The 57671-nt window shown below is 62.2% G+C and carries 47 protein-coding genes (1 of these 47 running past the window's edge); 21 read left to right on the top strand and 26 right to left on the bottom strand.

The window, feature by feature from the left end:
* From eno to ASD50_RS08500, 5 genes are all read right to left on the bottom strand, one after another.
* Nucleotides 1-674, bottom strand: the 5' portion of a protein-coding gene (eno, locus tag ASD50_RS08520; protein WP_056238969.1) for a phosphopyruvate hydratase. The gene continues 601 nt to the left of window position 1, outside the view; the window shows 674 of its 1275 coding nt (coding positions 1-674); its start codon is at nucleotides 672-674; the stop codon falls past the left edge of the window.
* Between the two features lie 453 nt (nucleotides 675-1127).
* The gene (locus ASD50_RS08515) at nucleotides 1128-1331 is read right to left on the bottom strand and encodes a dodecin family protein (RefSeq protein WP_056239008.1); all 204 of its coding nucleotides are present in this window, start codon (nucleotides 1329-1331) and stop codon (nucleotides 1128-1130) included.
* Between the two features lie 73 nt (nucleotides 1332-1404).
* Nucleotides 1405-2238: a 3-deoxy-8-phosphooctulonate synthase gene (gene kdsA, locus ASD50_RS08510; protein WP_056238967.1), complete on the bottom strand. Its 834-nt coding sequence runs from the start codon at nucleotides 2236-2238 to the stop codon at nucleotides 1405-1407.
* The gene (locus ASD50_RS08505; protein WP_056238963.1) at nucleotides 2235-3107 is read right to left on the bottom strand and encodes a VOC family protein; all 873 of its coding nucleotides are present in this window, start codon (nucleotides 3105-3107) and stop codon (nucleotides 2235-2237) included. The genes kdsA and ASD50_RS08505 overlap by 4 nt, the downstream gene beginning before the upstream one ends.
* Before the next feature lie 1018 nt (nucleotides 3108-4125).
* Complete coding sequence (locus ASD50_RS08500; RefSeq protein WP_056238961.1) at nucleotides 4126-4305, bottom strand: hypothetical protein; 180 nt, start codon at nucleotides 4303-4305, stop codon at nucleotides 4126-4128.
* Between the two features lie 325 nt (nucleotides 4306-4630).
* Between ASD50_RS08500 and ASD50_RS08495 the strand changes: the two genes are divergently transcribed.
* Nucleotides 4631-5002, top strand: a complete 372-nt coding sequence (locus ASD50_RS08495) for a hypothetical protein (protein ID WP_244484463.1) — start codon at nucleotides 4631-4633, stop codon at nucleotides 5000-5002.
* Nucleotides 5003-5055: 53 nt separating this feature from the next.
* Here ASD50_RS08495 and ASD50_RS08490 read toward each other — a convergent pair whose 3' ends face one another.
* From ASD50_RS08490 to ASD50_RS08480, 3 genes are all read right to left on the bottom strand, one after another.
* Nucleotides 5056-6627, bottom strand: coding sequence for a GMC family oxidoreductase (locus ASD50_RS08490; RefSeq protein WP_056238954.1), 1572 nt, complete (start codon nucleotides 6625-6627; stop codon nucleotides 5056-5058).
* A 45-nt stretch (nucleotides 6628-6672) separates the two neighbouring features.
* A complete protein-coding gene (locus tag ASD50_RS08485) occupies nucleotides 6673-7203 on the bottom strand; it encodes a twin-arginine translocation pathway signal (RefSeq protein WP_056238951.1) in 531 nt (176 codons plus the stop codon).
* A 75-nt stretch (nucleotides 7204-7278) separates the two neighbouring features.
* Nucleotides 7279-7674 (bottom strand): VOC family protein, encoded by a 396-nt coding sequence (locus ASD50_RS08480; RefSeq protein WP_056239004.1) that lies wholly within the window; start codon nucleotides 7672-7674, stop codon nucleotides 7279-7281.
* 242 nt (nucleotides 7675-7916) lie between these two features.
* On the opposite strand from ASD50_RS08480, the gene ASD50_RS08475 reads away from it, so the two are divergent.
* Nucleotides 7917-8222: a ribbon-helix-helix domain-containing protein gene (locus ASD50_RS08475; RefSeq protein ID WP_056238948.1), complete on the top strand. Its 306-nt coding sequence runs from the start codon at nucleotides 7917-7919 to the stop codon at nucleotides 8220-8222.
* Nucleotides 8223-8253: 31 nt separating this feature from the next.
* Here the strand turns inward: ASD50_RS08475 and cckA are convergent, their stop codons facing one another.
* Nucleotides 8254-10860 (bottom strand): cell cycle histidine kinase CckA, encoded by a 2607-nt coding sequence (gene cckA / locus ASD50_RS08470; RefSeq protein ID WP_056238945.1) that lies wholly within the window; start codon nucleotides 10858-10860, stop codon nucleotides 8254-8256.
* 233 nt (nucleotides 10861-11093) lie between these two features.
* Between cckA and ASD50_RS08465 the strand changes: the two genes are divergently transcribed.
* Entirely contained in the window at nucleotides 11094-11804 is a 711-nt protein-coding gene (locus ASD50_RS08465; RefSeq protein ID WP_056239000.1) for a flagellar biosynthetic protein FliO, read from the top strand.
* 73 nt (nucleotides 11805-11877) lie between these two features.
* On the opposite strand, the gene dksA is transcribed toward ASD50_RS08465, so the two are convergent.
* On the bottom strand, nucleotides 11878-12294 hold the full coding sequence (gene dksA, locus ASD50_RS08460) for an RNA polymerase-binding protein DksA (protein WP_056238940.1): 417 nt from the start codon (nucleotides 12292-12294) through the stop codon (nucleotides 11878-11880).
* 239 nt (nucleotides 12295-12533) lie between these two features.
* Between dksA and ASD50_RS08455 the strand changes: the two genes are divergently transcribed.
* The 5 genes from ASD50_RS08455 (at nucleotide 12534) to ASD50_RS08435 (ending at nucleotide 18199) form a co-directional block, all read left to right on the top strand.
* Nucleotides 12534-13037: a SixA phosphatase family protein gene (locus tag ASD50_RS08455; RefSeq protein WP_056238997.1), complete on the top strand. Its 504-nt coding sequence runs from the start codon at nucleotides 12534-12536 to the stop codon at nucleotides 13035-13037.
* 62 nt (nucleotides 13038-13099) lie between these two features.
* Nucleotides 13100-14575: a YcjX family protein gene (locus tag ASD50_RS08450; RefSeq protein ID WP_056238937.1), complete on the top strand. Its 1476-nt coding sequence runs from the start codon at nucleotides 13100-13102 to the stop codon at nucleotides 14573-14575.
* A complete protein-coding gene (locus ASD50_RS08445) occupies nucleotides 14572-15669 on the top strand; it encodes a YcjF family protein (RefSeq protein ID WP_056238933.1) in 1098 nt (365 codons plus the stop codon). Before ASD50_RS08450 ends, ASD50_RS08445 begins: the two co-directional genes overlap by 4 nt.
* A 124-nt stretch (nucleotides 15670-15793) precedes the next feature.
* Entirely contained in the window at nucleotides 15794-17629 is a 1836-nt protein-coding gene (locus ASD50_RS08440) for a monovalent cation:proton antiporter-2 (CPA2) family protein (protein ID WP_056238930.1), read from the top strand.
* 21 nt (nucleotides 17630-17650) lie between these two features.
* A complete protein-coding gene (locus ASD50_RS08435; protein ID WP_056238924.1) occupies nucleotides 17651-18199 on the top strand; it encodes a DUF924 family protein in 549 nt (182 codons plus the stop codon).
* 2 nt (nucleotides 18200-18201) lie between these two features.
* Here the strand turns inward: ASD50_RS08435 and folK are convergent, their stop codons facing one another.
* The 3 genes from folK to folP are packed head-to-tail and all read right to left on the bottom strand — an operon-like array spanning nucleotide 18202 to nucleotide 19907.
* Nucleotides 18202-18714 carry a 2-amino-4-hydroxy-6-hydroxymethyldihydropteridine diphosphokinase gene (gene folK / locus ASD50_RS08430; protein ID WP_056238921.1) on the bottom strand — a complete coding sequence of 171 codons (513 nt, stop codon included), beginning with the start codon at nucleotides 18712-18714 and terminating at the stop codon, nucleotides 18202-18204.
* Nucleotides 18698-19057 (bottom strand): dihydroneopterin aldolase, encoded by a 360-nt coding sequence (folB, locus tag ASD50_RS08425; protein WP_056238919.1) that lies wholly within the window; start codon nucleotides 19055-19057, stop codon nucleotides 18698-18700. The genes folK and folB overlap by 17 nt, the downstream gene beginning before the upstream one ends.
* 1 nt (nucleotide 19058) lies before the next feature.
* Nucleotides 19059-19907 carry a dihydropteroate synthase gene (gene folP, locus ASD50_RS08420; protein ID WP_056238916.1) on the bottom strand — a complete coding sequence of 283 codons (849 nt, stop codon included), beginning with the start codon at nucleotides 19905-19907 and terminating at the stop codon, nucleotides 19059-19061.
* Nucleotides 19908-19992: 85 nt separating this feature from the next.
* Here folP and ASD50_RS08415 point away from each other — a divergent pair, with 85 nt between their 5' ends.
* Both ASD50_RS08415 and ASD50_RS08410 read left to right on the top strand, forming a co-directional pair.
* Complete coding sequence (locus ASD50_RS08415) at nucleotides 19993-20598, top strand: DUF922 domain-containing Zn-dependent protease (RefSeq protein ID WP_056238912.1); 606 nt, start codon at nucleotides 19993-19995, stop codon at nucleotides 20596-20598.
* Between the two features lie 248 nt (nucleotides 20599-20846).
* Entirely contained in the window at nucleotides 20847-22319 is a 1473-nt protein-coding gene (locus ASD50_RS08410) for an MDR family MFS transporter (RefSeq protein ID WP_056238993.1), read from the top strand.
* Nucleotides 22320-22322: 3 nt separating this feature from the next.
* Here the strand turns inward: ASD50_RS08410 and ASD50_RS08405 are convergent, their stop codons facing one another.
* The 3 genes from ASD50_RS08405 to ASD50_RS22370 all read right to left on the bottom strand — a co-directional run bounded on the left by ASD50_RS08405 (nucleotide 22323) and on the right by ASD50_RS22370 (nucleotide 24268).
* Nucleotides 22323-23351 (bottom strand): NAD(P)/FAD-dependent oxidoreductase, encoded by a 1029-nt coding sequence (locus ASD50_RS08405; RefSeq protein WP_056238910.1) that lies wholly within the window; start codon nucleotides 23349-23351, stop codon nucleotides 22323-22325.
* Between the two features lie 111 nt (nucleotides 23352-23462).
* The gene (locus tag ASD50_RS08400) at nucleotides 23463-23783 is read right to left on the bottom strand and encodes a 2Fe-2S iron-sulfur cluster-binding protein (RefSeq protein ID WP_056238908.1); all 321 of its coding nucleotides are present in this window, start codon (nucleotides 23781-23783) and stop codon (nucleotides 23463-23465) included.
* A gap of 116 nt (nucleotides 23784-23899) precedes the next feature.
* Entirely contained in the window at nucleotides 23900-24268 is a 369-nt protein-coding gene (locus ASD50_RS22370; RefSeq protein WP_082549544.1) for an Hpt domain-containing protein, read from the bottom strand.
* A gap of 300 nt (nucleotides 24269-24568) precedes the next feature.
* Here ASD50_RS22370 and ASD50_RS08390 point away from each other — a divergent pair, with 300 nt between their 5' ends.
* Nucleotides 24569-30265: a kinesin gene (locus ASD50_RS08390; protein ID WP_056238902.1), complete on the top strand. Its 5697-nt coding sequence runs from the start codon at nucleotides 24569-24571 to the stop codon at nucleotides 30263-30265.
* 102 nt (nucleotides 30266-30367) lie between these two features.
* On the opposite strand, the gene ASD50_RS08385 is transcribed toward ASD50_RS08390, so the two are convergent.
* The 4 genes from ASD50_RS08385 to ASD50_RS08370 all read right to left on the bottom strand — a co-directional run bounded on the left by ASD50_RS08385 (nucleotide 30368) and on the right by ASD50_RS08370 (nucleotide 36294).
* A complete protein-coding gene (locus ASD50_RS08385; protein WP_056238897.1) occupies nucleotides 30368-31018 on the bottom strand; it encodes an OmpA family protein in 651 nt (216 codons plus the stop codon).
* Between the two features lie 131 nt (nucleotides 31019-31149).
* Nucleotides 31150-32281, bottom strand: a protein-coding gene (gene prfB, locus ASD50_RS08380; RefSeq protein WP_156464978.1) for a peptide chain release factor 2 whose coding sequence is annotated in 2 segments (ribosomal slippage) — nucleotides 31150-32214 and nucleotides 32216-32281 — 1131 coding nt in all. Because the reading frame shifts where the segments join, the coding sequence is not laid out codon by codon here.
* Nucleotides 32282-32402: 121 nt separating this feature from the next.
* Nucleotides 32403-34847 carry a penicillin-binding protein 1A gene (locus ASD50_RS08375; protein ID WP_056238889.1) on the bottom strand — a complete coding sequence of 815 codons (2445 nt, stop codon included), beginning with the start codon at nucleotides 34845-34847 and terminating at the stop codon, nucleotides 32403-32405.
* 193 nt (nucleotides 34848-35040) lie between these two features.
* The gene (locus ASD50_RS08370; protein ID WP_056238989.1) at nucleotides 35041-36294 is read right to left on the bottom strand and encodes an N-acetylmuramoyl-L-alanine amidase; all 1254 of its coding nucleotides are present in this window, start codon (nucleotides 36292-36294) and stop codon (nucleotides 35041-35043) included.
* A gap of 640 nt (nucleotides 36295-36934) precedes the next feature.
* On the opposite strand from ASD50_RS08370, the gene ASD50_RS08365 reads away from it, so the two are divergent.
* Nucleotides 36935-39829: an Rne/Rng family ribonuclease gene (locus tag ASD50_RS08365; RefSeq protein WP_056238888.1), complete on the top strand. Its 2895-nt coding sequence runs from the start codon at nucleotides 36935-36937 to the stop codon at nucleotides 39827-39829.
* Nucleotides 39830-39950: 121 nt separating this feature from the next.
* Here ASD50_RS08365 and ASD50_RS08360 read toward each other — a convergent pair whose 3' ends face one another.
* Together ASD50_RS08360 and ASD50_RS08355 are read right to left on the bottom strand one after the other, a co-directional pair.
* The gene (locus ASD50_RS08360) at nucleotides 39951-40874 is read right to left on the bottom strand and encodes a glutaminase (protein WP_056238884.1); all 924 of its coding nucleotides are present in this window, start codon (nucleotides 40872-40874) and stop codon (nucleotides 39951-39953) included.
* Nucleotides 40875-40889: 15 nt separating this feature from the next.
* The gene (locus tag ASD50_RS08355) at nucleotides 40890-41990 is read right to left on the bottom strand and encodes a pyridoxal phosphate-dependent aminotransferase (RefSeq protein ID WP_056238880.1); all 1101 of its coding nucleotides are present in this window, start codon (nucleotides 41988-41990) and stop codon (nucleotides 40890-40892) included.
* A 191-nt stretch (nucleotides 41991-42181) separates the two neighbouring features.
* On the opposite strand from ASD50_RS08355, the gene ASD50_RS08350 reads away from it, so the two are divergent.
* The 6 genes from ASD50_RS08350 (at nucleotide 42182) to aat (ending at nucleotide 47484) form a co-directional block, all read left to right on the top strand.
* The gene (locus tag ASD50_RS08350) at nucleotides 42182-43582 is read left to right on the top strand and encodes a M48 family metalloprotease (RefSeq protein WP_082549542.1); all 1401 of its coding nucleotides are present in this window, start codon (nucleotides 42182-42184) and stop codon (nucleotides 43580-43582) included.
* A gap of 41 nt (nucleotides 43583-43623) precedes the next feature.
* Nucleotides 43624-44430, top strand: coding sequence for a DsbA family protein (locus ASD50_RS08345; RefSeq protein WP_056238877.1), 807 nt, complete (start codon nucleotides 43624-43626; stop codon nucleotides 44428-44430).
* A gap of 142 nt (nucleotides 44431-44572) precedes the next feature.
* On the top strand, nucleotides 44573-45007 hold the full coding sequence (gene aroQ, locus ASD50_RS08340) for a type II 3-dehydroquinate dehydratase (RefSeq protein WP_056238874.1): 435 nt from the start codon (nucleotides 44573-44575) through the stop codon (nucleotides 45005-45007).
* Nucleotides 45008-45035: 28 nt separating this feature from the next.
* Nucleotides 45036-45503, top strand: a complete 468-nt coding sequence (accB, locus tag ASD50_RS08335; protein ID WP_056238871.1) for an acetyl-CoA carboxylase biotin carboxyl carrier protein — start codon at nucleotides 45036-45038, stop codon at nucleotides 45501-45503.
* Nucleotides 45504-45514: 11 nt separating this feature from the next.
* Complete coding sequence (accC, locus tag ASD50_RS08330) at nucleotides 45515-46858, top strand: acetyl-CoA carboxylase biotin carboxylase subunit (protein ID WP_056238867.1); 1344 nt, start codon at nucleotides 45515-45517, stop codon at nucleotides 46856-46858.
* Between the two features lie 8 nt (nucleotides 46859-46866).
* Nucleotides 46867-47484 carry a leucyl/phenylalanyl-tRNA--protein transferase gene (gene aat, locus ASD50_RS08325; protein WP_056238863.1) on the top strand — a complete coding sequence of 206 codons (618 nt, stop codon included), beginning with the start codon at nucleotides 46867-46869 and terminating at the stop codon, nucleotides 47482-47484.
* 31 nt (nucleotides 47485-47515) lie between these two features.
* On the opposite strand, the gene ASD50_RS08320 is transcribed toward aat, so the two are convergent.
* Nucleotides 47516-48091, bottom strand: a complete 576-nt coding sequence (locus tag ASD50_RS08320; protein WP_056238860.1) for a GNAT family N-acetyltransferase — start codon at nucleotides 48089-48091, stop codon at nucleotides 47516-47518.
* A 66-nt stretch (nucleotides 48092-48157) separates the two neighbouring features.
* Here ASD50_RS08320 and ASD50_RS08315 point away from each other — a divergent pair, with 66 nt between their 5' ends.
* Together ASD50_RS08315 and ASD50_RS08310 are read left to right on the top strand one after the other, a co-directional pair.
* Nucleotides 48158-49522 (top strand): DNA polymerase IV, encoded by a 1365-nt coding sequence (locus tag ASD50_RS08315; protein WP_056238858.1) that lies wholly within the window; start codon nucleotides 48158-48160, stop codon nucleotides 49520-49522.
* A gap of 78 nt (nucleotides 49523-49600) precedes the next feature.
* A complete protein-coding gene (locus tag ASD50_RS08310; RefSeq protein WP_056238983.1) occupies nucleotides 49601-50488 on the top strand; it encodes a DMT family transporter in 888 nt (295 codons plus the stop codon).
* A gap of 17 nt (nucleotides 50489-50505) precedes the next feature.
* Here ASD50_RS08310 and ASD50_RS08305 read toward each other — a convergent pair whose 3' ends face one another.
* From ASD50_RS08305 to ASD50_RS08295, 3 genes are all read right to left on the bottom strand, one after another.
* A complete protein-coding gene (locus ASD50_RS08305) occupies nucleotides 50506-51306 on the bottom strand; it encodes an ion transporter (RefSeq protein ID WP_056238854.1) in 801 nt (266 codons plus the stop codon).
* Between the two features lie 77 nt (nucleotides 51307-51383).
* The gene (gene dnaE / locus ASD50_RS08300) at nucleotides 51384-54911 is read right to left on the bottom strand and encodes a DNA polymerase III subunit alpha (RefSeq protein WP_056238850.1); all 3528 of its coding nucleotides are present in this window, start codon (nucleotides 54909-54911) and stop codon (nucleotides 51384-51386) included.
* A 103-nt stretch (nucleotides 54912-55014) separates the two neighbouring features.
* A complete protein-coding gene (locus ASD50_RS08295) occupies nucleotides 55015-57027 on the bottom strand; it encodes an acetyl/propionyl/methylcrotonyl-CoA carboxylase subunit alpha (RefSeq protein WP_056238847.1) in 2013 nt (670 codons plus the stop codon).
* Between the two features lie 188 nt (nucleotides 57028-57215).
* Here ASD50_RS08295 and ASD50_RS08290 point away from each other — a divergent pair.
* A partial coding sequence (locus tag ASD50_RS08290; RefSeq protein WP_156464977.1) for an alcohol dehydrogenase catalytic domain-containing protein occupies nucleotides 57216-57671 on the top strand: 456 nt, incomplete at its 3' end.

The following is a 57671-nucleotide window of genomic DNA, read 5'->3' as shown; positions in this document are numbered from 1 at the left end:
ATGGAGCCCATGACGAAATCGAGTGCAGCCTGCGCGCTCTTCAGGTTCGGGGCGAAACCACCCTCATCGCCGACATTGGTGTTGTGGCCGGCCTCCTTGAGGCCCTTCTTGAGGGTGTGGAACACTTCAGAACCCCAACGCACCGCCTCGCGGATCGAGGAAGCGCCAACCGGCAGGATCATGAATTCCTGGAAATCGATCGGGTTGTCGGCATGAACGCCGCCATTGATGATGTTCATCATCGGCACCGGCAGGATATGCGAATGCGCGCCGCCGACATAGCGGTAGAGCGGCAGGTCGGCAGCTTCGGCGGCAGCCTTGGCGACGGCCAGCGACACGCCAAGGATTGCGTTCGCGCCAAGGCGGCTCTTGTTGGGCGTGCCATCCAGGTCGATCATGGTCTGGTCGATGTGGATCTGATCTTCGGCCTCAAGCCCGCCAATCGCCTCAAACAGCTCGCCATTGACCGCCTCGACGGCCCGCTCGACGCCCTTGCCGAGATAGCGGGAGCCGCCATCGCGAAGCTCGACGGCTTCGTGTGCGCCGGTGGAAGCGCCTGAAGGAACGGCGGCGCGGCCCATGGAGCCGTCTTCCAGCACGACATCGACCTCGACGGTCGGATTGCCTCGGCTATCCAGGATTTCACGGCCCACGATGTCGATAATGGCGGTCATTGGAAATCCCCGTTCTAATCGTTGAAAACGTTGCGGCACGTCTTAGACAAAGTGGGGCAAAACGCAATCGTCTACGGTCGCAAAAATCGCATCTGCGACGATTCACGTCGCGAAAAACTTGGTCACGATAAGTCATCGACCGATGGGAAGCCGTGCGCGGAATTCTGGGTTAAATTCCGATTCGCGCGGGGCGAAACATAAGGGAGTTTCGCCATGTCCGAGTTAAGCGGTATCGTGAGTTTGTTTCTGATTGCGGCTGCATTCCTGACTTCATGTACGGGCCAGCAGCCCTCGCAAGATACTCCCCCGCATGTACTCTTGCAGATAGCCCAATGACGATGGAAAGGCCCTCGCCAAGAGGGCCTTTCCATGCCCGTAAACCCCTTCCGAAGGGAAGCCGGCAACAGCGACTGATGTGATTGTAGCCTCGCCGGAAGGCAGGTGGATAAATCCTCAGTCGGTGAGGATGAAGGTCACCTTCATGTTGACGCGGTAGGCAACGATGACACCGTCTTCGACAACGACTTTCTGCTCCTGAATCCACGCCCCTTCGACGTTCTTCAACGTCTTGGCGGCTCGGGCGATGCCCTTTTCGATGGCATCCTGAAAGCCTTTTTTGGATGAAGAAGAAATTTCGGTTACACGGGCAACGGACATTTTGAACTCCCAGTCAAAGAGATCATTTGCCCGCGAAACGTACAACCGCCGCTTGTCATGAACAAGGCGCAGATCAGGCCTTGGCAACCCTGTCGAGTGCGATCAGGCGCTCGAGCAACTCCGGCATATCCTTCAAGGGCACCATGTTGGGGCCGTCCGACGAGGTCGAGTTGTCCGGGTCCTCGTGCGTTTCGATGAACACACCGGCGACACCGACGGCAACGGCGGCGCGCGCCAGCGTCGCCACGAACCTGCGTTCGCCGCCGGAAGTCGCGCCCTGCCCACCCGGCTGCTGCACCGAATGCGTGGCGTCGAAAATGACCGGAGCCCCCATGTCCGCCATGATGGGCAGCGCGCGCATATCGGAGACAAGGGTGTTGTAGCCGAAGGACGCGCCGCGCTCGGTGACCAGCACATTGGCGTTGCCGGAACCGGTGACCTTGCCGATGACATTCTTCATGTCCCAGGGCGCCAGGAACTGCCCCTTCTTCACATTGATGATCTTGCCGGTGCGGGAGGCAGCGACCAGAAGATCGGTCTGGCGGCTGAGGAAGGCCGGGATCTGCAGCACATCGACATGCGGCGCAACGATTGCGCACTGCTCCTCGGTGTGGACGTCGGTGAGGATCGGCAGGCCGAATTCCTTGCGCAGGTCATCGAAGGCCGGCATTGCCGCGTCGAGGCCCGCGCCGCGCGTCGAGGTCAACGACGTGCGGTTGGCCTTGTCGTAGCTGGACTTGTAAACGAGGCCGATGCCCAGCCTGCCAGTCAATTCCTTGAGCGCGCCGGCCATATCGAAGGCGTGCTGGCGCGATTCGAACTGGCACGGGCCAGCGATGAGCGCGAGCGGCGCGCGATTGTCGAAGGTGACATTGCCGACTTTGACCGACGCATTGGGCTTGCTCATGCCTGCTCCTCGAAAATGAAAGCCGCGCCCTGCCCCGGTGCCGGAGCGACGAGGACGCGATTGCCGCCTATGTCGTGACCGATGCCGCGTTGCGCAAGAAGCGTACGCAGCTTTTCCATGCTGGCGACGGAAAAGACGACCGCCGCGAAACGCAAACCGGTTTCCTCGCCGGCCGGCAAGCCGAAACGACGCTGGTAGTCCTGCGGCGTGGCGACGCTTATCCGCGCATTCGGCAGAGCCAGTTCACCGGCCAGCACCGATGCGTCGCGTTCTGCGTCGGCGGCAATCTCCAGCGCTGAAAGCTGCGCGGAAGGATTTTTGCTGATCGCGACCACCTTGGCGATTGCACCAACGCCATTGTCGTGAAGCTGGAGGGCCGAGCGATCGACCTTCGGCGCGTTGACCCGTTCGCAGGCGAACAGGAAGGTATCGACCACCGCTCGTGCCGAGGCAAAGGCAAGGCGAAACAATGCCGTATCGCTTTTGCCGGCGGCGTCGACAAAGGGACGGGAAAAGTCCAGCCGCGTCCCGGCGGAGACGCCGGCTTCGGTGTAGCGGCGATGATCGGCGTCTGCATCGGACGTACCGAAAACGACAGCCGAAAAGCCTTCCTGGCCGAAATTCTCACGGTACTTGCGGTCACGCGCCACAAAGACGTTGCCCCCGGCAATTGCGGTGCCGGCAGCCTCGGCATCTGCGACGGCGAGCGGCTCCATGAAAGTGCCGTCCGCGAAATAGACGCAGCAGTTTTCCGTACCGAATGGATGGACGCCACGCGGCGACACCGTGAAACCCAAGGCCGTCAGCCGGGCGCGCGCAACATCGAGATCGGCGGTTGGCAGGACAAGATGGTCAAGCGGATGGGTCATTCAGCGCGGTGTGCCTCATTCTCCGGTTTGGTTCAAGGGTGAGTGTGATCATGCTTATTCATCGCCATGCTGCATGAGTTCCTCTCCTTCTCCCCTTGTGGGAGAAGGTGGCCGAGCGCTAGCGAGGTCGGATGAGGGGTGTTCCAGCCAGACGACACCCCTCATCCGCCTTCACTTCGTTCAGGCACCTTCTCCCACAAGGGGAGAAGGCAGGTCGCCGCGTTTCATCATCGCCACGCTGCCTTTCGGCCCTGGCCATTGTCAAAGAACTGACCTCATCTGAGAGGTCGGGAGGACGGGCGGCCGTTCGGTCGCTCGTTTAGATAGATAGTGCGGCCTTGCGACCGCCCGTCCGGTGGCTTCCCTCAACCGATACACCGGCCATGCCGCAGCTCCAGCCTCAATGGCCGACAACTGCGGGCAACACTGCGCCCGGTTCGAGGGCCGAACTTAGGGGTTCATCACCCAGCCGCCTACCGACGACGACCAGCCCGGCACCGTCGCCCTTCCCTGATCCCCGGTCCGGACCAGGTCTCCCGCAAGGGCGATGGGAGCGAGTATGCGGGAGATGGCGAGGAGGTGGATAAATGGGGTGAAGGATTTTGTGGGGAGGCGTGATTTGTCCCCTACGCGATCAGAATCTTCACAAGAACAACACCCCCCTCTGGCCTGCCGGCCATCTCCCCCTCAAGGGGGGAGATCGGCAGCTTCAAGCTTACAGCCGCCTCTGTGACCTCAGCACCGGATGAAAGCATGGCAATCGAGTGATCTCCCCCTTGAGGGGGAGATGGCCGGCAGGTCAGAGGGGGGTGCCTGACGAGGCACTCGATCGGCAACCGGACCGAGCCTCTTCATCAAAAGGGGAGAGTAAGCGCGCTGGTGTCCAGAGTAGTGCCGCGATGTCACGGAATGGATCCCGGATATTCCTTTCTTGCTCCGCACGAAAGCGAATTCCGGGATGACGAAGCGGAGATGGCGTACTCCGGCAGGTCTGCAAAAGACGAAGGTTGAGCAGCGTCTAGGCCGCGGCTTGCACGACCTCGTTATACGCGTCGAGATCGACATAGAAGACCCGGATGATCTCCTTGATGAGGTCGTCGTCGTCATAGCCTTGCGACTTCAGGATATTGATGGCGGTCATGATATCGAAGCGGTCGATCAGCCGCCGCTTCTGGTAGTCCTCCACGAAACGTTCCATCGGTTGTCCCCTGCCCGATTGCCCAACTCACTGAACAACACCCAGACTATTGGACCGATGCTAGGAACACTTGCTTGCGCGGAACTTGCTGGTGCGAAACGACACCTGTTCTCCTGCCGATCTGCCCCACTCAGACTGACTCGGAAAGCGGCCGACTCACTGAGGCCAAGGCAAGAATAACATGCAACCGGGAACGCGCCACGGTTGCGCGGGCAATCGCAAGAAAGTGGCACGCACGAGAAAGTGGCTGGCATCCACCGGCCACGCTGCTATCAAGTCGGGCAGAATGATGAAGAACTTGAGATTGCTTGCTGCTGGCCTTGCGATGACGTTTGCCGCTCCAGACGGCGCGTTCGCGGGCATTGCGGACGGCAAGCTGCCCGACGGCGCCTATCACTGCGAAGCCTACCTGCTTGGTCTGTTTCTCAACCTCGGCGACATCACCATCAAGGGCAATGTCTATAGCGGGCCTTCCTATGGCTGGCCGCAGCAGGGCTACAACTACGAAATGGACTCCAACGGCGAGATCGCATGGCTCGGTCCGCTCGGCGGCTTCACCTCGGGCGGCAACAGCGTTTCGCTGACGCAGGCGACGGCGGACGGCCCTCAGGACGCTTCCTTCGACATCGTCATGCGCCAGCCCGACGGCGCTTTCACCGCCTCGACCTGCACGATCACGGCCAAGCAGGGCCAATAAAAAGCGCGGGGCGAAAAGAACGCCCCGCGCGGAAATGAAGCCCGGGAGGACTGTCAGATCGTCTTTGCCGCCATCTCCTTGGCGATGTAGTCGGCCTGGCGGATGGCGAGCGTGACGATGGTCAAGGTCGGGTTTTCCGCCCCGCCCGTGGTGAACTGGCTGCCATCGGACACGAACAGGTTCTTGATGTCGTGGGTCTGGCCATGCTTGTTGACCACGCCATCGGACGCCTTTTCGCTCATGCGGTTGGTGCCGAGATTGTGGGTCGAGGGGTAAGGCGGCGTCGGGAAGGTGCGCGTTGCCCCGACCGCATCGTAGATGGCCATGCCCTGCTTGAAGGCGTGGTTGCGCATGGCGTCGTCGTTTGCATGGTCGGTGAACCAGACATCCGGCGCGGGCATGCCGTATTTGTCCTTGAGCGTCGCGTGGAGCTTCACGCCATTCTGCTCCTGCGGCATGTCTTCGCCGACGATCCACATGCCGGCCATGTGGTCGTAGTGGTCGAGAGCCGTGGTAAAGCCCCTGCCCCAGCCGCCGGGATTGAGGAAGGCGGCCATGAACGGGATGCCCAGCGCCAGCGTTTCAAGCTCGTAGCCGCCGACGAAGCCGCGCGACGGGTCGTGCTTGGCCTCATCGCGGACGATGCCGGCCATGGTGGTGCCGCGATAGAAGTGAACCGGCTTGTCGAAGATGGCATAGACCGAACCGGTGGTGTGGCGCATGTAGTTCTTGCCGACCTGGCCGGAGGAGTTGGCAAGCCCGTCCGGGTACTTGGACGAAGCGGAGTTGAGCAAAAGGCGCGGGCTTTCGATGGAATTGCCGGCAACGCAGACGATACGGGCCTTCTGCTCCTGAAGCTTGCCGTCCTTGTCGGCATAGACGACGCCGGTGACCTTGCCGCTGTCGTCGTGCTCGATCTTGACGACGTGGCTATTCGGACGGACTTCCAGCTTGCCGGTCGCCTCGCCCTTCGGGATTTCGGTATAGAGCGTCGACCACTTCGCCCCCCATTTGCAGCCCTGGAAGCAGAAGCCGGTCTGCTGGCAGGCCATGCGGTCGTCGCGGTCGGCGGAATTGATCGCCATGTTGCCGGTGTGGCATTCCTTGTAGCCGAGCTTGTCGGCGCCGGCTTTCAGGATCTTGAAGTTGTTGTTGCCGGGAAGGCCCTCGATGCCGTGGGTGCGGGTCACGCCCATCTTGTCTTCGGCCTTGTCGTAGTACGGCTCGAGCTCGGCCAGCGTCAGCGGCCAGTCGAGCAGGTTGGCGCCCTCGACCTTGCCATAGTGGGTAAGCGTCTTGAACTCGTGCTCCTGGAAGCGCAGCGATGCGCCGGCCCAGTGCGTGGTGGTGCCGCCGACCGCCTTGACGATCCAGGCCGGCAGGCCCGGAAAATCCTTGGCGACACGCCAGCCGCCGGAAGCGGTGCGCGGATCGCCCCAGGAAAGCTGGGCGAAGCTGTCCCACTCGTCGTTGATGAAGTCTTCGTACTCGATGCGGCTGCCCGCTTCGAGGATGACGACGTCGATGCCCTTCTGGGCGAGTTCGTTGCCGAGCGTGCCGCCGCCGGCGCCCGAACCGATGATGACGACGACGCTGTCGTCCTTGAGATCATAAGGTGCTGCCATGGTGTCCTCCCATGAAATCCGGTGTGAAACTGTCGGGGGATGTGGCTAGAGCCACTCGATGTCGTCGAAGCCGCGGGCGATATAGCCGCCCTTGGAGTACGACTCGCCCTCGTAGCCGAAGATCGGCCACACCTCTTTCTGGTTGTAGAGGCCGACGACCAGCCCGCCGCGAATGGCCTGGAAGAACGGCGTGTCTTCTATCTGCTTGAGGACGGCGACGCGCTCCTCTTCCCAGCCGAGGCCGCGATAGCCGCCGCTGCCGGCCTTGGCGTCGAGGTCGGCGATGCCCTTTTCGATGAGGTCCTTGTGGGCGGCATCCTTGCCGGCCAGCTCGTCATGGCTCTTGACGGCAATGGCGTAATATTTGTCCGGAACCTGGTCGTGCGGATAGACGTCGCGGGCCATCTGGATCAGCGTGGCCATCGTTTCCGGCTTGAGCGCGGCGGTTTCGAGGCCCCATGCATGTTCGGGGCTGATGACGGCGCTGCCGGAGATGACAAGCAGGGCGCCGACGCCGCCGCGCTTGAGAAGCTCGCGCCGCGAAAGCCCCGGCGCTTTTTCATATACGGTTACCATGTATTCCTCCCTTGCTTGCTATCGGCGCTCGATGAGCGCTGTTGCTGGCGCCGCACGGCAATGCGGCGAAACCTCCTATTTGAACCGGCCGCCCCGCTGCAGGACCTCGATCTTGTAGCCGTCGGGATCCTCGATGAAGAAGAAGCGGGCGATGCGGACGCCATCGCGGTCGAACGCGACGATCTTGCCGGGGTTGAGGCCGAGCGCGCCGATACGGTCATGCTCGCTGTCGAGGTCCGCGACCGAGACGGCGATGTGGCCGTAGCCGTCGCCGAGGACGTAGGGATCGACCCTGCCCTTGTTGACGGTGAGCTCGACTTCGAAGTCGGACTCGGCGTTGCTAAGGTAGATGAGGGTGAAGGTTTCAAAGTCGAGGCGCTGTGCGACGCCAAGGCCGAAAGCCTTGCCGTAGAAATCGACCGACCGGGCCTCGTCGAGCACCCGGATCATGCTGTGAATTGCCTTGGCCAATCTGCGGACCTCTTTCATGCGATGTTTGATCGATGAAAGGGATTATGAAACGAAGCGCGCAAAGGTGGTGGCAGCGGGTTACCACCAATCACGAATGTGAAAGTGCAATTGCCGTTTTTGAATTTTCGACCCACAATGCGGGTCGAGGGAAAAAAGGCATTCCGGCTCCACCCGGCGGAACGGACCTGAATTGCCGCATCGATGGTCGCCTGACGGGGCAGGAAACCAAGGGAGGTCTTTCAATGTGCAGGGTTTTTGCCGAACAGGACCCGGAGGGCTATCGCCAGATCAACCGGTCCATACGCATCGGCGGCCACTCGACCAGCATCCAGCTCGAATCCACCTTCTGGGCGCTGCTTGACGAGATCGCGGAAAGCCAGGGGCTGACGACGCCGAAATTCATCTCGAAGCTCTATGACGAGGCCATCGAAATCAGGGGCGAGATCCCGAACTTCGCGTCGATGCTGCGCACGACCTGCGCGCTCTACCTGCGCGGCGGCAGGCCGCTGCCCGAAGAAGTGGCGGCGCTGAAGCAGGAAGCGGCCTGAACGCTGCCGAAGCGTTCCGCGGCTCGGCCGATCAGCTTTCGAGGACTTCCTTGACGACGGTCGCCAACTGCTTGAGCGAGAAAGGCTTGGGCAGGAAGCCGAACTGGGCCTCTGCGGGCAGGTTCCTGGCGAAGGCGTCTTCGGCATAGCCGGACACGAAGATGAACTTGATGTCGGGCTGGCGCTTGCGCAATTCGCCGAGCAAGGTCGGGCCATCCATTTCCGGCATCACCACGTCCGAAACGACCAGGTCGATCTTGCCTTCCAGAGCGTCGAATATTTCCAGCGCTTCGACGCCGGACGTCGCCTCATGCACGGTATAGCCGCGTGAGGTAAGCGCACGCATGCCGCCCATGCGCACCGCATCCTCGTCCTCGACCAAAAGCACGGTGGCCGAGCCGGACAGGTCCTTGGTGCTGTCAGAAGCCTTGGCGACGGCAGCCTGTGGTTCCGGCGTCTCCGGTTTTGCGGCAGCCTCGCCTGCCGCGAGCTGCGGCGCGGCAACAGCCTCGGCAATATAGCGCGGCAGGAAGATGAGGAAGGTGGTGCCCTTGCCCACTTCCGATTCGCAGAAGATGAAGCCGCCGGTCTGCTTGATGATGCCGTAGACCATGGACAGGCCAAGGCCTGTGCCCTTGCCGACTTCCTTGGTGGTGAAAAACGGCTCGAATATCTTCTTCAGCACATCGGGCGGGATGCCGCTGCCCGAATCCTCGACCTCGACCAGCACATAGTCGGCGGGGACAAGCTCGCGGAACGGATAGGTCTTCGACACGTCCGCAGGTACGTTGCGCGTGCGCACGGTGAGGTCGCCGCCCGTTGGCATGGCGTCGCGGGCGTTGACGGCGAGATTGACCACCACCTGCTCGAACTGGCCGATATCCACCTTGACCGGCCACAGGTCGCGGCCGTGGTCGATCTTGAGCTTGATGTCGTTGCCGACAAGGCGGGCAAGCAGCATCCTGAGATCGGCCAGCACATCGGTCAGCGTCAGCACTTCCGGCCGCAGCGTCTGCTTGCGCGAGAACGCCAGCAATTGCCTGACAAGCGAGGCGGCGCGGTTGGCGTTCTGCTTGATGTTCATGATGTCCGGGAAGGACGGATCGGACGGGCGATGGTTGGTAAGCAACAGGTCAGACGCCATGATGATGGCGGTGAGGACGTTGTTGAAGTCGTGCGCGATGCCGCCGGCAAGCTGGCCGACAGCCTGCATCTTCTGGCTCTGCGCCATCTGGCCCTCAAGGGCCTTCTGCTCGGTCGTATCGACCGCATAGACGATCGCTGCTTCTTCCGCGCCGTCGCCGCCCGTGCCGTCGGCAACCGGGTTGACGTAGAAGCGGATGTGCCGCTCATCGTTGTTCGGCAAGACGGTGTCGATCGGCTCGATGTCCGCCTGCCGCTGGCGCGCCCGTTCGAGCGCCGCCGCGAACGCGGCGCGGTCGCGCTCATGGATGACGGTATCAAGCCGCACCCGGCGGTCCAGCGCGTCGCGGTCGACGACGGATGAGAACAGCGACAGGAACGGCGCGTTGGTGCGCAGGATGCGGCCGCTCTGGTCCACGCCGGCGATGGCCATCGGCGTGGAATTGAAGAAGCGGGTGAACCGGACTTCGGAAGCCCTGAGATCCGCTGATGAATCCTCGCCGTGCGTGCGATTGAGAACAATGGTGCGGGTTGGCCCGGCGTGACCGTCACGGCTGGCCGCGACACGGTGCATGAAGCGCACCGGCAGCGCCTCGCCGGTCATCGTCGTCAAATCGAGGTCGATGACGGCGTTGCGCGTGGTGCCGGGATCGGGCCGGACCGAGCGGACCAGCGCCATGCCGTCGCCGGCAACGATATCCGACAGCGCAAGCGCGCCGGGAGTGAAACTGGTGAGATCAATGCCGAGCCACTCAGCCAGCGTGGCGTTGATATAGGTGATGCGACCGTCCTGATCGGCGGAAAAAAAGCCGGCCGGCGCGTGGTCGAGATGGTCGATGGCCTTCTGCAAATCGAGGAAGAAGCGTTCCTGTTCGGCCCGTTCCTTCGAGATGTCGGCCAGTTGCCAGGCATGCATCGGCTGGCGCTGCCCCGGCACGCTGAAGGAACGTGCACTGACACGATACCAGTGCGCGCCCGGATCGGCTCCGGGGCGGATCGCCTGGCCCAGACGAAACTCGCCGTCGCCGCGCTGCCCGTCGCGCAGGCCCGAAGCCAGTCGGAAAATGACCGAGGACGCCTCCGGCACATCGGAAAGAAGTCCCTCGACCGTCCTGATGTCGGCAGCCGCGCCCGCGCCGGTCATTTCGGCATAAGCGCGGTTGGCGTAGATGATGCGCTTCTTGGCGTCGGTTACGATCAGGCCCTGCCCCATCGAATCGACAAAGGACTTGGAAAGCTCGTCGCCCGTCGAGCGCGGCGCGATCTGGATGAAGCCGATGGCGGTCGCGAACAGGAAGCCGACGCCGATCATGGCCAGCACGCCAAGCATGCCGAGCAGGAACGGATCGCCGAAGCGCTCGCGGAACAGGCCGAAAACAATGGCCGCGCCGATCAAGACAACGATGAAGATGATCAGCCGCGTCACCGTGCCGGGGCGCGTGTTCTGGTCCACGATTGGCACCGGATAAAAATCTCCGCGCGCGTCCTTGGCCATTTGCCCCCTGCTTGTGATTCCCAGCCCGACCCGACCCGGACCGGTTGAATCACATTCTCCCTGCCCGGAAAAGGCCTTGCGGCCACTTGTCAGCGAAAAATGGCGCTGTTTCGAGGCATGACGCCTGCTTCGCCGGCTTTGGGCCGTTTGCCGCGTGCGAATGGTAACTTGCAGCAGCGCGCTGAAACGCTTTAGTGTCGCGGCGTTTCCAATAGCCGTGCATGGGGGTGCCGATGCTAGACTTTCTCGATGGCGTTGCGGGGCCCGGTTATGGCGCGGCAATCTTGTGGACGCTTGCGGCACTGGTTGTGCTGGTGATCGTGCTGATCATCGTAAAGATGATTCGCAGCCTGACTTTCGGAACCTTCGTGGCCGGCGGGCGCAATCGCAAGACACGCCTGGCGGTAATGGACGCGACCGCCGTCGACAGCCACCGGCGCCTCGTGCTCGTGCGCCGCGACGACATAGAGCATCTGCTTTTGATAGGTGGGCCGACCGATCTCGTCGTCGAGCGCGACATCAGGCTGGCGGCTTCCCGCCGCCTCAGCTTGGCCTCCGATGCGGGCACGACACATGCAAATGTTGCCGTCAGCAGCAATCTGGGCGGCGCACATGCTCCCCATCAGCCGGTTTCGCAGCCAGCCAGACAGGGAACCGCAAACCCGCAACCAGCCATGCCACAGCGAACGCCGGCACCGGCAGCAAGACCCCCCGCGGCACCGGCAAGCCCTGCGCCAATTCCGAGGCCTGCCGCGCCACGGCATGAAGAAGCACACAAGCTGCCCACGGCAGGGACCGAACCACTGGATCATGCACGGGCTGCCGAGCCTGCCACAGCGCATGGCGAAACACGTTCCGGCGCTCCCACACCGGGAAGCGGAAGAGCGTCTCTCGATGACGAGATGACCAGGCTGCTCGGCGAGCTTTCGAACCTGAAGCGCTAATCGCTACTATGGCGCACAAAGAAATGGCCGCAAACGCGGCCATTTCCAACATTTTCCAGCAAACCAGGGCCAATCAGTCGTCGCGATAGACTTTCTCGCGGCGCTCGTGCCTTTCCTGGGCTTCGATGGACAGGGTCGCGATCGGACGGGCGTCGAGGCGCTTGAGCGCGATCGGCTCGCCAGTCTCTTCGCAATAGCCGTAAGTTCCCTCATCGATGCGCTGAAGTGCCGAATCTATTTTCGAGATCAGCTTGCGCTGCCGGTCGCGGGCACGAAGTTCGATGGCGCGGTCGGTTTCTGACGATGCCCGATCTGCAAGATCAGGGTGGTTGGCATTTTCTTGTTGCAGGATTTCCAGTGTTTCGCGCGCTTCACGCAGGATGTCATTTTTCCAAGTGACAAGCTTGTGCCGGAAGTATGATTTCTGCCGTTCGTTCATGAACGGCTCGTCTTCCGATGGTACGTAGTCGGCAGTAACGATTTGGTTCATTCGACTCACCCGACAGCCCCAAATTTGGGGCCTATATATTCGCCGTTCCTAAGCCGCACAAGTGCCAACCCGGCTCCGCTCACACAATCGTCAGTAGTAAGCGGGATCAACAGTTCGAAGCTCGCCATAAGGCGCTTGTGCGCGATCAGGCTTTGGTCGTAGGCGGCAATGACCGGATTCCATTGCTAAAACGCCTATCGATGGATAATCCTTCGATGTCGAGGCTAGCAGGAGCGCCGGTGGCCAAACTGTATCTTCTAAGGCACGCAAAAGCCGGCTGGGCGCTTCCCGGCGTCCGCGATTTCGACCGTCCCCTTGAAGCTTCCGGAGTGGAAGATGCAGCCGCGACCGGCACCGCCATGCGCGCCTGCGGCTTCGTTCCCGACATCACGCTTTGTTCCAATGCCCTTCGAGCCAAGGAGACGCTGGAAGGCCTTGCAGCGCATGCGGATACCGGGCGGGTCGTATTTCTCGATACGCTCTACACGGAAGACGCGGCGGGCTATCTCGACATCATTCGCGAACACGGCAACCATGGCTCGCTGCTGGTGATTGGCCACAACCCCATGATGGAAGACCTGACAGCGGCTGTTTCCGGCAGCGGAGAAGACAGCGCCTGCGATATCCTGAACTACGGTTTTCCAACCTCCGGCCTTGCCGTCGTGCGCTTCGAGGGCAGCCTTGCCGAAGCCGAAACCGGCAAGGGCTATCTCGAAGCGTTCCTGACGCCGTCCGATCTGTGAAGCATTAAAATACGCTGCGGCAACGCCTATATCGGGTTGCCGGTACCTCGCAGGATATTCGATTGGCCTCATCGCTGACCACATTCACCGACGAAGCACGCATTGCGCTCGACACCTTGTCGGGCCGCGCCACGGGGCTTTTCTCACCATCGGTGCGGCTGGGCGTGACAGGGCTTTCGCGGGCCGGAAAGACCGTTTTCATCTCGGCATTCGTCCACAACCTGCTGCATGGCGGACGCCTGCCCCTGTTCGAGGCGCAGAAATCGGGCCGCATCGCCCGCGCCTACCTCGAGGAGCAGCCCGACGACGCCGTTCCACGGTTCCAGTACGAGGACCATATCGCGGCGCTGGTGAACGAGCGCGTATGGCCGGATTCGACGCGGGCGATTTCCGAGCTGCGGCTGACCATCGAATATGAATCGGCTTCCGGCTGGAACCGGCTTTTCTCGGCCGGAAAGCTGTCGGTCGATATCGTCGACTACCCCGGTGAATGGCTGCTGGACCTGCCCTTGCTCGGCAAGTCCTTCGCCGATTTCTCCAAGGAAGCCTTCGAGATGACGCTGCTGCCTGTGCGGCAGGAGCTTTCCGCCGAATGGCGCGCGCTCAGCGACAGCACAAATGCGCAAGCCGATGCGGATGACCCGGCAGCGAGGCGGCTGGCGGAGGCTTTCGCCGCCTATCTGAAAGCCTGCAAGCTGGACGAGCGCGCGCTTTCCACGCTGCCGCCCGGCCGTTTCCTGATGCCGGGCGACCTGGAGGGCTCGCCGGCCCTGACATTTGCGCCGCTGCCGGACGTATCCGGCAAACGCCCGCGCGCAGGCTCCCTGCACGCGATGATGGAAAGGCGCTACGAGGCTTACAAGACCCATGTCATCAAGCCATTCTTCCGCGAACATATTGCAAGGCTCGACCGCCAGATCGTGCTGATCGACGCGATGCAGGCGCTGAACGCCGGCCCCGGCGCGATGCTGGATCTCGAGCGGGCCGTGACGGAAATCCTTGCCTGCTTTCGCCCCGGCCGCGGCAATTTCCTCACCGACCTGGTGTCGCGGCGCATCGACCGCATCCTCATAGCCGCGACCAAGGCCGATCACCTGCATCACGAGAGCCATGACCGCCTGCAGGCTATCGTGCGGCGTCTCACCGAACGCGCCATCGCACGGGCGAAGTTCACCGGCGCGGACGTGGACGTGGTGGCGATGGCGGCAGTGCGCGCCACCCGCGAAGGCACCGTCAAGCAAGGGCGCGAAACCCTGCCGGTGATCCTCGGCACGCCGCTAACCGGCGAAACAATCGGTGACCAGACATTCGACGGTAAAACCGAAACGGCCATATTTCCCGGTGACTTGCCGGAAAGACCTGGATCCGTGTTTGAGGCGGGCGACGGCCACAGACAGGACGATGCCGATCCGGCAATCCGGTTCGTCAGGTTCCGTCCGCCCAAGCTGGAGCAGACCGCCGAAGGCGTTACACTGTCGCTGCCGCATATAAGGCTGGACCGCGCCTTGCAGTTCCTGATCGGAGACCATCTGGCATGAACGCGCCCCGCAGGCCATCGGCCTTCCCCATTGATGCGGATGAAGAGATGCGCGCCGCGCCCGCCAAGGCGCATGCCGCGACCGGAGCAAAGCCGGAGCGGCGCAAACCGCGTGCCGCCAGCGTGGAACTCGCCGTCGCCGTGCCGGCGCAGATCGACGTCTTCGGCGAACCCGACCTTGTTGCGGCTGAACCGCCGCCTGCGGCGGCTCCACGCAAGCGCTCGCTGCTCGGCCGCATCCTGTTCGGCGCGCTCGGCATTCTGGTTTCGCTGGCGGTCGGGCTGTGGGTGGACCAGCTGATCCGCGACCTGTTCGAGCGCACACCCTGGCTGGGCTGGCTGGCGGCAGGTGCGGCGGCGGTCGGCGTACTCGCCTTGCTGGTCATTTTGGGCCGCGAATTTCTGGCCATCAGCCGCCTTGCGGAAGTCGAAAAGCTGCAAAGCCGCGCGCTTGACGCCATCGCCCGCGACGATCCGAAAGCCGCACGCGCCGTTGTCGAGGAACTGTCGGCTTTCGTCGCCGCCAAGCCGGAAACGGCGGCAGGCAGGCGCGCATTGACAGATCTGAGCGGCGACATCATTGACGGCGGCAATCTGGTGCGGCTGGCGGAAGCGGAAATTCTCGGACCGCTCGACGCCCGCGCCAAGGTGATGATCCTCGACGCGGCCAAGCGCGTCTCGCTGGTGACGGCGGTGAGCCCGCGCGCGCTGGTCGATATCGCCTATGTGGTGTTCGAGGCGGGCCGATTGATCCGGCGGCTGTCCGAACTTTACGGCGGCAGGCCGGGAACGCTGGGCTTCTTCAGGCTTGCCCGTAGCGTGCTGGCCCACCTTGCCATTACCGGCTCGATCGCCGTCGGCGACAGCTTCGTCCAGCAGATCGTCGGGCACGGGCTTGCCGCAAGGCTTTCCGCCAAGCTGGGCGAAGGCGTGGTCAACGGCATGATGACGGCACGCATCGGCATTGCCGCGATGGAAACCGCCCGCCCCTTGCCGTTCAGCGCGCTAAAGCGCCCCGGCATGGGCGATTTCCTGTCGGCGCTGACGTCATTTGCCAGCAAGAACGCGAGCGACAAGCCAGGGACCGGCGCCTAGCCTCGCAGACCCATGCAAAAAGGCGTCGGATTTTGGGCTGTTCGACGGCGATGCGAGCCCCTATCTTGGCTGATCCGTCACCTTTCTCGATGCGCGCAAGCTCTAACCGGACACGAAACCGCCCATGGCAGCAGAAGCATCCGCCAATGACCTGTTCTATGTAGTGGCGCTTCTGGGCGCCGGCGTCGTCGCCGTTCCGATCTTCAAGCGGATCGGCCTTGGCTCGATCCTCGGCTACCTGACCGCCGGCCTCGTCATCGGCCCGTTCGGGCTTGGCGTTTTTTCCGAATCCGAAGCAATCCTGCACATCGCCGAGCTTGGCGTGGTGATGTTTTTGTTCATCATCGGGCTGGAAATGCAGCCGTCACGATTATGGGGAATGCGGCGCGAGATTTTCGGGCTGGGTGCGCTGCAAGTAGGCTTCTGCGCCGTCTTGCTGACCGGTGTCGGGCTCTTGGGCAGCTTTTCGGTGGCGCAGTCGTTCGTCGCCGGCGCAGGCTTCGTGCTGACCTCGACCGCCATCGTCATGCAATTATTGGAGGAACGCGGCGAAATCGGCGTTCCCAAGGGCCAGCGCATGGTCTCGATCCTGCTTCTGGAGGACCTGGCCATCGTTCCCTTGCTGGCGCTGGTGGCATTTCTCGCACCGGGCGGAGCCGAAACGACGCTGACCGAACGGCTGAGCGAAATCGCCATCGGCGTCGGCGCAATCGTGGCGCTGATCCTTGCCGGGCGCTATCTGCTCAACCCGTTCTTCCGCATCCTTGCCGATGCCCGCGCCCGCGAGGTCATGACGGCAGCAGCCCTTCTGGTGGTGCTCGGGTCGGCGCTTGTGATGCAGTCGAGCGGGCTGTCGATGGCGATGGGCGCGTTCCTCGCAGGCGTGCTGTTGTCGGAATCGACCTTTCGCCACCAGCTCGAAGCCGACATCGAGCCGTTCCGCGGCGTGCTGCTCGGCCTGTTCTTCCTTGCCGTCGGCATGGCGCTCGACCTGCGCGTCGTCGCGGCGAACTGGCAACTGGTTGCGGTCTATGTCGTCGCCTACATGGCGGCAAAGGCGGTCGGCATCTACGCGGTCGCACGCTTCCTGAAGACAGGCCACAAGGAAGCGCTGGAACGCGCTGTGGTGATGGCGCAGGGCGGCGAGTTTGCCTTCGTGCTCTATTCGTCCGCTGCCGCCGTCGGCATCATCGACGCGGAAGCCAATGCCGTCCTCACCGCCATCATCATCATCTCGATGGTACTGACGCCACTCGCCATTATCGGCCTGAGATACCTGACGCCGCGCGACGAGCAATCGCTCGAAGGGGTCGATATGGCAGATGGGCTGACGGGCTCGGTGCTGATCATCGGCTTCGGCCGGTTCGGCCAGATCGCCAGCCAGCCGCTGCTTTTGCGTGGCGTGGACGTGTCGATCATCGACAACGATGTCGAGATGATCCAGGCGGCGGCCGATTTCGGCTTCAAGGTCTACTACGGCGACGGCACGAGGCTCGATATCCTGCATGCCGCGGGCCTCGGCCACGCGCGCGCCGTGCTAATCTGCGTCGACAAGGCCGAAACCGCGATCCGCATTGCAGAACTGGTCAAGGCGGAGTTTCCGTTGGTGACGGTGATGGCGCGCGCCTTTGACCGGGGCACGGCCCTGCAACTGATCCATGCCGGCGTCGATTACCAGATGCGCGAGACGTTCGAATCCGCGCTCGCCTTTGGCGGCTCGACGCTGGAAGCGCTGGGCACCGACCCGCAGGACGTTGCCGACGTTATCGAGGATGTACGCCAGCGCGACGCCGCCCGGCTGGAAATGCAGATCACCGGCGATATCCGCGACGGCCGCAACTTCATGAAGGGCAACATCGCAACGCCGGTCCCGGCACCGGTGACGCAGCCGCGCCGTGCCGGCCAGGCGCTGAACGAGGAAACCGCCGGCGTGCTCGGCAAACAGGCCTCGGCCAACTGAATTCACGACCCAGGAGATGACATGAGCCAGACCGATCGACGCGCGCTATCCGTTACCAAATTCTGGCGCGATGCCGGACCTGAAGCCTGGTTCACCAAGGACGCCGGTTTCGACACGAAATTCAGGAATGAATTCCTCGACCTGCATTTTGCGGCGGCGCGGCGCGAACTGGACGGATGGGCCGATACCGTCGAAGGCGCGCTGGCGCTGATAATCCTGCTCGATCAGTTTCCCCGCAACTGCTTTCGCGGCACCGGCCACATGTTCGCGACCGATCCGCTCGCCCGCTACTATGCCACCAAGGCCATCGAGCTAGGTCACGACATGGCGGTAGATGAGGCAATCCGGGTGTTTTTCTACCTGCCGCTGGAGCACTCGGAGAAGCTGGAAGACCAGAAAAGGTCGGTCGAATTGCACAAGGCAAACGCCCAATCGTACCTCAAATACGCCGTCGATCATCTTGAGATCATTGAGCGTTTTGGAAGGTTTCCTCATCGCAATCCGCAACTGGGACGCCAGACGACCAGGGACGAGAAAGCATTTCTGGACGGCGGCGGCTTCGCCGGCTGAGTTCAGGAACGCCACCAATCACGGCCGGACGGCAACCGCTCGATGCCGGCCGTATCGACCGTGGCAAGCCGTTCCGACACCGATTTGCCATCGACCGACAAATTCGGTGCGATCTCGTCCAGCGGAGCCAGCACGAAAGCGCGTTCCAGCATACGCGGGTGCGGCACTTCGAGACCGGTTTCCTGGATGACCCGGTCACCGAACACGAGGATGTCGATGTCGATCAGCCTCGGCCCCCAGCGCTCCTCGCGCACGCGCTTCAGCTTTTTTTCGGTTCCAAGACACAGGTCCAGCAGATCGTGCGGCGACAGCGAGGTGGACAATTCGGCAGCCGCGTTGAGGAAATCCGGCTGGTCGAGCTTGCCCCAGGGCGGCGTGCGGTAAAGCGACGACACCGCCACGACATCCACGCTGGCATCGTCGGCCAGAAGCCGAAGCGCCGAAGCCATGGACTTGCGGGGGTCGCCCAGATTGCCGCCGAGGCTGAGGAAAACCCGGTTACTGCGGCCAGACAACGCTCACCTCGACGTGATCGAGCACGCCGCGCACCGGGGCGTTGGGCTTGCGGATGGTGATTTCGGCCCGCTTGATCTGCGGAAAGCGCGCCACGAGCGCCTTGCCGACATCCAGCGCCAATGTCTCGATGAGGAAGCGACGGTCGCCGGTGATGATTTCCTCGATCAACTGAAATGCGACACCGTAGTCCACCGTCGCATGGATGGAGTCTGCTTCAAGCGGCTGGTTCGGATCGACGTCCAAAGTGGCATCGACATAGAAACGCTGTCCAAGCGCTTCCTCTTCGTCCAGAACGCCGTGCCGGGCAAAAAAGGCACAATTTTTCATGCGGATGACATACATTTCAGTGCCCAGCCATTTCTGAATCTCGCGCCAGCATAGCATCGGCTACAGCCAGCGCATCCACATTGATTGCGACATCGTGGACGCGAAAAAGCTGCGCCCCCTTCAGCCGCAAGATGACACTTGTGGCCGCCGTTCCGGCAGCCCTGTCCGGAGCTCCACGGCCGGTAATGGAGCCGATGAAGCGCTTGCGCGACGTGCCCGCCATCAGCGGAAAGCCCAGCGCGTGCAGCTCCTCGAAACGAACCATGACATCCACATTGGCTTCCGTCGTTTCCTTGGCAAATCCGAATCCGGGATCGAGCACGATATGGTTCTCGCCAATACCTGCCTGACGGGCAATTTCCAGCGATTTTCCGAGGAAAAGGAACTGGTCATCAATCGGATCGTCCAGTTTCTGGCGCTCACGCCCGGTGTGCATGATGATGAGCCCTGCCCCGGTTTCGGCTGCAACCCGCGCTATGCCCGGTTCGCGTTGCAGGCCCCAGACATCGTTGACGATATGAGCCCCGGCAGCAACCGCCAGCCGCGCGGTTTCCTCGCGGTAGGTGTCGACGGAGATGAGCGTCTTACCCCACCCAGCCAACGCCTTGATGACAGGCAAGGCACGCGCCTGCTCTTCCGCGGCACTGATGGGCGCGGATTTCGGGCCGGTCGACTCGCCACCGACATCGATGATGGCCGCACCTTCCTCGACCATGCGATGGGCTTGCCGGATGGCGCTGTCCGTCGTATCGAACCGGCCGCCGTCGGAAAAGCTGTTCGGCGTGACATTGAGAATGCCCATCACGACAGCCCTGGCGCCGAGATCAAGGTGGCGCCCATGCGCCAACTGCCATCGTCTCATCATCGTTGTCGTTCAACCGATATCAGGCGAAATTGATTTCCGATGCGCTTTATGGGCCCGTAAAGCAAGTGGATGTAGAGAGAATGCCGTGAAAAAAACTTTCCTCTCATTTATACTTCTTGCACTGGGGGCATGTCCAGCCAGCGCGGCGACAGTTGCCAAGAGCTACAGCTATTTCACGGTTCGTGGCACGACCTACGACCAGATCGAGGATGAGCTGGCGAGGCGCGGGCCTCATGTGAACAGCACCGGCAACCGGCATCCGGGCGCAACGCGCATGGCCTTCACCACCAAGATAGGCTACGCGCAGGACGGTTCCCACTGCCGGATCGCATCGGCAACGACGACGGTGAAGGTCGAGGTGATCCTGCCGAAATGGCGGCCACGCAGGAAGGCCGAACCGGATGTTCGCCTGTTCTGGAACACGCTCTTTGCCGACATAAAGCGGCACGAGGAACAGCATGTCGACATCGCCAAGGCTCATGCACGCGAGCTTGAGGCAAAGCTGAAGGCCGTGGGTCGGCAAAAGAGCTGCGAAATTGCGCAGGCCAAGGCCAAGCGCGTGACCGAGGCAACGCTTGCCGCACATGACAGGGCGCAAGCCCAGTTCGACCGGGTCGAGACCATCAATTTCGAAAGCCGCATCCTGCGATTGCTGCGCTACCGCATCGAACAATCGCAGGCGAAAAACTAGCGACGGAACCCAGGCAGCGGCCGAGCACGGCTCGACACCTCATGCGCCGTTTGCTATCCACGCGCCGCTGTTTCGAGAAACGCGAGCCGGTTGGTAGTCCGGCAATCCTGTCTTGAAGGATCCGAAGCCCGCCTGAAGGCGTGGTCCACAGCCAACTCAACCACGGCCTTTGGCCGGATTAAGCTGTTTTCAGCTTGGAATACGTCGCGCCGGTCATCGGCCCGGCGGAAATCGAATTGAGTGGGTCTATGGATAAGCCAAGCGGTCAAAACGTGTTTCATCAAGCGCCTCTTAGCGAGCGCGAAAAGAACGTCATCATTGCCGGCGTGCTTTTGTCGATGCTTTTGGCGGCACTTGACCAGACGATCGTCGCACCGGCAATGCCGACGATGGCGGCGGCACTCGGCAATGCCGAGTACCTGCCGTGGATCGTGACCGGCTATCTCTTGACCGCCACCGCCGTTTCGCCGCTCTACGGCAAGATTTCCGACGTGTACGGCCGCCGTCCGACCATTTTCGCGGCCGTGCTGATCTTCATCGCGGGTTCTGTGATCAGCGCGATGGCGCCGAACATGCTGGTGCTTGTTGCGGGCCGCGCGGTGCAGGGGCTTGGCGGCGGCGGCCTGTTTGCGTTGACGCAGACCGTCATCGGCGACCTCGTGCCGCCGCTGGAACGGGCACGCTATTCCGCCTGGATTTCCGGCACCTGGGCGGTGGCCAGCATAGCGGGGCCGCTGCTTGGCGGCACCTTCGCCGAACACCTGCACTGGTCGCTGATCTTCTGGATCAACATCCCGCTCGGCCTGATAGCGATGGCGATCATCAACAATCCGCTGAAGAAGCTGCCGGTTGCAGCCAGGCGTCACAGCATCGACGGCTGGGGCGCGCTGCTTCTCATCATCGCGACATCGCTGCTGTTGCTGGCGATGAATTGGGGCGGCAGCCACTACGCATGGGCCTCGCCGCAAATCGCGGGGCTTGTTGCCGGCTCGGCGGCGGTCTGGGGCCTGTTTGCGCTGCGGCTCTACAAGGCCGGCGAACCGCTGATTTCGCTGGAGGTCTTGAGCAACAGGATCGTGTTGACGGCGACGACCGCGATGTTCCTGCTTCAGGCGGGCAGTATCGGCCTCGCAATCTACCTGCCGGTCTATCTGCAATCGGCGCTCGACCTGTCGCCTGGCGACGCCGGCATGGCGATGCTGGGGCTGCTCATGGGCACCGTGGCGGGAGCTTCGCTCAGCGGACGGCTGGTGCCACGCTTCGCGCACTACAAGCGCATCGCTCTGGTCGGCATACTGTTCGCCATTGCCTGCCTCGTCGCGATGGGGGTCGTGGCCGACCGCGCTTCCCTGCTGGTGGTCGAGCTGCTTACCGCATGCATCGGCTTCGGCACCGGCACGATCTTCCCGATTTCCACCGTATCGGTGCAGAACGCCGTGGACCGTGCGCATCTGGGCGTCGCAACCGGCGTGCTGACCTTCCTGCGCTCGCTGGGCGGCGCGATCGGTGTCGCCGCCCTTGGAGCGGTGGCGCTGGGCTATGGCCTGCCGCTCGCCGGCGAAGGTGTCCATGTCGCGCATGGCGGGACGGACGCATCGTTTGCGATCATCTTTTATGCAACCGCGGCGCTGCTGACGGCGGCATTGGCCGTCCTGGCGCTGATGCCGGAAAAACCATTGCGCGGTTACGACCGCGAAGCCGCCCCTGTCGTTACCGAGTAACGCTCATTCCACGACGCCGAGCTTCCTTTGCAGGTTCGTCGAGGACGTCGTGTACTGGAAGATGATGCGCTCGCCGGGCGCGACGATGCGCTTGGCGGCCTGCGCCATCAGGGCGGCTTCATGGAAGCCAGACAGGATCAGCTTGAGCTTGCCCGGATAGGTGTTGATGTCGCCGATGGCGAAAATGCCCGCAACCGAGGTCTCGAACTTCTCCGTATCGACCGGGATCAGGTTCTCATGAAGGTTGAGGCCCCATTCGGCAATAGGGCCGAGCTTCATCGTCAGCCCGAAGAACGGCAGCATGCGGGTGCAAGGCACCTCGATGTCGCCATCGGCGCCCTTGATGGTCGCCGAGGTGAGTTGGCCGTCCTTTCCTGCAAGCGCCGTCACCTGCCCGACCCGGAAATCGAGATGCTTCATCTCCTGCATGGCGTACATCTTGTTGACGCTGTCAGGCGAAGCGCGGAATTCGGCGCGGCGGTGTACCAAAGTGACACGATTGGCGATCGGCTGCAGGTTGAGCGTCCAGTCCAGCGCCGAGTCGCCGCCGCCGACGATGACGAGGTCGTGGCCGCGGAACTCCTCCATCCGCCGCACGGAGTAAAACACGCTCTTGCCCTCATAGGCTTCGATGCCCGGAATGGGCGGGCGCTTCGGCTGGAAGGAGCCGCCGCCGGCGGCGATGACGACGACCTTGGCCTCAAGCACTTCGCCTTCGTCGGTGGTCAGGCGGAAGGAACCGTCTTCCAGCCTTTCTAGGCTTGAAACCATTCGATTGAAGGTGAAGTCCGGCTTGAACGGCGCGGCCTGCTCCATGAGCTTGTCGACCAGGCCTTGGGCTGAGATCTTCGGCCAGCCCGGAATGTCGTAGATCGGCTTTTCCGGATAGAGCTCGGCGCATTGGCCGCCCGGCCTGTCGAGAATGTCGATCAGGTGGCATTTCAGGTCGAGCAGGCCAAGCTCGAACACGGCGAACAGGCCGACCGGCCCCGCCCCTACGATGATGACATCCGTTTTGGTGAGACTGGCCACAACATGGTCCCCCGATCTGCAAAGACGGGGCAAGAGTGCATTACCGGCGGCCCGCTGCCAAGCGCCAGCCGGTCAAAGGATCAGCGAGTGATTGGTTCAGTCCTTAGAGGATCAGCCCTGGCGCTCGGGCACGCTGACGACGAGGCCGTCGAGTTCGTCGCGCACCTTGATCTGGCACGACAGGCGCGAGGTGGGCCTCACTTCGTAGGCAAAGTCCAGCATGTCCTCTTCCATCGCCTCCGGCTCGCCGACCGCACCGGTCCAGGCTTCGTCGACATAGACATGGCAGGTGGCGCAGGCGCAGGCACCGCCGCACTCGGCCTCGATACCCGGAACCGCATTTCGGATCGCGTTTTCCATGACGGTCGAGCCGTTCTCGGCATCGACATCGAAACGGGTGCCGTCAAAGGCAATGAAAGTCAGCTTGGTCATTTTTACTTTGTCATCTGAGGGAAGAACCCCGCCGAGATAATCACTCCGCCCGACAAGTCAACTGTGGCGCGAAACCGGCGTAACATGGCGTTTTTCGGAAACCGATGCTGCCGAAATCAAAGATCGGCCGCAGCGACAAAGGCGCGCACGTCTTCGACGAGGCTGTCGAGACGTTCGAGATGGCCGGCTTCGCCAGGGTTGCGCTCGATGGCATCGGCGCACTCGGCGATGGCGAAAGCACCCACGCCGCGCGCCGCGCCCTTCAACCCATGCGCCAGCAGGGTGCGTTGCCGGAGTTCGGCTCCGGCAAGTTGATCGCGAACCGACAGGGATTGCGCGACGAACATGGCAAGCACTTCGCGGCCAAGCGCGTTGTCGCCCATCGTCTGGCGGTGAAGATGATCGAGGTCGATCGGCGCTGCCTGAAGTTGTTCACAGGCCTGTTCGCCCGATCCGGACGCCCCTGCCCGTTTACCTTTGTTCATCGCCCGTCCAATCCCAAGCCATTCTAACCATCTTTACGGATAGCGGCATAACGTGGCAAAATCCAACTGATATCGCGTTCCGGACGCTCGACAGGCTGCCTCAAAAAAATTCGCCACGAGCCGCATAACTCACGCGTGCGTTAACCTTATATTTAAAGTTTTACGTATCGCGCCGAATGCATGTTTTCTTTACCCCCCTGTGTCATTACGATACGCGGGGTCCGTATTCAGCCTCGTATGCAGGGCGTGAAAAACCAAAAACAAGTCGCTCCGCAGCAACTAGTACAGGGTAGCGAAGGCATGGCGAAGAAAACCACCACGGCAAAGTCCCTCGACAAGGAAGTTGCCAAGGAACTCGAAGCGGCACTCGATATCGATCTGAGCACGGTGGAAACCGGCGACCTCGATATTGCGGCTTCCATGGAAGATCTCGAAGCCCAGATTGCCGAGGCAGCCGACGAATTGGCTCGGGCGAGCAAGCCCGAGAAGGCCGAGCCGGCAAAGTCCAAGGCAAAGCCGGCTCCCGCTCCCGCACCTGCCCCGGTTGCAGAGATGCCGGCAGCAAAGCCCGTCGATTTGCGCCCGGTAGAGCCGCGCCCCACAATCCAGCAGAATGGTTTCGCACCCGCCAATGACGACCGCCAGAAAGACTACAAGTCGCTTCAGCACAGCCTGAACCGCCGGGCCTCCAACGGAATCTACTGGGTCGTCGCCTTCATTTCACTGGCCTGGGTGGCCGGTGCTGCCGCGCTGGCGAACATCCTGTTCGGCTCGGGCATCTGGCAGATCCGCACCGTCGAGCAATTCCTCGCCCGGCCCCAGTTGATCGGCCTGCTTGTCGCAACCGTGCTGCCCGTCATCCTGTTCTGGGCATTCGCCGCCATGATCCGGCGCGCGCAGGATATGCGTCTTGCCGCCCAATCGATGACCGAAATGGCCTTCCGCCTCGCGGAACCGGAAAACATGGCGCAGGACCGCGTCATGATGATCGGCCAGGCCGTGCGCCGCGAAGTCGCCGCCATGGGCGAAGGCATCGAACGCACGCTGGCGCGCGCCGTCGAACTGGAAACGCTGGTGCACAGCGAAGTCAACCAGATCGAGCGCTCCTATTCCGAGAACGAAGCCCGTATCCGCTCGCTGGTCGACGGGCTTGGCACCGAGCGCGAAGCCGTCGTCAGCCACGCCGAGCGCGTCCGCGCCTCGATTACCGGTGCTCACGAGACGCTGCGCGAGGAAATCAGCTCTGCCGGCGATCTCATCCGCGAAAGCATACTTGGCGCATCGACCAAGATGTCGATGACGATTACCGAATCCGGCGATTCACTGATTGACCGCATCAATGAAAGCTCGCTGTCGATCTTCGACACGGTGGAAACGCGCCTTGATACCATCACTGACCGGCTGTCGACCTCCGGCGAGGCCTTCGCCAGCCTGCTGGACACGCGCATTGCCAAGCTCACCGACAGCACCGACGGCCTGACGCGCTCGCTGACCGAACTTCTGGACGACCGCACGGCCGGCATGGTTTCCCTGCTCGGCGGCGCTGCGCGCACGCTGAGTTCAGAGTTTGAAGCCTCGCTTTCGGGGATCGAGCGCACGCTTGCCGAACGCGGCCAGGAGTTGATCAGCGAGTTCCAGACCCGCGCCGAGGCACTGGACACCGGCACGCAGAAACTCAACGCCGCCCTGGAAGCGCGCGCCCGCCAGATCAACGAGACACTGGTCGAGCGCACACGCGAGATTGCCGGCGCGTTCACGGACGGCAGGGATTCGCTGGTTGCGCTCATCGATCAGGGCAAGACCCAGATCGGCGCCGACATGGCCGATATCATATCTTCCACTTCGACCATGCTCGAAGCCCGCGCCGGCGATTTCGCCGGACGCATGGAGGCTGCGCGCCATTCCGTGTCGCGCGCTTTCGATGCCGATATTCAGCGGCTTGCCGAAGCCCGCTCAGGCATTGAACAGGCTGTCGAGCATCACAGCATGAAACTCGCCGAAGGCCGAGACCAGATGGCGGCGGCAATGCAGGAAGACCTTGCCCGTTTCGCCGAAGGCCGCGCCGAGATCGACGCTGCCGTATCCAACCAGATGCAGAAGCTGGCCGATGGCCGCGGCATGATTTCGCGTGCGTTGGAAGAAGATCTGCGCAAGGTCAATGAATCGCGCGCAGCGATCGACGCTTCGCTCGGCAGCCACCTCGAACGGCTGGAGGACGGCCGCAGAAGGCTTGCCGACGCGCTTAACGAAGACTCCGGCAGATTGGCGGAAGCCCGTGCAACTATTGATGAAATGGTTGCCGGACATGTCGGCAAACTGGTCGAGGGCCGCAAGATATTGGCACGCTCGCTCGATGCCGATCTCACCAAGCTTGCCGATACCCGCACCAGCATCGATGGGCTGGTGGCGAGTCAGGTCGAGAAGATCGCCCAAGGCCGCGCCCTGCTTTCGCAGGCGCTCGACGCCGACCTCAACAACATCAACAAGCTCATCAGCGATCATTCCGGCAAGCTTGCCGACGACCGCAACTTGCTTGCCCAGACGCTTGAGGCGGACCTTGCCAAGCTGGCGGAAAGCCGTTCCAGCATCGACGGCCTCGTCGCCGGTCAGGTCGAGAAGCTGGCCGAGGGCCGCGACCTGCTGCGGCGCGCACTGGAAAAGGACCTCAACACGATCAAGGGCGTTATTTCCGAGCAATCACAGCAACTGGGCGTCGACCGCCAGCAGTTTGCAAGCGCTTTGGAAGACGACCTGAGGAACGTGAACAGCCTTGTCGGCTCTCACGCCGAGCGGCTGGCGGAAGACCGCATCGCTCTTTCCAAGGCGCTGGAAGACGATTTGGCCAAGCTGGCGGAAAGCCGTTCCAGCATCGATGGCCTTGTTGCCGGTCAGGTCGAGAAGCTTGCCGAAGGCCGCGACATACTCCGCCGCGCGCTGGAAAACGACCTGTCTTCGGTCAAGGATGCCATCGCAGGCCAGACGCAAAGGCTGGCCGACGACCGGGCGGAACTGTCGCGTGCGTTGGAAAACGACCTCGCCAGCGTCAACCAGCTCATCCATGAACACATGGAGCGGCTGACCCGGGATCGCGGCGTGCTATCGCAGGCACTGGAAGCCGATCTCGGCAAGCTGACCGAGAGCCGTGGCGAGATCGACGATGCCGTTGCCGGCCAGGTGGCGAAGCTTGCCGACGCCCGCCGCGACATCGACGAGGCCGTTTCGGATCACATAGACCGGATCGCCGCCAGCAGCACACGTATCTCCGACGGCATTGCCGGCGACATCGAGAAGATCGAGGAAGCCTTCAACCGGCAGACCGGCGTTATCGAAGAACGCGCCGGAACGATGGAACGCGCGCTTTCCGCCGGTGTGGACGGCATCAGGGGCGCTCTCGAAAAGAGCGCGGTCGTCGTTGCCTCCTCGCTGCGCGACAAGGTGCTGGAAGTTACGGCAGCGCTGCACGAACAGGCCAGCACCAGCCTCTCCGACGCCGACCGCAGGATGGTGGAGCGCGCAGAACAGACATCTGCCGCCCTGCTCGCACGGGCCGAGGACATGGCGCGCGCCTTTGAAGAGGCCGATGGACGCCTGGCAGCGCGCGCGCAGGACACCTCCGACATGCTGCTTGCGCGTGCCGAAGAGACCGCCGAGCAATTGGCCTCCCGCGCCGGCAAGATTGTCGACAGCTTCGAGGATGCCGACCAGCGTCTCGCCCAGCGCGCCATCGAGACGGCGCAGTCGCTTGCGGCCCGCGCCGGCGACATCCTGCGCAACTTCGAGGATGCCGACGACAGGCTGGGAACCCGCATCAGCGAATCCGCCGAAGCGCTGGCGGCACGCGCCGCAGACCTTGGCCGCATCTTCGACACGGCCGACCAGCAGCTCATGACCCGCATTGCCGAGGGTTCAGAGGCTTTGACCAGCCGCGCAGCCGAGATCAGCCGCGTGCTCGAAGATGCTGACAACCGCATGGTGTCGCGCATTTCCGATACCGCTTCGGCCATCAGCCAGCATGCCGACAGCATCGTGGGGGCCTTTGCCAATACCGAACGGCAAGTTGCCGAACGGGTGGCGCAGACCGGCCAGGAACTGGCGGCCCACGCGCGCGGCATCGAGGAAGTGCTTTCGGGCGCCGACGAACGCCTGACCGCGAGCGCGTCTTCCGTTGCCAACCGGATCGGCGAGCAGATTGCCGACGCCGAAAGCCGCTTTGCGAATTCGGCCGAAACGATGGGCCAAAAGCTTGGCGAGCATATCGCACAGGCCGAGGGACAGCTCGTCTCGCGCGCCAATGTCATCGCAGAGACCTTTACGGCGGTCGGCCAGCACATCGGCCAGAGCACCAACGAGGCGGCAAGGACCATCGGCGCCAACACGCGCGAGCTTAACGAGATGCTTGCCGCGCGTTCGGCGGAGATCACCAAGATACTGGATGAGACGGCGCGGCCCCTGGTCGAACGTTTCGCCGAAGGTGGCTCCGAACTGCAAAAGAGCATGGAAGAAGCCGCCGAGCGCACCTCGGAGAAGCTGCGCGTCGAAAACGCGGCCCTTGCCGACGCACTGGCCAGCCGCACCGCCGAAACATTGTCGGCGGTGGACAGCGCCCGCTCGACGCTGGCCGACAGCGTCACCGACCTTATCGGTCGCATGACGGCATCCAGCGCACAGCTGAACGCATTGGTCGAGCAGGCTACGGGCAACCTTGGCCAGATCGACGAACGCTTGACCAACAGCACGCAAAGCTTTGCCGTCACGACGGAAAAGGCTGCACAGACTTTTGCCAGCTCGGCCCGATTGGTCGATTCCAACACGGCCCGCCTGACCGAACTGTCGTCGGCCACGCTGCGCGAAGTGGCCTCCATCGCCACCAAGTTCGACGAACACAGCCGCCTGCTGGCAAGTGCATCGGAACTGCTGAGCGCTGCGCAAAGCAACCTCGAGCACACGCTGGAGCGGCAGACTTCGCTCGACGACCTGGCCGTTGGCCTGGTCAAGAAGTCGGAAGACCTCGAAAAGGTCATGCAGTCGTTCGAAACGCTTGTGTCGCGGACGCTGGAGGGCGCAGAAGGCAGGACGATGGAATCCGCCGACAAGATCCGTTCGGCGATCGGCGAGGCCATCGAATCGGCAACCAAGCGCTTCGCCGACGCGACCGACGAGATGCGGCGCACCGCAGGCTCCATCAAGAACGAGCTTGATCTTACCCGCGCCGAGCTGAAGCGTGGCGTCGTGGAAATGCCGCAGGAAGCCAAGGAATCGACCACGGCGATCCGCCGCGCCGTTTCCGAGCAGATCAACGCCTTGAAGGAGCTTTCCGATATCGTTGCGAAATCAGGCCGTGCGGTGGACGTGTCCGAACCTCGCGGCTCACGACCGGCGCCACAGGCACCGAAAGCACCTGAGCCGCAGCCGCGCCGGCAGGCCCAGCCCGAGCCTGCACAGCAACGCCCCTTGGGCAATGTTGCCCTGCGTGGTTCGCTCGAAACAGCGGAAAAGGCCGATACGACCGCGCGCCAGAAGGAGTCGGGCGCTCGCACGCAGCCAAACGGTTGGGTTCGCGACCTGTTGACCGGTGCATCACGCGAAGAAGGTGCTCAAAAGCCGGCTGCGGCCGAGGCCCAGCGCGCGGCTCCGGCACAGCGTTCTCCGCTGCACGTGGTTGAATCGCTGAACTCGCTGTCGGTCGATATTGCCCGCGCGATCGATCACGAAGCCTCGATCGAGCTGTGGAACCGCTACCGCCGTGGCGAACGCGATGTCTTCACGCGCCGGCTCTACACCCTGAAGGGGCAGCAGACCTTCGATGAAATCCGCCGCAAGTATCAGGCGGAAGCCGAGTTCCGGGCTGCCGTCGACCGCTACTGCGACGACTTCGAGAAGCTGTTGAAGGATGTTGCCCGCAACGACCGCGACAACATCATGACGCAGACCTACCTCACATCGGATACCGGCAAGGTCTACACCATGCTGGCGCATGCGAGCGGCCGGCTGCGGTAACCGCGGCTCTGCACGAGGACAAACGAAAAGGGCGGGAAATTCCCGCCCTTTTCGTTTTGGTCTGAACGCTCGAAGCAGCGGATGGCCGCTTCGGAACCGCTATCAGGTGAGCGGCGACAACTGGATTTCAACGCGGCGGTTCTGCGCGCGGCCCGCATCCGTGCCATTCGAGGCGACAGGACGGGTCTCGCCGAAGCCGGTGACGGCGAAGCGGCGCTGATCGACGCCCTGCCCGGCCAGATAATTGGCCACTGCCAGCGCGCGGCGTTGCGACAGGTCGAAATTGTGCTGGTCGCTGCCGGTGGAGTCGGTGTGGCCATACACGTCGACAAGCGTCTGGTTGTACTTGCGCAGCACCAGCGCGACCGAGTTCAGGACCGGATAGAAGCCGGGCTTCACGGCATCCTGATCGACGTTGAAGGTGATGTCGGACGGCATGTTGAGCATGATCTGATCGCCGACGCGGGTGACGCTGACGCCGGTGCCCTGCAGCTGCGCGCGCAACTCGGCTTCGTTCTGGTCCATCTTGGCTCCGACGAGGCCGCCCGCGAGAGCGCCGACGCCCGCGCCGATCAGGGCGTTGCGCCGGTCGTTGCCACCGGCCAACGTGCCAAGCGCAGCACCCGCAAGAGCGCCGATGCCGGCGCCTGCCGCCGTGTTGGAAACCTTCTGCTGACCGGTGTAAGGATCGGTGGTGCACGCGGTAGCGAACACGCCGGCCATCATCACGGCGATAACAGTCTTCATCTTCATAAGCTTGTCCCTCGTAAAACTGCGGCGCGCAAAGCGCGCCGTATCACCCTTCCCGGCCGAGTTGTAGCACACAATGCGGCAAAATGCGGAACGGGAAAAGCCGTTCCGGCAACTATGGGCAGCCGAAGCGGCTAGTCGAGGTCCGCGACCGCTTCTCCGGCACCGCCTTCGATGCGCTGCGAGAGCGAGGCCTCCATGAACTCGTCGAGATCGCCGTCGAGCACGCTCGAAGGGCTGGTGTTTTCGACGCCGGTGCGCAGGTCCTTCACCAACTGATATGGCTGCAGGACATAGGAACGGATCTGGTGACCCCAGCCGATGTCGCTCTTGGAAGCCTCGGTGGCGTTGGCGGCTGCCTCGCGCTTCTTCAACTCCTCCTCATAGAGCCGCGAACGCAGCATTTCCCATGCCTTGGCGCGGTTCTTGTGCTGCGAGCGCTCTGCCTGGCAGGCAACAGCGATGCCGGTCGCCAGATGGGTGATGCGGACGGCGGAATCGGTGGTGTTGACGTGCTGTCCGCCCGAACCAGAGGAACGGTAGGTGTCGATGCGCACGTCGGACTCCGAGACGTCGATCTGGATCGAATCGTCGATGACCGGATAGACCCAGGCGCTGGCAAACGAGGTGTGGCGGCGCGCATTGCTGTCATATGGCGAGATGCGCACGAGGCGATGCACGCCGGACTCGGTCTTGAGCCAACCATAGGCGTTGTGGCCCTTGATCAGGATGGTAGCAGACTTGATGCCCGCTTCTTCGCCGTCATGGACTTCCAGCACCTCGACCTTGAAACGGCGGCGTTCTGCCCAGCGGGTATACATGCGCAGCAGCATCGAAGCCCAGTCCTGGCTCTCCGTGCCACCTGCGCCGGCGTGGATTTCGAGATAGGTGTCGTTGCCGTCGGCTTCGCCGGAAAGCAACGTCTCGACCTGCCTGGCCTTCACCTCGCCGCGCATGGCGCGCAGTGCGTCTTCTGCCTCGGCAACGACGCTTTCGTCACCTTCTTCCTCACCGAGTTCGATGAGGCCGATATTGTCTGCCAGAGCCTGCGTCAAACCTTTGACCGCGCCGATTCCCTCTTCGAGGGACTGGCGCTCACGCATCAGCTTCTGCGCTTCGATGGGGTCGTTCCAGAGGCTGGAATCTTCGGCAAGAACATTGAGGTATTCAAGCCGTTTCAGGGCCTGATCCCAGTCAAAGATGCCTCCTCAGCAGGGTTATCGCCTGCCTGATTTCGTCGATCGTGTTCTGCGTTTCCGCGCGCATGAAGAGGCCGCTTTACCTGTTTATCGATGGGTTGATTTGATGGCGCGATACATAGGCACGCCCGCGCCACCTGTAAAGCGAAATGGCTGGAGGCAAGGCCGCCGCCCGAAGCGGCGCAGCCTTAGTAGAGACCGCCGCCGCCCGATTGGATCGCCTGATTGGCTTGCGGCGAAAGCGCTTCGCCCGAGCCGTTCGAGCCATCTTCGCCCATGCCGATGATCCAGTAGGAATCAGCCGGGCCGGTGCCGGGCTTGAAGGCTTCGATGATGGTGCCAGGCTGCCCATCGACGGCCTGCATGCCGGTCTTGCGGTCGATGGCGACGAGGCTCATGCCTTCAGGCACCTTGAAGTCGACATTCGGCGTGCCGTCGAGCGCCACGCGCATGAAGTCCTTGAAGATCGGCGCGGCGAGACCACCGCCGGTGGTGCCGCGGCCAAGCCCCTTCGGCTTGTCGAAGCCCATATAGAGGCCGACGACGAGGTTCGGCGTGTAGCCGATGAACCAGGCGTCCTTCTCGTCGTTTGTGGTGCCGGTCTTGCCGGCGATGTGGCGGCCAAGCTCGGCGACCGTGGTTGCGGTGCCACGCAGCACCACGCCTTCCATCATAGAGGTGATCTGGTAGGCCGTCATCGGGTCGAGGACCTGTTCGGAGTTGTCGACCAGTTCAGGTTCCGGCTGGTCCTGCCATTCAGCCGCGTTGCAGCCTTCGCAGCCGCGCTCGTCATGCTTGAACACGGTCTTGCCGTAGCGGTCCTGGATACGGTCGATCAGCGAGGGCTTTATGGAGCGGCCGCCGTTGGCCATGATCGCATAGGCGGAAACCATACGCATGACGGTGGTTTCGCCCGAACCCAGCGCCATCGGCAGATAGGGCGCGAGATGGTCGTAGACGCCAAAGCGCTCGGCATACTCGGCGACCAGCTTCATGCCCATGTCGTTGGCGAGGCGCACCGTCATCAGGTTACGCGACCGTTCGATACCGGAACGCAGGGTCGAGGGACCGGCCGCGCGACCGTCATAGTTCTTCGGCGTCCAGGTGGTGTTGCCGCTCTGGATGGTGATCGGGCCGTCCATGATGACGGAGGCTGGCGTGTAGCCGTTGTCCAGCGCCGCCGCATAGACGATCGGTTTGAACGACGACCCCGGCTGGCGCATCGCCTGTGTGGCGCGGTTGAACTCGGACTCGGCATAGGAGAAGCCGCCGACCATCGCCAGGACACGACCCGTATGCGGGTCCATAGCAATCATGCCGCCCTCGACTTCCGGCGGCTGGCGCAACTGGTAGGCGCCCTCGGCATCGTCCCGCTTCTGGACGAACACGACGTCGCCCGGCCTCAACACATCGGCGGGAGACTTGGCCTTGACGGTCTTGCCTTCGACGACGTGGCGCATGGCAAACGACATGTCGTCCTTGCTGACGGTTCCTTCGACGCGCTCGGCAACCAGTTCGCCGGAAGCCTGCTTGGCAGGCTGCACGCCAATCCGCAGCCCCGCATCGGAACTGTCCAGCACCACCGCAAGCGTCCATTCGGGTACGTCGTCGAGACCCTTGACGGCGCCAAGGGGAACACCCCAGTCGCCCGAGACGTCGATGGAAGTAACCGGTCCGCGATAGCCGCGCAGCATGTCGTACTTGAGCAGGCCGCTCTGCATGGCCTTGCGCGCGACGAGCTGCAGTTCCGGGTCAAGCGTCGTGCGCACGGACAGACCGCCCTCATAGAGCGCGTTCTGGCCATAACGGGCGATGATCTCGCGCCGCACTTCCTCGGTGAAGTATTCGCCAGCAAACAGGTATGTACCGTTGCGGCGGGGTTTGACGTTGAGCGGCTCGGCCTTGGCCTTGTCGCCTTCTTCACGCGCGACGTAACCATTGTCGACCATCTGGTCGATGACCCAGTTGCGCCGCTCGATCGCGCGCTGGGTGTGCCGGAAAGGATGGTAGTTGGACGGGCCCTTGGGCAGCGCGGCGAGATAGGCGACGTCCGCCACGGTAAGCTCGTTCACCGACTTGTCGAAATAGGTAAGTGCCGCACCAGCGATGCCGTAAGCACCAAGGCCGAAATAGATCTCGTTCAGATAAAGCTCGAGAATGCGGTCCTTGGGATAGGCCTGCTCGATGCGGAACGACAGCACCGCTTCCTTGATCTTACGGTCGAGGGTCTGCTCGTTGGTGAGCAGGAAGTTCTTCGCCACCTGCTGCGTGATGGTGGAGCCGCCCTGGGTCGGGCCACCGGTCACATAGCGTAGGGCGGCGCGCCCGATGCCCTGAATGTCGACACCCGGATGATTGTAGAAATTCTTGTCTTCGGCCGACAGGAAAGCTGCCTTGACCCTATCCGGAATTGCCTGGATGGGCAGATAAAGCCGGCGCTCATGCGCATATTCCGCCATCAGCGAGCCGTCGGAGGAATGGATACGGGTCGTCACCGGCGGCTCGTACTTGGCCAGCACCTCGTAGTCGGGCAATTCACCAGCAAGATTGCCGACGTAGACGGCCACCGCGCCAGCCACCAGCAGCGCAAGCGCCGTGCCGATGCCAAAGAAATAGCCGATAAGCCGAATCATGCCCGCTCCAGTCGAGAATCCGTCACTTTCCTAAACGACACCGTATCGTGTTCAAGGTCAGGCAAGTGCACGAGAGAGGACATTTGTCGCCTTGATGTGGGCAAAATACGGCGACGAACGAATCCGATCTTCAAATCAGAACAATATCGCCTTGTGTTGTCTGCTTGCAACGCCGCAGTCGCGCTACGGCGAGCTAAAATGTTCCGTCTTTCGCGGCCTTGACCGAAGCGAAAGCCGCCACCGCATTGGTGATGCTTTCAGCGGCTTTGCCGCGCCAATCAGGATCGATCAGCTGGGCTTCATCCTTGGGATTGGAGAGATAGCCGAGTTCGACCAGAACGGAGGGTACGTCCGGAGCCTTCAGCACGCGGAAACCGGCGAATCTGTGCGGATTGTTGATGAGCCCCACGGAAGTGCCCAACTCGTCGACCAGCGTGTTGGCAAAGCTCATCGAGAAGGAATGGGTTTCCCGGCGGATGAGGTCGATCAGGATGTCCGTGACTTCCGGGCTATCCGACTTGACCTCGATGCCGGCCAGCCTGTCGGAGAGGTTTTCGCGGTCGGCCAAAGCCTGGGCTTCCGCATCGGAGGCCTTGTCGGACACGGTATAGACGGTAGCGCCACGGATGCCCTTGAGGCTGATCGTGTCGGCATGGATCGAAATGAACAGGTCGGCCTCGTGCTGGCGGGCGATGCGGACGCGATCATCGAGCCGCAGGAATGTGTCGTCGTCGCGGGTCATGAACACGTCGTACTTGCCGGACTCAGACAGCTTGTCCTTGAGTTCCTTGGCAAAGGCCAGCGTGACTTCCTTCTCGACGGTTCCGCTCAGCCCTTCGGCGCCGCCGTCGACGCCGCCGTGGCCGGGATCGATGACAATGGTGAAGCGCCGCAGCGGAAACTTGCTGACCCTGTCGCTCTTGTTGCCGGCCACGGTGGAACCCGTGGTTTCGGCCTGGACCGAAAGCGCTTCATCGAACTCGCGCTCCGATGCCGCCGAAATATCGGCGACAATGCGGTAGCCCGCGCCTTCCTCATTCTTCAGAACATCCAGCCGCTCGACCAGAAACGGGCCCTTGCCGGTGACCACGAGGCGCGACGAGCCGTTGGGCAACACGCCGTAGCGAACGCCCCTGACCAGGCCCCTCGCCTTCAGATCCTTCGCATCGATCGCCATTTTCGTCGCCGGCAGGTCGATGACCAGCCGGTTGGGACCGCGCAGGAGGAACCATCTGAGGTCGGGTTCATGGTCGAAATTGATGACGATGCGCATTTTCGTGGCATCGCCCGCCATATTGTAGTCGATAGCCTTGACGGGTTCGGCCGCAGCGGCGGATGCGACGCCGAGCCAAGGCAGCGCGAAAAAGGCCGCCAATAGGGCGAAAACGACAGGGTGGAAGCGCCATCGGCTACGCTCCTCCTTCCCATTGTTCGCTACCAGCCCCATATGCGGTCCTGCTGTTCCTGATTCGGCACGGGTGGCGCCCGATTGGAGATAACGCCGGCCAAGCATGCGTGCGATTAACAATTCGTATTCAAAGAAGGTTAACCAAGCCTTTTCACGATCCAGATTGCCCGCCGCCACGCCCCTTTTGCCGGCATCTTAAAACGGGGTTGCCTTCTAACTCGCCAAATCATAAAAGCGGCATTGGACTACCGCAATCTTGGAACCGTCCTTGTCCGCAGCATGTTGCTGCTTTTCAGACGTAAATGACGGCTCCATCCACATGAAAAGCTTGCGGCTGGTCGCGACGGATTTCGCAGGTGCGCGCCCGTGGCGGAGGCGGCGTCTGCGTGAAGAAAACGGTTTGGGCCCAGCCCACGCCGGCTCTTACTAGGAGCAAACAAGCTGGTCCGGTTTTTCCGGGCTTTGGTTCAAAAGGTCCACTGGCTGACGATGCTTTCGAGCGCCATCATGGAAAGGTCCGCAGGAAACCGCGCCATTTCGGCTGCGGGCGGTACCGCCATCGCGCTCCGGCGGCGGCCTACGGCCATTCAATTATCCGGCACCATCCCCCAACCAGACCGACAGACACGGGCGTTCCCCGGCGAGCTGAGGCTGGCGGCTGCCGGGAGGAAACGAAATAATGCCCAACAAGATGCTGATAGACGCCTCCCACCCGGAGGAAACACGCGTAGTCGTCGTACGCGGTAACCGTATCGAAGAATTTGATTTTGAATCCCAGGACAAAAAGCAGCTCAAAGGAAACATCTACCTAGCCCGCGTAACGCGCGTAGAACCTTCCCTCCAGGCGGCTTTCGTCGAATATGGCGGAAACCGGCACGGTTTTCTCGCCTTCAGCGAAATTCATCCCGACTACTACCAGATTCCGGTCGCCGACCGGCAGGCGCTTTTGCGCGCCGAAGCCGAAGAGGCTGAAGAAGAAAACAACGAAGAAGAGCACGAAGGCGAAGAACGCCAGGACCGCAACCGCGGCAGGCGCGGTCGACGCCGCGGCGGCAAGAGCCGCGACCGTGGCGAAAACAAGCGTGACGCTGCCGAAGCTGCCTCCGACGGGGAAAACGGCGACGACGGCGCTGGCGAAAACGCCGGTGACGACGCAAGCGAAACCGTTGAAACCGTCGAACTGATCACGGAAACCGGGGCCTCGTCCACCGGTGACGAGGACAGCGCGGCCGAGGCAAAGGCGGAAGGGTCCGACGATGAGGCCGACGAGGGTCCCAAGACGACCATTGCGGCCAGCGTCGACGCCGACGTGATTTCGGAAGCCGTTCCGGAAGCGGCGAGCGAGGCGACTTCCGACGACAATGATCGCGGCATGCTGGAAGAGGTGCAGTCCTCGCATGGCGACGAACATGAGGTCGAGTCTGTTGGCGCCGAGGACGCGCTTGAGGAAGTGCGCAACCGCCGCAAGCCGGCGCGCCGCCAGTACAAGATCCAGGAGGTCATCAAGCGCCGCCAGATCCTGCTGGTGCAGGTCGTCAAGGAAGAGCGTGGCAACAAGGGCGCAGCGCTGACCACGTACCTGTCGCTTGCCGGCCGCTATTCGGTGCTGATGCCCAACACGGCGCGCGGCGGCGGCATTTCGCGCAAGATCACCAACGCGCAGGACCGCAAGCGCCTGAAGGAGGTCGTCGCCGATCTCGAGGTACCGCAGGGCATGGGCGTTATTTTGCGCACCGCCGGCGAAAGCCGCACCAAGGCCGAGATCAAGCGCGACTACGAATATCTGATGCGGTTGTGGGAAAACGTCCGCAACCTGACGCTGCAATCGACCGCGCCTGCCCTCGTCTACGAGGAAGGCTCGCTCATCAAGCGTTCGGTGCGCGACCTCTACAACAAGGACATCGACGAAGTCCTGGTGGCCGGCGAGGACGGCTATCGCGAGGCCAAGGACTTCATGCGCATGCTGATGCCCAGCCATGCCAAGGTCGTGCAGCCCTATCGCGACACCACGCCGATCTTCGTGCGCTCAGGCATCGAGGCGCAGCTCGACCGCATGGTGCAGCCGCAAGTGACGCTGAAAAGCGGTGGCTATCTGATCATCAACCAGACCGAGGCGCTGGTTTCCATCGACGTCAACTCCGGACGCTCCACCAAGGAGCATTCGATCGAGGAAACCGCGCTCCACACCAACCTGGAAGCTGCCGAGGAAGTGGCCCGCCAGTTGCGACTGCGCGACCTGGCCGGCCTGATCGTCATCGACTTCATCGACATGGAGGAAAACCGCAACAACCGTGCGGTTGAAAAGCGGCTCAAGGACCACCTGAAGAACGACCGCGCCCGCATCCAGGTCGGCCGCATCTCGCATTTCGGCCTGCTGGAGATGAGCCGCCAGCGCATCCGTGCCAGCGTGCTCGAATCCACGATGAAGCCGTGCCCGCATTGCGGCGGCACCGGCCATGTGCGCTCCGATTCGTCGGTGGCGCTGATGGTGGTGCGCGCGATCGAGGAATTCCTGCTCAAGGATTCCCGCAGCCACATCACCGTGCGCACGCCGGTGTCGACGGCGCTTTATGTGCTAAACCACAAGCGCAGCACGCTCGTTGACCTCGAAAAGCGCTTCGGCGTGGTGATCACCCTTGAGACCGACGAAACGGTGGCGTCGCAGCATTATGTGATCGCGCGCGGCGCGATCGCCGAAAAGCCGGAAGGCTTCGTCGAGGCACGCCCGCAGCCCGTCTATGTCGAGCCGGAGGAACCCGAGGACGAGATCGTCATCGAGGACGAGGCTGACGAGGAAAACGAACAGCCGCAAGCTGCGCAGCAGCAGGCGCGTTCGGGCGACGAAAATGGCGATGGCCAGCGCGACCGCAAGCGCCGCAGACGGCGCAGACGGCGCGGTGGCAAGGATCGCGAGCACGGCGAACGCGACCAGTCCAACGCCAACGAAGCCGCGGATGCTTCGACGCCGGAACAGGAAGCAGAAGCTTCCGGCGAGGCCGAAGAGGCAAAATCCGACGCAGAGGTCGTGACTGCCGAGGCTGTTGAGGCGGGCGACGACGCGCAGGGCAAGAAACGCCGGCGCGGCAAGCGCGGCGGCAAGCGCAACCGCCAGGAAAACGACGAAGCCGAGGCGAGCGCCGTTGCCGAGGGTGAAGTCGCTCAAAGTGAAGCTGTCGTTGCGGATACGTCCGCCGAGGCAGAGCCGGTCGCAACAGAAGCGGTCGCAACGGTTGAGGCGGCAGAAGAGGCAGAAGCGCCTGTTGCCGAGAAGCCAAAGAAGCCGCGCCGCGCGACCAAGTCGAAGAAGGCCGCAGCCGAAGCCGATGCAGCGGCAGCAGTGGTGAACAAAGCGCCGGCCGAAGAACCCGTTGCGGAAACGGCAGAGAGCGCCAAAGAGCCGGCGGCAAAGGCATCGGCCAAGCCGCGCGCGACCCGTCGCAAGACGATAGCTGCGGCAGCGGAAACCCCGGCAAGCCCGGTCGTTTCCTCTACCGCCGCAGATAAATCGGCCGAACCGGCCGCGGAAGACAAGCCGAAACGCGGCGGATGGTGGCAGCGGAAAGGCTTTTTCTAAGCTCCACGGCGACCAGCTCGCTCATCTGGAACATGAAAACCCCGCGCCATCGTAATGATAGCGCGGGGTTTTCGATTTTCGGTAGCCGGTGTCGAATCGGCCACCGCTCGTGCGGCCAAGATCAGGCGGCAAAGATCGACCAGTTCATCGCCCTGGCAAGCCTTTCCAGCGCAATCGAACCAAGCTGGGAGTTGCCGCTTCTGTTGAGGCCCGGCGACCAGACGGCGACCGATGCAGCACCGGGCACGACGCCCAGGATGCCGCCGCCAACGCCGCTCTTGCCGGGAATGCCGACGCGAAAGGCGAAATCGCCGGAGCCGTCATAGTGGCCGCAGGTCAGCATCAAGGCGCTGATGCGCCGCGCCCGCTCTTGCGAGACGACGGAATAGCCGCCGCTCTTGCCGCCATTGGCGAGAAAGCGGCCAGCCAGCGCCAGTTGCCGGCAATCCATCGCAATGGCGCAATGATGGAAATAGACACCGAGCGCCAGTTCAGGCGAATGGTGCAGATTGCCGAAGGATTTCATGTAGTTCGCAAGCGCGACGTTACGAAATCCGGTCGCCTGTTCCGAGGCGGCCACCTCATGATCGATGACGATGGTGTCATCGTCGGCAAGATACTGCACAAAACGCAGGATTTCGCCGATTGCTTCGCGCGGCTGGTGACCGGCCAGCAGGACATCGGCGATGACGATGGCGCCGGCGTTGATGAAGGGATTGCGCGGGATACCCGCCTCGCGCTCGAGCTGGACGATCGAATTGAAAGGATTGCCTGACGGTTCGCGCCCGACCCGCTTCCACAAGGCATCCCCCACTTTGCCAAGCGCTAGCGTCAGCGTGAACACCTTGGAAATGCTCTGGATCGAAAATGCTTCATGCGCGTCGCCTGCCGTGAAGACTGCGCCGTCGCTGGTCGTCACGGCGATGCCGAACTTGCCCGGATCGATCTCGCCAAGCTGCGGAATATAGCTGGCAACCTCGCCCCGATCGGACCGTTCGGCCATCTCGGCGGTGATTTCATCCAGTATGCGTTGCAGATCCGACAAGGTGCGCCCCCTCGCCTATTTCAGCCAGCGCTCGATGCGAGCCATCGCTTCGACCATTTCGTTGTAGCTGCCTGCATAGGAAAAACGCATGGTGCGCTGCCCCTGGAGCGGATCAAAATCGCGGCCAGGCGTTGCTGCCACATGCGCTTCTGCCAGCATGCGCTTGGCGAACGCCATGCTGTCGTTGGTATGGCGTGTCACGTCGCAAAAGGCATAGAAGGCGCCATCCATGGGAGCGGCGAGCGGAAAGCCAAGCTCCGGCAGCCGCTTCATCAGCAATTCGCGGTTCGCGGCATAGCGCGATTTTACCACTTCGAGCTCATCGGTCGCCTTGAAGGCCTCGATGGCGGCGAGCTGCGACAACTCCGGAGCGGAAATGTAAAGGCTCTGCGCTATACGCTCGACGGGACGCACCAGCTTCTCAGGCAGGACCATCCAGCCAACACGCCAGCCGGTCATGCAGTAGTATTTGGAAAATGAGTTGATGACTGTGACGTCCGAACTGTAGGCAAGCGCGGTACTATCGGGCGCGGTATAGGCCAGCCGATGATAGATTTCGTCGGAAATCAGCGAGATGCCCAACTCATCGGCGGTCGCGACCAGCGCTGCAAGCTCGTTTTCTGGAACGACAGCGCCTGTGGGGTTGGCCGGGCTCGCAAACAACGCGCCTTTCAAGGGTTTTTTGGCATGAGCGGTCCGCAAATGCTCGGCGTGCAGATAAGCGGCGCCCTCGAGTTCGATTTCGACCACCTCGATGCCGAGCGCTGCCATGATGTTGCGGTAGGCCGGATAGCCAGGTGCAGCGATGGCCACCCTGTCGCCGGCATCGAACATCGCCAGAAAAGCGAGATTGAAGGCCGCCGACGATCCGGTGGTGACCGCGATGCGCGACGGGGCAATGTCGATGCCGTAATGTTCGCCATAGTGGCGCGCGATTGCCGCGCGCAGGCCCGACAGCCCGAGCGCGTCGGTGTAGCCGATGCGTCCGCGCTTCAAGGCAGCGGCCGCGGCTTCCCTGACGGCCAGTGGGGCCGGATCGGAAGGCTGGCCAACAGCCATCGAAACCACATCCACGCCCGTAGCGATAAGCCTGTTGGCTTCGGCCAGAACATCCATGGCATGGAACGGCTCAACCTCACCGCGTCGTGAAATCGACACTCCCTTTTGCTTCAATTCCAAACTCCCGTCAGACAGGCCAAGATCGCCAGCGCCGCACAATTGCCCGATTGCTGTGGGGATCACAAGTTGATGAACTTGTCAGCGCCGCCTTTTCATCCCAGGAAGGCTCAGCTACCAGTGGACGAACAATGATGAAGCTGCCGCGCCCTGCTTTGCGGCTGGCCAAGGCCAGCCGATCGGTTGCAACGCTGTCTCTCGGACTGGCGATGGCCTTTGCGGCTTCGATGCAGGCTTTTGCCCAGAATGTGCCCGTGGTCCGTGACGCCGAAATCGAGGCGCTGGTGCGCGACTACGCGCGGCCCATCTTCAAGGCGGCCGGCCTGTCAAAGGCTGGTATCGAGATCATTCTCGTCAACGACAAGAGCTTCAACGCTTTCGTTGCCGGGCGGCGCATGTTCATCAACACCGGCGCTTTGCTGCAGGCCGGAACGCCCAACGAGATCATCGGCGTCATCGCCCACGAGGCCGGTCACCTTGCCGGCGGCCACCAGCAGCGGCTTCGCGACCAATTAGAGCGCGCCAAGACCATGGCGATCGTCGCCGGCCTGCTTGGCGCCGGTGCAATCGTGGCGGGCGGCGCAACCGATAGCAGGGGCTTGGCCGGCGTCGGCATGGGGCTGGCTACCGGCGGCAGCGAATTTGCCCGCCGCACATTGCTGACCTACCAACGCGGCGAAGAGATCACCGCCGACCGCTCGGCCATCACCTATCTCGACGCGACAGGCCAGTCAGGCCGCGGCATGTTGAAGACGTTCGAGCGTTTCCAAAGTGCCTTGTCGCTGTCGGGCGCTCAGGTCGACCCCTATCGCATCAGCCATCCCATGCCGCAGGATCGCATCTCGAACCTGCAGACACTCATCCAGAAAAGCCCATATTTCGACAAGGTTGACCCGCCTGCCCTGCAACAGCGCCACGACATGATGCGCATGAAAATTGCGGTCTACACCGATGGCCAGGCCGCAGTGTCGCGCATGATCCAGAAGGATCCGGGCAGCCTCGCCTCGAAATATGGCGACGCCCAGTCCACCTATCTTTTCGGCAGCCTGAATTCCGCGTTGGCCAAGACGGACGCATTGATAAAGGCGCAGCCCAAGAACCCCTACTTCCAGGAATTGCGCGGCGACATCCTTATGAAGGCCAACAAGCCCAAGGACGCGGCAACGGCGTATGCGAAGGCGGTCAGCCTCGACCCGGCCAAGGCCGGGTTGCTGTCCGTCACCTACGGGCAGGCCCTGCTTGCGGTGGGAACACCGGATTCGCTGAAAAAGGCTGTTGCCCAGATCAACAACGGTCTGGAGCGGGACCGCGAGAACGCTTCCGGCTATCGCTACCTCGCCCAGGCCTACGGCATGTTGGGCGATGTTGCCGATGCCGACCTTGCAACCGCCGAGGGGCACTATTATTCCGGCGCATACAAGGATGCCGCGATTTTTGCGGCACGCGCGCAACAGCGCCTTCAGCCCGGCTCACCGGCTTGGCTTCGCGCCCAGGACATCATCAATCAAGGCAAATCGGCCAAGAAGAAATAGGCTTCGCGGCTGCGAGTGGAACTGACAAGGGACAAATCACGATGAAAAAGGCAATTCTGCTCGGCACCGCCGGAACCGCTCTTGGATTTGCAATGTTGGCGCTCGGTTCCATTGCCATCGCCCCGCAGGCGGCAAACGCCGAAGACGCGGTCAGCCAGGCTGAGGCCGCCCCGGTCGAATCGAAGATCGACCGCGCCGAAGTCGAAGGTATCATCCGCGACTATCTGCTGAAGAACCCTGAAGTGCTGCTGGAAGTGCAGGAAGCACTTGAAGTCAAGCAGAAGGAAGAGCAGCGCCTCGCCAGCCTTGGCGTCATCGAGGACAACAAGGACGAAATCTTCAACTCGACCTTTGACGGTGTTGTCGGCAATCCCAAGGGCAAGGTCACGATCGTGGAGTTCTACGACTACAATTGCGGCTTCTGCAAACGCGCCATGGAAGACATGCGCACGCTGACAGCGGCGGACCCGGAACTGCGCTTCGTGCTCAAGGAATTCCCCATCCTCAGCCCCGACTCGCAAAAGGCCAGCGTCGTTTCGATGGCCTTCCACCTGATGATGCCGGAGAAGTACGGCGAATTCCACAACACGCTGCTGGGCGGCCAGGGCCGCGCAACCGAGGCGACAGCTCTCAAGGTCGCTCTTTCACTCGGCGCCGACGAAGCCGAACTGCGCGCCAAGATGCAGGACCCCTCCATTATCGAGGCGCTCTCCAAGACCTACGATCTGGCCAACAAGCTGGCGATCACCGGCACGCCGTCCTACGTCATCGGCAACGAGGTGGTGTTCGGCGCGCTGGGTCCTGAAGTGCTTGCGGAAAAGATCGCCGAAGCAAAAGCAGCGCTCTAAACCCAGCCAGCACAGTTTCGCCATCTTGTTTGCCTCTGTGGACAGGCAAAGAAGGTACTTGCGCTCTTTTCGCAGGGGTCTATGCCCATTATAGAGGGTCCGGCGCACCGGTTACGGTCTGCGTCGGGAAAGGTCGGTATTTTTGAAAACGGTTTTCGTTTTAAACGGTCCCAATCTGAACATGCTCGGCAAGCGCGAGCCCTCCATCTATGGCACGCAGACGCTGGACGACATTGGCGCCGACTGCCGCAAGGCCGGTTCCGCGCTTGGACTTGAGGTGGATTTCCGCCAGTCCAACCATGAAGGCGCACTTGTCGACTGGATACAGGAAGCCTCGCAGGCAGCGGTTGGGCTGGTGCTCAATGCAGGCGCCTACACCCACACTTCGATCGCCATCCACGACGCCATACGGGCAGCCGCACCGTTGCCGGTCGTGGAGGTTCATCTTTCCAACATTCACGCTCGCGAACCATTCCGCCACGTCTCCAAGGTCGCGCCTTACGCGGTCGGCATGATTTGCGGCTTCGGCCCGCTCGGCTACACCCTGGCGCTACAAGCGCTGGCCGCGCGGGTTTGACCGGCGCTTTAAACAAGAAGGCTCAACGATGACTACGAAGAAAACCGGTGTCGACCAGGAACTGATCCGCGATCTGGCGGGCATACTGAACGACACCAACCTGACCGAGATCGAAGTCGAACTCGGTGACTTCAAGGTACGCGTTTCGCGCCAGACCCAGGCCGTTCACGCTGCAATCGCACCGCAGCCGATCTATGCGCCGTCCCCGGTGCAGTCTGCCCCCGCAGGCGCGCCGGTAGCCGCCGCCCCGGCAGCCGACTCGAAGAACGCAGTGCCTTCGCCGATGGTGGGAACCGCCTACCTTGCCCCATCGCCTGACGCCAAGGCGTTCATCGAGGTCGGGCAGGCGGTCAAGGAAGGGCAAACCCTGCTGATCATCGAGGCGATGAAGACGATGAACCAGATTCCGTCGCCGCGCTCGGGCACGGTCACCGCCATACTGATCGAAGATGGGCAGCCGGTCGAGTTCGGCATGCCGCTGGTCGTGATCGAGTAGGCCTGCCCGGGATGTTCCAGAAGATCCTCATCGCCAATCGCGGCGAAATCGCTCTCAGGGTGCTTCGGGCCTGCAAGGAACTCGGGATCCAGACCGTCGTGGTGCACTCCACCGCCGATGCGGATGCCATGCATGTGCGCCTCGCCGACGAGAGCGTCTGCATCGGGCCGCCGCCTTCGCGCGACAGCTATCTCAACATTCACCAGATTGTCGCTGCCTGCGAGATCACCGGCGCGGACGCCGTGCATCCGGGCTATGGCTTCCTGTCGGAAAACGCCAAGTTCGCGGACATCCTCGCCGCCCACAACATCACCTTCATCGGGCCTTCCGGCGACCATATCCGCATCATGGGCGACAAGATCGAGGCCAAGCGCACCGCAAAGCGCCTCGGCATCCCCGTCGTTCCAGGCTCCGACGGCGCGGTCACCGAGGAAAAGGAAGCCAGGCGCATCGCCGCCGAGATCGGCTACCCGGTCATAATCAAGGCATCCGCCGGTGGCGGCGGACGCGGCATGAAGGTGGCGCATTCTGAAGGCGACCTGGAAATCGCGCTGGCAACGGCGCGCTCCGAGGCAGGTGCCGCATTCGGCGACGACGCCGTCTACATCGAGAAATATCTGGAAAAGCCGCGCCATATCGAACTGCAGGTATTCGGTGACGGAGCCGGCCATGGCGTGCACTTCGGCGAACGCGATTGCTCGCTGCAGCGCCGCCACCAGAAGGTGTGGGAGGAAGCCAATTCCCCCGCCCTCAACGCCGACCAGCGCGCCAAGATCGGCGACACCTGCGCCAACGCGATCGCCGAGCTTGGCTATTCGGGCGCCGGCACCATCGAGTTCCTTTATGAGAATGGCGAGTTCTATTTCATCGAGATGAACACGCGCCTGCAGGTGGAACACCCTGTGACGGAGGCGATCACCGGCATCGATCTGGTCCACGAGCAGATCCGGGTTGCATCCGGCGGCGGACTTTCGGTCAAGCAGGACGACATCAAGTTCAACGGCCACGCCATCGAGTGCCGCATCAATGCCGAGGACCCGCGCACGTTCGCGCCGTCGCCGGGTACGATCACGCATTTCCACACGCCCGGAGGGCTCGGCATCCGTGTCGATTCCGGCGTCTACTCCGGCTACAAGATACCGCCATACTACGACAGCCTGATCGGCAAGCTGATCGTGCACGGGCGTAACCGCGTGGAGTGCATGATGCGGCTGAGGCGCGCTCTGGACGAATTCGTCGTGGACGGCATCAAGACAACATTGCCGCTGTTCCGCGACCTCGTCGGCAATCATGACATCGCCGACGGCAACTATGATATTCATTGGCTGGAAAAGTACCTCGCATCAGCCGACTAGAAACAAAGATGACCCGTCCATTCGCTCCGGGTTTTCGAATACCGACCGACCTTCTGTTGAAGGCTTACGCTTCCGGTGTGTTTCCGATGGCAGAAAGCGCCACGGACCCGGAAGTGTTCTGGGTGCGGCCTGAAACGCGCGGCATCATCCCGCTGGACGCGTTTCATGTCCCCAAAAGCCTCTCCAGGACGATCCGCAGGAATCAGTTCGATATACGCTTCGATTTCGATTTCGAAGCGGTGATCGACGCCTGCGCGGAAAAACGCGAAGAGCGGACCTCGACCTGGATCAACGGCCCGATCCGCGAAGCCTATGTGCAACTTCATCGGATGGGGCACTGCCATTCGGTCGAGGCCTGGCGCGACGGGCAACTGGTAGGCGGTCTCTATGGTGTATCGCTTGGCCGGGTTTTCTTTGGCGAAAGCATGTTCTCGAAAGAAACGGACGCCTCGAAAGTGTGTCTCGTCCAGCTGGTAGAGCGCCTGAACCAGCACGGTTTCGCGCTGTTGGACACACAGTTCACCACCGAGCACCTGAAACGCTTCGGCGCCATCGACGTGCCACGCGGCAGATATGAAAAAATGCTGACCGAGGCTCTGGAAGGGACGGCAAGCTTCAACCCTTGAAAGGCCTGCCTTCGCGGAACAGCCACAGGCGCTAAAGCACCAGCCGGACGAGCGGCCGCCCGGCCTTACGTTCGACCATGCGTTGGAAGCCCGCCTTTTCGAAGACCCGCGTCGAGCCGACAAACAGCCCAATGGAACGCGAATCGCGGGAGAGATCCATCGGGCATGCTTCCAGCACCCGCGCGCCATTATCGCGCGCAAACTCCACGCCGCCCTGGACGAGCCGGTGCGTGAGCCCCTTCCCGCGTGCCTTGGAGCGAAGGAAGAAACACGAAATCGCCCAAACGTCAGGATCATCTGCCTCGGACGGCTCAAGCGGCGCGGAACCCCTGCCGGCATTGTTCCATTCAGGCACGTCAGCTCGCGGACCGATCTGCATCCAGCCGACGGCCTTTCCATCCTGAAAGGCCAAAAGGCCGGGCGGCGGCCCGGCTTCGATCCGCGCCCGGATGTGATCCTTGTTACGCTCGCGGTCGTTCTCGCGCCGCGCCGCCGGCGGCAGCCGAAAATGCGTGCACCAGCAGCCATAGCAGGCGCCCTGCTTGCCGAACAAATCCTCGAAATCCGGCCAGCGCTCAGACGTAACCGGGACAATGGTCGTACTCATCGGCCTCTCCAGCGCACCGCCTTGCCGCTGCCCGCGTCCTGACGTACCATATCATTTGTTCTCTTTATGTTCGCACCAATGAACACCACTGTCAACGATCCCGGACATGGCTTCTGCCGCGACTGCCTGACCCCTCAGGCCAGTGCAACGAAGCGTTGCGAGCGCTGCGGCAGCCCGCGGCTGGCCCGTCATCCCGAACTTTACCAACTGCACCTTGCCCATATCGATTGCGACGCATTTTACGCGGCGGTGGAAAAGCGCGACAATCCCGCGCTGAAGGACAAGCCCGTCATCATTGGCGGCGGCAAGCGCGGCGTCGTCTCCACGGCCTGCTACATAGCCCGGATCAACGGCGTGCGTTCCGCCATGCCGATGTTCAAAGCGCTGGAAGCGTGCCCCGAGGCCATCGTCATCAAGCCCGACATGGAGAAATATGTCCGGGTCGGGCGCGAAGTGCGCACCATGATGCAGGCGCTGACACCACTGGTGGAGCCAATCTCAATCGATGAAGCCTTCCTCGATCTTTCCGGCACCGAACGTTTGCACGGTTTGCCGCCAGCGCTGGTGCTGGCGCGGTTCGCGCTGACGGTGGAAAAAGAGATCGGCATTACCGTTTCCGCCGGTCTTTCCTACTGCAAGTTCCTCGCCAAGGTCGCATCCGACTTCCGCAAGCCGCGTGGTTTCTCGGTTATTGGCGAGGCCGAAGCGGTCGGCTTCCTGGCCGAGCAGCCGGTAACCATGATCTGGGGCGTCGGCAAGGCGTTCGCCGCATCGCTGGAGCGCGATGGCATCCGCTTGATCGGCCAGTTGCAACGCATGGAACGAAGCGATCTCATGCGCCGCTATGGCGTGATGGGCGACAGGCTTTACCGGCTGGCCCGCGGCGAGGACGACCGCCGGGTCAGCGCGGACCGCGATTCGAAAAGCGTTTCGGCGGAAACCACCTTCGATACCGATATCGGCGATTTGAACGACCTCGTTCCGGTGCTGCGTGCCCTGTCCGAAAAAGTGTCGGCCCGGTTAAAGAAGGCAGGCATCGCCGGGCGTACAATTGTGCTGAAGCTGAAATCGCATGATTTCAAGATTCGCACCCGCAACCGGCAACTTGGCGATCCCACCCGCCTTGCCGACCGCATATTCTCGACCGGCCTCGATCTTCTGCGCAAGGAAACCGACGGCACCAGATATCGCCTGCTCGGCATCGGCGTCAGCGATCTTTCCGACGACGACAAGGCCGATCCACCCGACCTTGTCGATGTGCAGTCGCGCAAGCGAGCGTTGGCCGAGGGCGCTATAGACGCGTTGCGCGACAAGTTCGGCGGCAAGGCAGTCGAGACCGGCTATACATTCGGCAAGGGCCATCGCGGCAGGCCTGCACGCCCGGACGAGGATGACGAACCGGAAATCCGGCACCCGTGGGAGCGCATCTGAAACCCATTGGCCATCTGGCCTAGCGATTTAGGGCCACTAGCGGTTGCGACCTTCCCGATGGGCTGCGAGATAGCGTGCATGACGCCTGCTCCCTCCATACCGAAAGCCGCCCTTTGGATGGCACTCTCGATTGCCTCGTTCCTCGGCATGACCGTGGCGGGACGTGAGACCACCAATGCGCTGAATGTCTTCCAGGTGACGGAACTACGGTCGGTGGTCGGCTTCATCATTCTCTTGCCGCTGGTGCTGGCGAGTGGCGGCTTTGCAGCCATGAAGACCCAACGGCCGATGCAGCACATAGCACGCAACGTCGTCCACTATATGGGCCAGGCGGGTTGGCTCTATGCGCTGACGCTGATTCCGCTGGCAGAACTGGTTTCGATCGAATTCACCACTCCGATCTGGACAGCGATCCTCGCGGTTATGTTCCTTGGCGAAAAGCTGAATGTCCGCAAAATCGTCGCCATCACCTTCGGCATCCTCGGCGTGCTGGTGATCGTGCGGCCCGGCATGGGCACGATGGAAACGGGCCACCTCATCGTGCTTTGCGCCGCCGTCAGCTTCGGCATCTCCATGGTGATGGTGAAATCGCTGACCCGCACCGAAAGCGTCGTGCGCATAATCTTCTGGATGCTGGTGGTGCAGTCGGTCATCGGCCTTATTCCGGCATGGATGGAGTGGCGCAATCCACCGCTTTCGCTATGGCCCTGGATCGTGGCAATCGCCTTCACCGGCATGTCCTCGCATTTCTGCCTTGCCCGCGCATTGACTTATGCCGATGCGACAATCGTCTCACCGATGGACTTCCTGCGCCTACCGTTCACGGCCATGGTCGGTTGGCTGATCTACAGCGAAAATGTCGATGCCTTCACCATCGGGGGCGCGGCACTGATCCTGCTCGGCAATCTGGTGAACCTGCGCCGGCGCGCGATGAAGCCGGATGAAGCGGCAGCGGCGGCGTCCTGACAGCAGACGAAACGAAGCTATTCGCCGTCGTTGGGAATATTGAGCAGGTGACCACACGCCTTGCAGTGAACGGCATCAGGCTCGTGGCGCTGCAATCCGCATTGCGGGCACGGGAAGAACACCTTGGACGGCCTGAAGATCGCTTGCGCAAGCCGCACAAATAGCGAAATGCCGATAATCATGGTGACGATTGCCGTGAGCTTGCCGGCGACGCCCGGCAAAACGATATCGCCAAATCCCGTTGTGGTGACGGTAGCGACCGTTACGTACATGGCATCGACATAGCCGGTGAAGCCCGAACCGTCGCGGAAAAAGAAGGTGTAGACGAAGCCCGTGACGACAAACAGGAAGGTCAGCAGATTGACCACGGCATGACTGGCATCGCGCCAGGCGCGCAAACGGCGCATTTCCAGATGACGCCAGAGCGCGCCGCTGCGTGACAGCGACCACAGGCGCAGGATGCGCAAAAATGCCAGATTGGCCAGCGCAGTCGGGAAAAGCAGCGTCAACAGGATGAACCCATCGATCCACGAGGTGGGCTGTTTCAGGAGCCGCCAGATATCAGTCGAGGCCAGCAACCGCCCCGCCATGTCGGCGGCTACCAGTGCGGCGACGAGATAGTCGAGCCACAGGAAAGCTCGCGATTCCTGCAGCACCGGCGTGAGAATAAAGAAGATGATGATCGCCAGATCGACGGCAACCGCAGCAATCTGGAACCTGAACGCAGCCGGCGTATTGCCGTGGTAAAGCTTGCGCAGCCGATCACGGATACCGGTCAGGGTGGAGTGAGGATCGGCAGGTTGTTCTCTTCCATCCATAATTTGGGATAGCGCCCCGCTTGACAGCTGTCCAGTTGGCTAGAACGGTTCTTGGTTGGATAGAGCCATGAACCGTTCTAGACGAGTTCAACTTCAACGACCCCAGGCACTGCACGCAGGGCCGACGCCACTTGTGGCGAGATACGGTAGCGGTTAGGCAAGCCAATCTCGACCTCTCCTTTGCCATCTTCCTTGATCAGAACGAAGCTGACCTGCCCCTCGCCTTTCACGGAAAGCTGGTTGGCCAGCATGCCAAGGGGCGCGGCGTCGCGCATGAAGATGCGCAGCAGCTTCTGCACCTGGCTCGCGGCATCATCCAGTGACCTTACCGTCTGGATGCGAAGGTTGACACCTTCCGGCCTATCCTCGGCACTCACCTCGATGACCATGGATTTGCCGGGCTCGAGCAGGTCGCGATATTGCGCCAGCGTTTCGGAGAACATCACGGCTTCGTACTGGCCGGTGGTATCGGAGAAATTAACCACGCCCATCTTGTTGCCGGTGCGGGTCTTGCGCTCCTGCTTCGAGGTGACGGTACCCGCAAGCCGTCCGGCGGTGGCGCCGCGCTTCACCGCTGCCGAGAATTCGCCCCATGTCTGGACGCGCATCTTTTCCAGCGCCGCCTTGTATTCGTCGAGCGGGTGCGCCGAGAGATAGAAGCCGACGACCTGGAATTCCCGGTGCAGGCGCTCAGCCGGCAGCCACGCATCGGTGACAGGCAGGTGCAACGCTTCGGACTGGGCTCCGAGCGATGCACCGAAAATGTCCGTTTGACCAAGAGCCGCGTTCTCGTTCGCCAGCGCGGCAAGGCCCATCATGCGCTCGACGCCGGCCATCATCGCGGCGCGATCATGACCGAAGCAATCCAGCGCGCCTGCCATGATGAGACTTTCGAAAACGCGTTTTCCCACGACCTTTGGATCGATGCGCTCGCAGAAGTCGGCAAGGCTCCTGAATTGGCCTTCCTTGCGCTTTTCCGCGATGTGCTCGACGGCGGCATCGCCGACGCCCTTTAGCGCCGCCAGCGAATAGAAGATGCGGTTTTCACCCACCTCGAAATCGCGATAGCTGGAGAGCACCGACGGCGCCACCACATCGATACCGAGCCGCAGCGCATCCTGACGGAAGTCTGCCAACTTGTCGGTGTTGCCCATGTCGAGCGTCATCGACGCAGCAAGGAATTCGACCGGGTAATGCGCCTTGAGATAGGCGGTCTGGTAGGACACCACGGCATAGGCTGCGGCGTGCGACTTGTTGAAACCATAGTCTGCGAACTTGGCCAGCAGGTCGAAGATGAAGTCGGCCTGCGGCTTGGTCACGCCGCGCTCGACCGAGCCGGAGACAAAACGCTCGCGCTGCTTGTCCATTTCGGCGCGGATCTTCTTGCCCATGGCGCGGCGCAACAGGTCGGCCTCACCAAGCGAATAGCCGGCCAGTTCCTGCGCGATCTGCATCACCTGTTCCTGGTAAACGATGACGCCTTGCGTCTCCTTCACCAGATGGTCGATCTTGGGGTGGATCGAGGCAGTCTCTTCCTCGCCGTGCTTTCTGGCGTTGTAGGTCGGGATATTCTCCATCGGGCCCGGACGATAGAGCGCCACCAGTGCGATGATGTCCTCGATGCAGTCCGGCTTCATGCCGAGCAGCGCCTTGCGCATGCCGGCACTTTCAACCTGGAACACGCCGACCACCTCGCCGCGTGACAGCATGGCGTAGGTCTTCTCGTCATCGAGCGGAATATGCGCGAGGTCGATGTCGATGCCGCGCCGCTGGATCAGCTTCACGGCGGTGTTGAGCACCGTCAGTGTCTTGAGGCCGAGGAAGTCGAACTTTACCAACCCAGCCTGCTCGACATACTTCATGTTGAACTGGGTAACCGGCATGTCCGAACGCGGATCGCGGTACATCGGCACCAGTTCAGACAATGGCCGGTCGCCGATGACGATTCCGGCGGCGTGCGTCGAGGCATGACGGTAAAGCCCTTCGAGCTTTTGCGCCATGTCGAGCAGTGTCTGGACGATGGGTTCCTTTTCCGCCTCCTCGGCAAAGCGCGGCTCGTTGGCGATTGCCTCGGCTAGCTTGACCGGATTGGCCGGGTTCTGCGGCACCATCTTGCACAGCCGGTCGACCTGTCCGTAGGGCATTTGCAGGACGCGCCCGACGTCGCGCAGCACGGCGCGCGCCTGCAGCGTTCCGAAGGTGATGATCTGGCCGACCTGGTCGCGGCCATACTTGCCCTGGACGTAGCGGATCACCTCTTCGCGGCGGTCCTGGCAGAAGTCGATGTCGAAGTCCGGCATCGACACGCGCTCGGGATTGAGGAAGCGTTCGAACAGCAGCGAAAAGCGCAGCGGGTCGATGTCGGTGATGGTGAGTGCGTAGGCGACCAACGAGCCCGCGCCCGAACCGCGCCCCGGCCCGACGGGGATGTCATGGGCTTTCGCCCATTTGATAAAATCCGAGACGATGAGGAAGTAGCCGGGGAATTTCATCCGCTCAATGATGCCGAGCTCGAATTCCAGCCGCTCCTTGTAGTCCTCGACAGTATGGCCGATCGTTGGTCCATGCGCCGCAAGGCGACGCTCGAGCCCTTCGCGTGCCTGGCGCTTGAGCTCTTCTACTTCGGCCTTCTCTGCGGCTTCGGGATCCGCCACACCGACGCCAGTGAAACGCGGCAGGATCGGTTTGTGCGTCTTGGTGTAGAAGGAGCAACGCTGCGCAATTTCGACAGTATTGTCGATGGCCTCCGGCAAGTCCGCGAACAGCGCTGCCATCTCGGCCTGGCTCCGGAGATAGTTGTCCGGCGACAGCCGCCGGCGATTGTCGGCGGCAACGACCGAACTCTCGGCAATCGCAATCAGCGCATCGTGGGCTTCGTAATCGTCCCGCGAAGAAAAGAATGCCTCGTTGGTGGCAACGAGCGGGAGTTCATGCCGATAGGCAAGCTCGATCGTGTTCTTCTCGATGCTGCGGTCATAGCCCGAGATGCGCTCCAGTTCGACATAGAGCCGGTTGCCGAAAAGCGCCTTCAAGGCCGCCATGCGCGCCTCGACCAGATCGCGCCGGTCTGCCTTGAGCGCCGACCCGATCGGGCCGCGCGGACCGCCTGTCAGGCAGATGATGCCGTCGCTATGACCGGCCAGCATGTCGGTGGTCAGGTGGACGGATTCGCCGGGAGGCATTTCGAGATAGATGCGGCTGTCCAGCCTGACCAGATTGCGGTAGCCGGCCTCGTTGGCTGCGATCAGAACGACGGGGGATGTCTCCGGGCCAAGCCGGCGGCGGTCGCGCTGGCCATCGGCATTCTCGCCGCTGAACGCCAGATCGATCTGGCAGCCGATAATCGGCTGGATACCATCCTTGACTGCCTTCTGGGCGAACTCGAGCGCACCGAACAGGTTGTTGGTATCGGTGACGGCAATCGCCGGACTGGCGTCCTTGAGCGCATGGCCGACGATCTTGCCAAGTTGCAGGGCACCTTCGAGCAATGAATAGGCCGAATGCACCCGCAGATGGATAAAGGTACGCGAAGACGGTTCAGGGCGATCCTGCCGCGCCACCGCTTCCCGCTTCAGGGGATCGCGTGGAAGTCTGTCATCCGCCATATCGTCAGCGCCGCCTGAAAGGACTCGATTCCATTCAGATGTATTGTCCTAGCCGCGGCTATGCGAGTCCAGCCGCGGCCAGTTCACAACTATGGCCTTTGACTCACGCGAACTCCATGATGACGGCATCGACGGCGAGACTGTCACCCGGCTTGGCCTTGAGCTTTGCCACGGTAAGATCGCGTTCGGCCCGAAGCACGTTTTCCATCTTCATCGCCTCGACAACGGCGAGCGTATCGCCTGCCTTGACCTCCTGCCCTTCGGCAACGGAGATGGACACGACCAGACCCGGCATCGGGCAAAGCAGCATCTTCGACGTATCGGGCGGCAGCTTTTCCGGCATCAGCTTTTCAAGCTCGGCTGTGCGCGGCAGCATCGCACGAGCAGTGACCGACATGCCCTTCCACGCCACCTTCATGCCATTGGCCACCGGCCGCAGCTGCGCCGAAATCCTGCGCCCGCCGACCGTCCCGTTCCAGACAGGCTCGCCGGGCCGCCAGTCGGAAGCGACGGTCAACGGTTTGCCGCCTTCGATAGCGAGGTCGAGTTCCATCGGGATCGAAATCATGCCTTCCAGAATGGAGGCGGAAATGTAGTCGCCGCCGATCTTCACCACCCAATCGCGCTTGAGCGCGCCGGAATGCGGGGCAAGACGCCCACCCAGCCGGTCGAGCCGGTCGCGGCGCAACAGTTCGACGGCAAGCGCGACCGAAGCAAGGATGGCCTTCTCATCGGCATTCGGCGAAATGGGCGCGAAGCCGTCAGGATATTCCTCGGCGATGAAGCCGGTGGAGAGCCGCCCTTCGCGCCAGCGCGGGTGCTGCATCAACGCGGACAGGAACGGGATATTGTGTTCGATGCCATCGACCACGAAGTTGTCGAGTGCGTCCGACATCGCGTCGATTGCCTCGATGCGGGTCGGCGCCCAGGTGCAGAGCTTCGCGATCATCGGATCGTAGAACATCGAGATTTCGGCACCTTCGGTGACGCCGGTATCGTTGCGGACAACAACGTCCCCGAACCTGCCTTCTTCCGGCGGCTGGTAGCGCGTCAGCCTGCCGATGGAAGGCAGGAAGTTGCGGTAGGGATCTTCCGCATAGAGCCGGCTTTCAACCGCCCAACCATTGAGCTTCACGTCGCTCTGCTCGATGGCAAGCTTCTCGCCGGCTGCAACGCGGATCATCTGCTCGACCAGATCGATGCCGGTGATGAGTTCCGTCACCGGATGCTCGACCTGCAGGCGCGTATTCATTTCGAGAAAGTAGAAATTCTTGTCGCGGTCAACGATGAACTCGACGGTGCCGGCGCTTTGGTACTCGACCGCCTTGGCAAGAGCGACGGACTGCTCGCCCATGGCCTTGCGGGTTTTCTCATCGAGGAACGGCGACGGCGCTTCTTCCGCGACCTTCTGGTTGCGGCGCTGGATCGAGCATTCCCGCTCGCCTAGATAAAGCGCATTGCCGTGACCGTCGGCAAGCACCTGGATTTCGATGTGGCGCGGATCGACCACGAACTTCTCGATGAACACGCGATCGTCGCCAAACGAACTCTTGGCTTCCGAACGGGCGCGGTCGAAGCCGTCGCGGACTTCCGACTGCGCCCACGCGATGCGCATGCCCTTGCCACCGCCGCCGGCGGATGCCTTGATCATCACCGGATAACCGATCTCGGCGGCGATCTTTTCGGCATGGTCGGCATTTTCGATAACGCCGAGGAAACCCGGTACGGTGCTGACCTTGGCGGCGTTGGCGAACTTCTTCGATTCGATCTTGTCGCCCATCGCCTCGATTGCCTTGGGCTTAGGACCGATGAAGACAATGCCTTCCTTTTCAAGCGCCTCGCAAAACGATGCCCGTTCAGAAAGGAACCCATAGCCCGGGTGGACCGCTTCGGCCCCAGTCTGCTTGCAGGCCGCGATTATCTTTTCCGCTACAAGATAGCTTTGCGCGGCCGCTGCTGGACCTATGTGAACCGCCTCGTCCGCCATCTCGACATGGACTGCGTTACGGTCGGCATCGGAATAGACCGCCACAGTGGCGATACCCATTTTCTTTGCGGTCTTGATGACGCGGCAGGCGATCTCGCCACGATTGGCGATCAGGATCTTCTTGAACATGGGCGTATCTTGTCTCTCCGATTGCGCTTCCTTTTATGGACTTCGCTCGAACTGCTCAAGCCGACGAAGGTTTAGGGTCAGGACGCTTCGCGATCGAGATGAAACAAAGTTTCTTGCACCTGCCGTGCGGCCTGATAGCTTGGCGAAGAATCTGGACAATGACATAAATTGCCTTGGAGACCTGCCTTATGAAAACCCGCGCCGCAGTCGCCGTTGCCGCTGGAAAGCCTCTTGAGGTTATGGAGGTTGACCTTGAGGGTCCGCGCGAGGGCGAGGTCCTGGTCGAGGTGAAGGCGACCGGCATCTGCCACACCGACGAGTTCACGCTATCTGGCGCCGACCCCGAGGGCATCTTCCCGGCCATCCTCGGCCATGAGGGCGCAGGCGTCGTCGTCGATGTCGGCAAGGGCGTCACCAGCGTCAGGAAGGGCGACCACGTCATTCCGCTCTATACGCCCGAATGCCGCCAGTGCCCGTCATGCCTGTCGCGCAAGACCAATCTGTGCACGGCGATCCGCGCCACCCAGGGCCAGGGCCTGATGCCGGACGGCTCGAGCCGCTTTTCGCTCGGCAAGGAGAAGGTGTTCCACTACATGGGCTGCTCGACCTTCTCCAATTTCACCGTGCTGCCCGAGATCGCGGTG

Origin of the sequence: Mesorhizobium sp. Root552, assembly GCF_001427285.1 — a bacterium.
Taxonomy (GTDB): Bacteria; Pseudomonadota; Alphaproteobacteria; order Rhizobiales; family Rhizobiaceae; genus Mesorhizobium.
Note: the sequence above shows the minus strand (reverse complement) of the source record. Positions and strands in the feature narration are given on the sequence as shown.

Coding starts and splice junctions, on each gene's coding strand:
- ASD50_RS08310 (WP_056238983.1), top strand. CDS start 49,601: ATGACGCCTGCTCCCTCCATACCGAAAGCCGCCCTTTGGATGGCACTC.
- kdsA (WP_056238967.1), bottom strand. CDS start 2,238: ATGAGCAAGCCCAATGCGTCGGTCAAAGTCGGCAATGTCACCTTCGAC.
- ASD50_RS08440 (WP_056238930.1), top strand. CDS start 15,794: ATGGCAGCAGAAGCATCCGCCAATGACCTGTTCTATGTAGTGGCGCTT.
- ASD50_RS08305 (WP_056238854.1), bottom strand. CDS start 51,306: ATGGATGGAAGAGAACAACCTGCCGATCCTCACTCCACCCTGACCGGT.
- ASD50_RS08445 (WP_056238933.1), top strand. CDS start 14,572: ATGAACGCGCCCCGCAGGCCATCGGCCTTCCCCATTGATGCGGATGAA.
- ASD50_RS08320 (WP_056238860.1), bottom strand. CDS start 48,091: ATGAGTACGACCATTGTCCCGGTTACGTCTGAGCGCTGGCCGGATTTC.
- ASD50_RS08465 (WP_056239000.1), top strand. CDS start 11,094: ATGCTAGACTTTCTCGATGGCGTTGCGGGGCCCGGTTATGGCGCGGCA.
- aat (WP_056238863.1), top strand. CDS start 46,867: ATGACCCGTCCATTCGCTCCGGGTTTTCGAATACCGACCGACCTTCTG.
- ASD50_RS08375 (WP_056238889.1), bottom strand. CDS start 34,847: ATGATTCGGCTTATCGGCTATTTCTTTGGCATCGGCACGGCGCTTGCG.
- ASD50_RS08500 (WP_056238961.1), bottom strand. CDS start 4,305: ATGGAACGTTTCGTGGAGGACTACCAGAAGCGGCGGCTGATCGACCGC.
- ASD50_RS08350 (WP_082549542.1), top strand. CDS start 42,182: ATGATGAAGCTGCCGCGCCCTGCTTTGCGGCTGGCCAAGGCCAGCCGA.
- ASD50_RS08505 (WP_056238963.1), bottom strand. CDS start 3,107: ATGACCCATCCGCTTGACCATCTTGTCCTGCCAACCGCCGATCTCGAT.
- ASD50_RS08385 (WP_056238897.1), bottom strand. CDS start 31,018: ATGAAGATGAAGACTGTTATCGCCGTGATGATGGCCGGCGTGTTCGCT.
- ASD50_RS08400 (WP_056238908.1), bottom strand. CDS start 23,783: ATGACCAAGCTGACTTTCATTGCCTTTGACGGCACCCGTTTCGATGTC.
- ASD50_RS08435 (WP_056238924.1), top strand. CDS start 17,651: ATGAGCCAGACCGATCGACGCGCGCTATCCGTTACCAAATTCTGGCGC.
- ASD50_RS08295 (WP_056238847.1), bottom strand. CDS start 57,027: ATGTTCAAGAAGATCCTGATCGCCAATCGTGGCGAGATCGCCTGCCGC.
- ASD50_RS08315 (WP_056238858.1), top strand. CDS start 48,158: ATGTTCGCACCAATGAACACCACTGTCAACGATCCCGGACATGGCTTC.
- ASD50_RS08355 (WP_056238880.1), bottom strand. CDS start 41,990: ATGGATGTTCTGGCCGAAGCCAACAGGCTTATCGCTACGGGCGTGGAT.
- ASD50_RS08390 (WP_056238902.1), top strand. CDS start 24,569: ATGGCGAAGAAAACCACCACGGCAAAGTCCCTCGACAAGGAAGTTGCC.
- ASD50_RS08345 (WP_056238877.1), top strand. CDS start 43,624: ATGAAAAAGGCAATTCTGCTCGGCACCGCCGGAACCGCTCTTGGATTT.
- dksA (WP_056238940.1), bottom strand. CDS start 12,294: ATGAACCAAATCGTTACTGCCGACTACGTACCATCGGAAGACGAGCCG.
- ASD50_RS08410 (WP_056238993.1), top strand. CDS start 20,847: ATGGATAAGCCAAGCGGTCAAAACGTGTTTCATCAAGCGCCTCTTAGC.
- ASD50_RS08370 (WP_056238989.1), bottom strand. CDS start 36,294: ATGGGGCTGGTAGCGAACAATGGGAAGGAGGAGCGTAGCCGATGGCGC.
- ASD50_RS08475 (WP_056238948.1), top strand. CDS start 7,917: ATGTGCAGGGTTTTTGCCGAACAGGACCCGGAGGGCTATCGCCAGATC.
- cckA (WP_056238945.1), bottom strand. CDS start 10,860: ATGGCCAAGGACGCGCGCGGAGATTTTTATCCGGTGCCAATCGTGGAC.
- dnaE (WP_056238850.1), bottom strand. CDS start 54,911: ATGGCGGATGACAGACTTCCACGCGATCCCCTGAAGCGGGAAGCGGTG.
- ASD50_RS08495 (WP_244484463.1), top strand. CDS start 4,631: ATGACGTTTGCCGCTCCAGACGGCGCGTTCGCGGGCATTGCGGACGGC.
- folB (WP_056238919.1), bottom strand. CDS start 19,057: ATGTATGTCATCCGCATGAAAAATTGTGCCTTTTTTGCCCGGCACGGC.
- ASD50_RS08515 (WP_056239008.1), bottom strand. CDS start 1,331: ATGTCCGTTGCCCGTGTAACCGAAATTTCTTCTTCATCCAAAAAAGGC.
- ASD50_RS08490 (WP_056238954.1), bottom strand. CDS start 6,627: ATGGCAGCACCTTATGATCTCAAGGACGACAGCGTCGTCGTCATCATC.
- ASD50_RS08365 (WP_056238888.1), top strand. CDS start 36,935: ATGCCCAACAAGATGCTGATAGACGCCTCCCACCCGGAGGAAACACGC.
- ASD50_RS08485 (WP_056238951.1), bottom strand. CDS start 7,203: ATGGTAACCGTATATGAAAAAGCGCCGGGGCTTTCGCGGCGCGAGCTT.
- accB (WP_056238871.1), top strand. CDS start 45,036: ATGACTACGAAGAAAACCGGTGTCGACCAGGAACTGATCCGCGATCTG.
- folP (WP_056238916.1), bottom strand. CDS start 19,907: ATGATGAGACGATGGCAGTTGGCGCATGGGCGCCACCTTGATCTCGGC.
- ASD50_RS22370 (WP_082549544.1), bottom strand. CDS start 24,268: ATGAACAAAGGTAAACGGGCAGGGGCGTCCGGATCGGGCGAACAGGCC.
- accC (WP_056238867.1), top strand. CDS start 45,515: ATGTTCCAGAAGATCCTCATCGCCAATCGCGGCGAAATCGCTCTCAGG.